Raw genomic sequence first — 56,506 nt, forward strand, 5'->3', positions numbered from 1 at the left:
CCTGCTGCGCCATAACCCCAACGGCCACAGCCAGGGCCAAGGTGGACTTGTTCATGTATCGCTCCTCTCGTTCTAATTCTTGTGTTCCTGGTTCGGGGTCGATTTGCCCTGAATCCTAAGATTCGCGATTAGCGCCAGACCGTGACTGCCAAGTCAATCGTAACCTTGTATGTCTACGACCATCGTCTAATCGCGAGTGATTTGGTCCCTGCAGCGTAAAGACTTCCTGATAATCCCAAAAAGAATTTATTCGTCCTTTTTCATGCCATTCAGGCATATGGCCCATTAATGGCCATCCGCGCCGGGAAACAGCGTATCGGCGCCTAAGCTCATTCCTAAATGGTATTTGCTGACCTTTTTTTAGATCGATTAGCTTTGCCGTACTCCCAACACGGCAAATCCCATCGAAAAGGCGACGCATCATGGCGAAACGCGCACTATCAAGTCAATTTGTTACAGTTTGTGTGTCGGCACTGTTTTCTTTTTCCACACATGCCGCCGGTCTGACGGTCGGTTACCAGACCGGGATCGATCCGAGCAAAGTGCCGCAGGCCGATGGTGTCTATGAAAAAACCATCGGCGAGAAGATCGACTGGCGTCGTTTCAACAGCGGCCCGGAAGTCGTCACTGCCATTGCTTCTGGCGACGTACAGATAGGCAACCTTGGCTCAAGTCCCCTGGCAGCAGCTGCTTCACGCAATCTGCCGATCGTGGCGTTCATCGTTTCGGCACAGATCAATGCCGCCGAAGCATTGGTGGTGCGCAACGGCAGCGGCATCGACAAACCGCAGGACCTGATCGGTAAAACCATCGCCACACCGTTCGTGTCCACCTCGCACTACAGTCTGCTTGGGGCGCTGAAGCACTGGGGCCTGAATACCTCGCAAGTCAAAGTGGTCAACCTGCAACCGGCGGAAATCGCCGCCGCGTGGAAGCGTGGCGACATTGACGGGGCCTTTGTCTGGTCGCCGGCGCTGGGCGAGATCCGCAAGACCGGCAAGACCCTGACCGACGCCGCCCAGGTCGGCCAGTGGGGTGCGCCGACCTTTGAGGTGTGGGTGGCGCGCAAGGACTTTGCCGAGAAGCATCCCGAGATCGTGGCCAAGTTTGCCAAGGTCACCCTGGAGTCGTTCGCTGATTACGCCGCACACAAAGACAGCTGGACGGCCGACTCGGTGCCTGTGCAGAAAATCGCCAAATTGACCGGTGCCAACGCAGCAGATGTGCCGGAACTGCTGGCCGGATCGGCGTTCCCGGATGCCAAGGCGCAGCAAAGCACGGCGCTGCTGGACGGCGGCACCGCCGAGGCCATTGCCGAAACGGCGAAATTCTTGAAGGAACAGGGCAAGGTCGAGACAGTGCTGGCGGATTATTCGCCGTACGTCAGCGCCAGGTTCATCTCTGACTGAATGCAGAAAGTGGCGAGGGGATTTATCCCCGTTGGACTGCACAGCAGTGCCCCAGCGATTCCAAGTGAAACCACAGGGGGCCGCTACGCGACCCAGCGGGGATAAATCCCCTCGCCACAGACCTCGCTGTTGTTCAGAGGGTCTTTTCGAAGATCTTCGAGTTGCGCTGATAGTTGTACAGCGACGCCCGTGCCGCTGGCAGGCGTTCGACGCTGCTAGGCTCGAAACCGCGCTCGCGGAACCAGTGCGCGGTGCGCGTGGTGAGTACGAACAGGGTTTTCAAACCCTGCGCCCGCGCGCGGGTTTCGATGCGTTCGAGCAACTCGTCGCCGCGTCCGCCGTGGCGGTATTCCGGATTCACCGCCAGGCACGCCAGTTCGCCGGCATCGGAATCGGCAATCTGATACAGCGCCGCACAGGCGATGATCATGCCTTCCCGTTCAACCACGCTGAACTGTTCGATTTCGCGCTCCAGTACTTCCCGCGAGCGGCGCACCAGAATGCCTTGCTCTTCCAGCGGACTGATCAGGTCGAGCAGGCCGCCGACGTCTTCAATCGCCGCCTCGCGCACTAGTTCGAATTGCTCCTGCGCCACCAGCGTACCGCCACCGTCGCGGGTGAACAGTTCGGTTAGCAATGCGCCGTCTTCGGCGTAACTGACGATATGGCTGCGCGCAACGCCGCCTCGACAGGCTTCGGCGGCGGCATCGAGCAATTCCGCTTGATAGTTGCTCATGCCCAGACGCTGCAAATGTGCCGGCACTTGTTGCGGGCGCAGTTCGCGCACCAGTTTGCCGTTTTCGTCGATCAGGCCGAGCTCGGCGCCAAACAACAGCAGCTTGTCCGCGCCCAGATCGATGGCGGCGCGGGTGGCGACGTCTTCGCAGGCAAGGTTGAAGATCTCGCCGGTCGGCGAATAGCCCAGCGGCGACAACAGCACGATCGAGCGCTCATCGAGCAGGCGATTGATGCCTTTGCGGTCAACCCGACGCACTTCACCGGTGTGGTGATAGTCGACACCTTCCAGCACACCGATCGGCCGCGCGGTGACGAGGTTGCCGCTGGCCACGCGCAGACGCGAGCCCTGCATCGGCGACGAGGCCATGTCCATCGACAGCCGCGCTTCGATGGCGATGCGCAACTGGCCGACCGCATCGATCACACACTCAAGCGTCGCGGCATCGGTAATGCGCATGCCGTGATGGTAATGCGGGGTCAGGCCACGGGCGGCGAGGCGGGTTTCGATCTGCGGGCGCGAGCCGTGCACCAGCACCAGACGCACGCCCAGACTGTGCAGCAAGACCAGGTCGTGGACGATATTGCCGAAATTCGGATGCTCGACGCCGTCGCCGGGAAGCATGACGACGAAGGTGCAATCGCGGTGGGCATTGATGTAAGGAGACGCGTGGCGAAGCCAATTGACGTATTCGGGCATGAACCTGGGCCTGTAATAAAGAGCAGCCGAAAAAAGGGGCGAAACGAAAAACGCACAGCGGGCTGATGGTTATCGTCGGAACAGGCTTGGCGACACGCGCGCTCTCCTCATGAATACGGGTTGTGGTGCAGGCAATTTACCGGGTTGATGCAAGACATTTAACCCTGTGGGAGCGAGCCTGCTCGCGAAAACGGTGGATCAGGTTCATCAATGGCGACTGACGGAACGCTTTCGCGAGCAGGCTCGCTCCCACACAGGGCCGTCATCGTTCGTCTGTCGTCAGGCAATAATGTTCAATCAACTGCCGAATCAGATGCACGGTAGGCTGCAAACGTGACATTTCAAGGTACTCGCCGGGTTGATGCGCGCAGGCAATGTCGCCGGGGCCGAGGACGATGGTTTCGCAGCCGAGGCGCTGAAGATAAGGCGCTTCGGTGCCGAACGCTACTGCTTCGGCGCGATGGCCGGTGAGCTTTTCAGCGATGCGCACCAGTTCGGCATCTGCAGCCTGCTCGAACGGCGGCACTTCCGGGAACAGCGGTTTGTAGTCGATCTTCACTTTGTGCCGCTCGGCCACCGGGTTGAGCTTGTGCAGGATTTCCGCGCGCAGCAGGCTCGGATCCATGCCCGGCAGCGGGCGCAGGTCGAATTCCAGCGAGCACTGGCCGCAGATGCGATTGGGGTTGTCGCCGCCATGAATGCAGCCGAAGTTCATCGTCGGTTGCGGCACGCTGAACTGTGGGTTGCTGAATTCACGCTGCCACAACAGGCGCAGACCGCGCAGTTCGCCGATCGCATCGTGCATCGCTTCAAGGGCGCTGTGGCCCAGGCGCGGATCAGACGAGTGACCGCTCTGCCCGAGGATATCGATGCGCTCCATCATGATGCCTTTGTGCATGCGAATCGGCTTGAGCCCGGTCGGCTCGCCGATCACCGCCGCGCGGCCCAGCGGCTGCCCGGCCTCGGCCAGCGCTCGGGCGCCGGACATCGAGCTTTCTTCGTCGCAGGTGGCGAGGATCAGCAGCGGTTGCTTGAACGGCTGATCGAGCAGCGGCCGCACGGCTTCGATGATCAGCGCGAAGAAGCCCTTCATGTCACAACTGCCCAGCCCGACCCAGCGACCGTCGACTTCGGTGAGCTTCAGCGGGTCGGTCTGCCACAACGCGTCGTCATAAGGTACGGTGTCGCTGTGCCCGGCCAGCACCAGGCCGCCGGGGCCGCTGCCGATACTGGCGAGCAGATTGAATTTGCCGGGGCTGACCTGCTGGATATCGCAGCTGAAACCCAGGTCACCGAGCCAGCCAGCGAGCAGATCGATGACGGCGCGGTTGGACTGGTCCAGGTTCGGTTGGGTGCAGCTGACCGATGGCGCGGCAATCAGCGCGGCGAACTGGTCTTGCATGGACGGCAATGGCATCACTGACTCCAGGTCCCGGATTGAGGCCCACTATAGAACCATCCGGCGCGCGGAATAAACCGCCGCAGGGCGTAGGAAGTTTGACTCCTGTACACTGCACGGCCTTGGCAGCCACACATTCCCCCGGCTGCGCTCCCGATTCTGGATGTTCCGGCCATGCAAAAAGAAACTGAAATCAAACTCCGCGTCAGCCGCGAAACCCTCGCTGCCCTGCGCGAGCACCCGCTGCTGAAGAAACGAAACAAAAGTGGCTGGGAACGCCGTGAGTTGATGAACCAGTACTTCGACACCCCCGAGCGCGACCTCGCCCAGGCCAAGGTCGCCCTGCGCCTGCGCAAGGACGGTGACGAAGTGATTCAAACTCTCAAGACCCGCGGCCAGAGCGTCGCCGGTCTGTCCGAGCGTAACGAGTACGACTGGAAACTGCCGAAGGCCAAGCTCGACGTGAAGAAACTCGACGGCGAATGCTGGCCCGAGTCGCTCGCCGAGCTGGACAAGAAAACCCTCAAGCCGATCTTCACCACCGATTTCGTCCGCGAGCGCGCCGAAATCGCCTGGGGCCGTGGCAAGACCAAAGTAGTCATTGAAGCCGCGCTGGATCTCGGTCACGTGGTGGTCGGCAAGCAGAAAGAAGAAATCTGCGAGCTGGAACTGGAGCTGCGCGAAGGCGAGCCTGCCGCGTTGCTGGAACTGGCTGCCGAACTGGCCGAAACCCTGGCGCTGATGCCATGCGATATCAGCAAGGCCGAGCGCGGTTATCGCCTGCACGACGCCAACAGCTACTCGCTGAGCCTGCCAGCGCCGCAGCTGACCACCGAAACCCGTCTCGACGACGCCTTCGCCGCGCTGAGCTGGCATCTGCTCGGCAGCAGCCAGCGTCTGGCCGAACAATATCGCTTCAACGGCCACTGGCGTCTGCTGCAGGACTGGGTCGAGAACCTCGCGGAAATGCGCGCCCTGCTCAGCAGCCTCGGCCAGGCTGCGCCGCGTCAGTCGACCCACGATTTGCGCGTGGCCCTCGATGCCTTGCTGGAAGACTGGCGTCCACTGGTACAGGTCGGCATCGAAGACGAAGACGTGCGCAAGGCCGCGCCGGAGCAGTTCCTCGAAGAACTGGAAGACCCGCGCTGGGGCCAGTTCTCGCTGAACGCTTCACGCTGGCTGCTGGCCCGCACCTGGACCGCCGACCGCAACACTCGCGGTAATCGTCAGGGTGACGCGCAACTGCACAGCTGGCTGCCGCGTCTGCTCGGCGAAGAAGCCACTGCTCTGCAGCTGCAACGCTATCAGCAGCAGCCGGAAGATCTCGCTGAACAACTGCCGCGTATCGAACGCATTCAGGTCTGGTTGCACCATGCGCGCAACGTGCTGGACATCCCGGAAATGGATCGCCTGTACGGTGAGCTGAACAAACTGGCGCAACTGGCCAACGAGCCGACCATCACCGACGAACTGCTCGATGCACGCAAGCATCAGGCAATTGCGGTGTACCAGAACCGCGCTTGGAAAATCCTCCTGCGCAGCTAAACACCTTCCCACCTGATCGTTCCCACGCTCTGCGTGGGAACGATCAAGCGGGGTCTGCTGCGCAGCCCAGCGGGGATAAATCCCCTCGCCACAAAGGCCATCCGCACTAGACCGGCAGGCTCGTGGTGGACTTGATTTCAGAAAGCGCCACAATCGAATTCACTTCCTGTATCCCCGGCACCAGCGACAGCTTTTCGAAAAAGAACCGCTCGTACGCCTCAATGTCTGCCGCGACTATGCGCAACATGAAGTCCACTGCGCCCATCAGCACATAACACTCCAGCACTTCCGGAAAGCCGCGAATCGCCTCGGTGAATTCAGTGAAGTTCGAACGCCCATGAGCGTTGAGTTTGATCTCGGCAAAGATCTGCGTGTTCAGGCCGATCTTCTTGCGATCCAGCAAGGTCACCTGACCGCGAATAATGCCCTCCTCCTTCATCCGCTGAATCCGCCGCCAGCACGGCGATTGCGACAGGCCGACCTGTTCGGCGATCTGCGCGCTCGACAGCGAAGCGTCTTCCTGGAGCAAGGCGAGGATCTTGCGGTCGTAGGCGTCCAGCTCGCTGTGCATAAAAAATCCTCAAAGATCAGCTTTCACGAATCAACTCTTTCGATAAATCCGTTCAGACGCCGATCATAGCCAAGAAATACCCCGCACCGAATGTAAAAATTTCTCCAGTGATTTTGGAGACTCGCCATGCCGCACCTTGAAGCCGTGAACAGCGCCCCCACCCGCGCCGATGTCTGGAACGTCAACAACGCCCACTGCCTGGCGCAGTACCGGATCCTCGCCGAGGCCGAGCCGGATCTGCTGGTGCGGGTGCTGAATCTGTTCGCTTTGCAGTTTCTGACGCCGGAGCAGGTCAACGTCCAGCGCCAGGAAGATCTGCTGTCGATCGACCTGCTAATGGGCGGCCTGAGCTGGCATCGCGCGCAAGTGATCGCGGAAAAACTGCGCAACCTGATCAGCGTCTGCACAGTGGACCTGCACAACGCCGACGCAGCGTGGCAGGCGCCCGCACAGGCTGCCGGCTGACAAATCCGGCAACGGCTTCGTCGGGTAGTGGCCCAACGGTCAGCAGAGCCACGACTATCCTTTTGCGCATGACGCTTAAAAAGGAAAGCCGCATGTCCGTTCAATTTGTCACTCAGGACCGCTGGCTGGACCTCAACGATGTATTACGGGAACTGGTCGCCCAAGGCTTCATCTGCCAGGACGCGGCGGAACAGGCGCTCAATGCCCGCCGTCGCCATGCTGCTCACGGGCAGATGCATCCGCTGGAATTCATCGCCAGCCAGCAACTCGACGACCTCAGCCGTCCGGGCAAACATCTGGATCTGGAAAGCCTGACCCTGTGGCTGGCGCAACAGGCCGGTCAGCCGTATTTGCGCATTGATCCGCTGAAAATCAATGTCGCGGCGATCACGCCGCTGATGTCCTATGCCTTCGCCCAGCGCCACAAGATTCTCGCCGTCGCCGTGGACCGCGATTCGGTCACCGTGGCCAGCGCTCAGCCCTACGTCAGCGGTTGGGAAGCCGACCTGACCCACGTGTTGAAGCTGCCGATCAAACGCGTTGTGGCCAACCCGGTCGACATCCAGCGCTTCAGCGTCGAATTCTTTCGTCTGGCCAAATCGGTCAGCGGCGCCAGCAATGCCGACGCCCAGGGCGGCAACCTCGGCAATTTCGAACAACTGCTCAATCTCGGCGCCAGCGACCAGGAACCGGACGCCAACGACGCGCACATCGTCAACATCGTCGACTGGCTGTTCCAATACGCCTTCCAGCAGCGCGCCAGCGACATCCACATCGAACCGCGCCGCGAGCACGGCACCGTGCGCTTTCGCATCGACGGCGTGCTGCACAACGTCTATCAATTCCCGCCGCAGGTGACCATGGCGATCGTCAGCCGCCTGAAAAGCCTCGGCCGCATGAACGTCGCGGAAAAACGCAAACCCCAGGATGGCCGGGTCAAGACCAAGACCCCGGACGGCGGCGAAGTGGAATTGCGTCTGTCGACCTTGCCGACGGCGTTCGGCGAAAAAATGGTCATGCGGATTTTCGACCCGGAAGTGCTGCTGAAAAATTTCGACCAGTTGGGTTTCAGCGCCGACGACCTGCGCCGCTGGCAGGACATGACCCGCCAGCCCAACGGCATCATTCTGGTCACCGGGCCGACCGGTTCGGGCAAGACCACCACCCTGTACACCACGCTGAAAAAACTTGCGACGCCGGAGGTCAACCTCTGCACCATCGAGGACCCGATCGAAATGGTCGAGCCGGCCTTCAACCAGATGCAGGTGCAGCACAACATCGAACTGACCTTCGCCGCTGGAGTGCGCGCGCTGATGCGACAGGACCCGGACATCATCATGATCGGCGAGATCCGCGATCTGGAAACTGCGGAAATGGCGATTCAGGCCGCACTCACCGGCCACTTGGTCTTGTCCACCCTGCACACCAACGATGCACCAAGCGCCATCAGCCGTTTGCTCGAACTCGGTGTGCCGCATTACCTGATCAAAGCCACCGTGCTCGGCGTTATGGCTCAGCGTCTGGTGCGCACGTTATGCCCGCACTGCAAGGCGCCACTGACGCTCGAGGATGAAGACTGGCAAACCCTGACCCGGCCCTGGCAAGCGCCGCTGCCGAGCAATGCGCAGCGAGCGATCGGTTGCCTGGAATGCCGCGACACCGGCTATCGCGGCCGCGCCGGGGTCTACGAAATCATGCAACTGAGCGACAGCCTCAAAGCGCTGATCACCCCGGATACCGACCTCACCGCGATCAGGCGTCAGGCATTCAAGGAAGGCATGCGCAGCCTGCGCCTGTCCGGCGCGCAGAAAGTCGCGGCGGGGCTGACCACGGTGGAAGAAGTGCTGCGGGTGACGCCGCAAAGTGAGTTGAAATAATTCAGCACGGAACTGGATCGGGGGATCGGCTATCCAACGCCGTAGTCAATCCCAGGAGTCACCTCATCATGCGTCTCAAACTTGCTGTCGCCACCTTGGCCCTGCTGTCGCTTCCCGTTGGTTCGGCCATGGCGGACAGCTTTTGGCGTAACGTCATCTCCTCCGGTGCCACCACCGGCTCGACCTACCTGACGTTCAAGGATCACAAGCTGATCGTCGCCGCCCAGGACGACGCCGGCAGCTTCGTCGCCAGCGACGGCGGCATCCGTGGCCCGTACCTGGAAGCAGCCATGCAGAAAGTCCGCGCCGACAACCCGGGCCTGCAGGCTTCGGACATGGAACTGGCGAACGCGATTCTGGCGAAGAACGCCGTGGCGTCCGAGTAAGCCTCGCGCCATGAAAAATGCCGCTCGATCGAGCGGCTTTTTTTTGCGCCAGAATCAAAAGATCGCAGCCTTCGGCAGCTCCTACCTTTGGAATGCATTCCTACTGTAGGAGCTGCCGAAGGCTGCGATCTTTTGATCTTCAGCGGTAATCATCCACCGGCACGCAGGCGCAATACAGATTGCGATCGCCGTAAACGTTATCCACCCGATTCACCGCCGGCCAATATTTGTGCAAGCGTGTGTGCGCATCCGGGGTGATGGCCTGTTCGACACTGTAGGGTCGCTCCCAGACTCCAGTGACATCGGCCAAGGTATGCGGCGCGCGTTTGAGCGGGTTGTCTTCGCCCGGCCAGTTGCCCTTCTGCACTTCATTGATCTCTGCGCGAATACTCAGCATCGCCGCGATGAAGCGGTCGAGTTCTGCCTTGGATTCGCTCTCGGTCGGCTCGACCATCAACGTACCCGGTACCGGGAAGGACATGGTCGGCGCGTGGAAGCCGTAATCCATCAGCCGCTTGGCAACGTCTTCCTCGCTGATGCCGGTTTGCGCCTTCAGTGGGCGCAGATCAAGAATGCATTCATGCGCCACCCGGCCGTTGCGCCCGGCGTAAAGCACCGGGAACGCCCCGGATAGATGCTGCGCCAGATAATTTGCCGCCAGAATCGCCACCTCGCTGGCGTCCGCCAGTTGCGGGCCCATCATGGCGATGTACATCCAACTGATCGGCAAAATGCTCGCACTGCCCCACGGTGCTGCGCTGACTGCGCCGTTCTGCGCCAGCGGCCCGTCAATCGGCACCACCGGATGGTTGGCGACGAACGGCGCCAGATGCGCACGGACGCCGATCGGCCCCATGCCCGGCCCGCCGCCGCCATGGGGAATGCAGAAGGTCTTGTGCAGGTTCATGTGCGACACGTCGGCGCCAATGTCCGCCGGTCGGGCGAGACCAACCTGGGCATTGAGGTTGGCGCCATCCATGTACACCTGGCCGCCGTGCTGGTGGATCACTGCGCAGATGTCGCTGATGCCTTCCTCGTAAACGCCATGGGTCGACGGATAGGTCGCCATCAGGCACGACAACTTATTCCCAGCCTCTGCGGCTTTCAGCTGCAAATCATCCAGATCGACGTTGCCCGCCTCATCGCATTCGACAATCACCACACGCATTCCGGCCATCTGCGCCGAGGCCGGGTTGGTGCCATGGGCCGACGACGGAATCAGGCAGATATCCCGCGCGCCCTCCCCCCCGCTCTCGTGATATTTACGGATCGCCAGGAGCCCGGCGTATTCGCCCTGGGCGCCGGAATTGGGCTGCATGCAGATCGCATCGAAACCAGTGATCGCGCAGAGCCAACGCTCAAGTTCTTCGATCATCAGTGTGTAACCGACAGCCTGCTCCCTCGGCACGAAGGGATGCAGATTGGCGAACTGCGGCCAGGTGATCGGGATCATTTCGCTGGTGGCGTTGAGCTTCATCGTGCAGGAACCGAGCGGAATCATCGACTGATTGAGCGCCAGATCCTTGTTTTCCAGTTGTTTGAGGTAACGCAGCATCTCGGTTTCGCTGTGGTGAGCGTTGAACACCGGATGTTGCAGGTACGGTGTGCTGCGCTGGAGTTCGTCGGGAATTCCCGAGGCGATGTCCTCCGCATCAAGCGCATCAACGCTCAGGCCGTGATCGGCGCCGAGCAGCACATCGAACAGCTTCGCCACGGTGTGTTCATCACAGGTCTCGTCCAGACTCAGACCGACGCGGCCGCGGCCAAGAATGCGCAGGTTGATCTGCGCCGCCTGAGCGCTTTCGATGATCGCCGTTTGCGCACCGCCGACCTCCAGGGTCAGGGTGTCGAAGAACTGCTCGTTGAGCCGTTTGATACCGTTGCGCTTGAGTCCCGCGGCGAGGAGGCAGGTCAGGCGATGCACGCGCTGGGCGATACGCTTCAAGCCCTCGGGGCCGTGATACACCGCATAACAGCTGGCGATATTGGCCAGCAGCACCTGCGCGGTGCAGATGTTCGAATTGGCTTTCTCGCGGCGGATGTGTTGCTCGCGGGTTTGCAGGGCCATGCGCAGCGCGACGTTGCCACGAGCATCTTTCGACACACCGATGATCCGCCCCGGAATCGCCCGTTTGTATTCCTCGCGGCTGGCGAAAAACGCCGCATGAGGGCCGCCATAACCCATCGGCACACCGAAACGCTGGGACGAACCGAACACCACGTCGGCACCCAACTCACCCGGCGGCGTCAGCACCAGCAGGCTGAGCAAATCGGTAGCGACGCAGGCCAGGGCCTGTTGTGCGTGCAGGTGGTTGATCAAGGGTTTGAGATCGCGGATTTCGCCGTGGGTGTCGGGGTATTGCAGCAGCGCGCCGAACACCTCGTGCTGCGCCAGGTTATCCACCGCGTCGACGACCAGCTCGAAGCCGAAACCTTCGGCGCGGGTCTGCACCACGGAGAGGGTTTGCGGATGGCAGTTTTCATCCACAAAAAACAGATTGCTCTTCGACTTCGCCACGCGCCTGGCCAACGCCATGGCTTCGGCCGCTGCGGTGGCCTCATCGAGCAGCGAGGCGTTGGCCAGTTCCAGGCCGGTGAGGTCGATGGTCAGCTGCTGAAAATTCAGCAGGGCTTCGAGCCGGCCCTGGGCGATCTCTGGTTGATATGGGGTGTACGCGGTGTACCAGCCGGGATTTTCCAGCACGTTACGCAGAATGACGGTCGGCGTGACGGTGCCGTGATAGCCCATGCCGATCAGGCTGGTGAACAGCTGATTCTGCTCGGCATAACCGCGCAGTTTCGCCAGCGCAGCCTGTTCGTCGAGTGCCGGCGGCAGATCCAGTGCGCGATTGAAGCGAATGCCCGGCGGCACGGTCTGCTCGATCAGCTCGGCGCGACTGCCCAGGCCGAGGCTGTCGAGCATCGCCTGCTGCTCGGCGGCATCCGGGCCAAGGTGGCGGCGCAGAAAGGCTTCGGGATCGCGTAACTGGCTCAGGGACGGCGACTGGGACATGACGGGCTCTCCTGGCTGGCGCTTGGCGTCAATCGACACGGTCAAACCAGCATAGCAGGCGAATTTTCAAGATCACGCCGCCCCTGTGGGAGCGAGCCTGCTCGCGAAAGCGGTGTTTCAGAAACCTTGGCATTGACTGATATGGCGCTTTCGCGAGCAGGCTCGCTCCCACAAAGGGATATTCGTCGCCCATAAAAAAGCCCCGACGAATCGGGGCTTTGGGTGTTGCCGGCAACTTACTCGCCGATTGCAGCCTTGTACCCAGCAGCATCCAGCAGCTTGTCCAGCTCGGCCTTGTCGCTTGGCTGGAGCTTGAAGATCCACGCGCCGTACGGGTCATTATTCAGCTCTTCTGGCGAGTCGGTCAGCGCCTCGTTGATCGCGATGACTTCACCGCTGACCGGGGCGTAGATGTCGGAGGCGGCTTTCACCGACTCGACCACGCCGGATTGATCACCGGCGGCGAACACCTTGCCGACTTCGGTCAACTCGACGAACACCACGTCGCCCAGCGCTTCCTGCGCGTGATCGCTGATGCCCACGGTGACGGTGCCGTCAGCTTCCAGACGCGCCCATTCATGACTTTCGGCAAAACGCAGTTCGGCAGGGATATCGCTCATCTTCGGTTCCTCGGAAATTGGTCAGCGGTCATACCCGCCAGAAAAGGTTAGATCAAGGTTTTGCCATGGCGCACGAAGGTCGGTTTGACCACTCGCACCGGGTACCACTTGCCACGGATTTCCACTTCGGCGCGGTCGGCAGTCGCCATCGGTACACGCGCCAGGGCAATCGATTTGCTCAGCGTAGGAGAGAAACTACCACTGGTGATCTCCCCTTCGCCAACATCGGCGATGCGAACCACTTGGTGAGCGCGCAAAACCCCGCGTTCTTCCAGCACCAGACCGACCAGCTTGTGCGCTACGCCCGCGGCATTTTCCGCCTCCAGCGCCGCGCGACCGATGAACTGCCGCGAGGCCGGCTCCCAGGCGATGCTCCAGGCCATGTTCGAGGCCAGCGGTGAAACGTCCTGATGAATGTCCTGACCGTACAGGTTCATTCCGGCCTCGACACGCAAGGTGTCGCGAGCGCCAAGGCCGATCGGCGAAATACCGGCACCGACCAGGTCGTTGAAGAAACCCGGCGCCTGATTGGCCGGCAGGCAGATTTCCAGGCCATCCTCGCCGGTGTAACCGGTACGCGCGATGAACCAGTCGCCGTCGATGGCGCCTTCGAAAGGTTTGAGTTGCTGGATCAGCGTGGCGCGCGACTGGGTGACCAGTTCGGCAATCTTGTGCCGGGCCTGCGGGCCTTGGATGGCGAGCATCGCCAGCTCGGCGCGCTCGTGCAGTTGCACGTCGTAGGCGCCGAGCTGGGCGTTCATCCAGGCCAGATCCTGATCGCGGGTCGAGGCGTTGAACACCAGCCGGTACGCGTCGTCGAGGCGATAGACGATCATGTCGTCGACGATGCCGCCGCGCTCATTGAGCATGGTGCTGTACAACGCCCGGCCGGGGCGGTGCAGACGTTCGACGTCGTTGGCCAGCAGATGCTGGAGCCAGGCCTTGGCCTGGGCGCCGGTGACATCGATCACGGTCATATGGGAAACATCGAACACCCCGCAATCGCGGCGCACTTCGTGGTGCTCCTCGACCTGCGAGCCGTAATGCAGTGGCATGTCCCAACCGCCAAAATCGACCATCTTCGCGCCGAGCGCGAGGTGCAGGTCATACAGAGGCGTACGCTGTCCCATGGGTTTCTCCTTCCGGGCGTGGCGAGGGTGCGGACCGCCGCTATACGGCTGAAAGCCTTGATGGATAAGGCTTGCAGCCGATTCCAGCGCACGGGTCTGTCAGACGAACCGCACCGAATGCCGCGCATTGTAGCCGCATGATGTAGGACTGACGACTAAGTGTTTCGATGCGCCGAACGTCGAATCAATCCGATCACCGGCAACAACCCGACCAGCACCAGCGTCAATGCCGGCAATGAGGCGCGCGCCCATTCGCCTTCGCTGGTCATTTCAAAGATGCGCACCGCCAGCGTGTCCCAGCCAAACGGGCGCATCAGCAGGGTCGCGGGCATTTCCTTGAGCACATCGACGAACACCAGCAACGCGGCGCTCAACGTGCCGGGCAGCAAGAGCGGCAGATACACTTTGAAAAACAGTCGCGGCCCACTGACACCCAGGCTGCGTGCCGCTTCAGGCAAAGATGGCCGTATACGCGCCAGACTGCTTTCCAGCGGCCCATAGGCGACGGCAATGAAGCGCACCAGATAAGCCATCAGCAACGCCGCGAGGCTGCCGAGCAGCAACGGTTTGCCGGTACCACCGAGCCAGGCGGAGAGCGGAATCACCAGTTCACGATCCAGATAACTGAAGGCAAGCATGATCGACACCGCCAGCACCGAACCGGGCAAGGCGTAGCCGAGATTGGCCAGGCCGACCCCGGAGTTGATGGCTGGGGTCGGTGCCAGGCGCCGGGCAAACGCCAGCAACAGCGCAACGCTGACGGTGATCAGCGCCGCCATCGCGCCCAGGTACAGCGTGTGCAGAATCAGTCCGGCGTAGCGCTCGTCCAGATCGAAGCGTCCACGCTGCCAGAACCAGACGATCAGTTGCAGCACCGGGATGACGAAGGCGCAGGCGAACACCAATCCACACCAGCCCGTCGCCGCGAAGGCCTTGATTCCCCGCAGGTGATACAGCGCTTTCACCCGTGGCCGCTCGTTGCTGGCCCGATTCGCCCCGCGTGCCCGGCGCTCGCCGTACAGCACCAGCATCACCACCAGCAGCAACAGACTGGCCAGTTGCGCAGCGCTGGGCAGGCTGAAAAAGCCGTACCAGGTTTTGTAGATGGCCGTGGTGAAGGTATCGAAGTTGAACACCGACACCGCGCCAAAATCGGCCAGGGTTTCCATCAGCGCCAGCGCCACGCCCGCGCCAATCGCCGGACGCGCCATCGGCAGCGCAACCCGCCAGAACGCCTGCCACGGCGACTGGCCCAGCACCCGCGCCGCTTCCATCAAACCTTTGCCCTGAGCCAGAAACGCGGTGCGCGCCAGCAGATAAACGTAGGGATAAAACACCAGCACCAGCACCACGATCACCCCGCCGGTGGACCGTACCCGAGGCAGGCGCAGGCCGCTGCCGAACCATTCGCGCAACAGGGACTGCACGGGGCCGGCGAAATCGAGCAGGCCGACGAAAACGAACGCCAGTACATACGCTGGAATGGCGAAGGGCAGCATCAGCGCCCAGTCGAGCCAGCGCCGACCGGGGAATTCACAGAGGCTGGTCAGCCATGCGAGGCTGACACCCAGCAGAATCACGCCGACACCGACGCCGAGGATCAGCTTCAGGGTATTGCCGAGCAGACGCGGCATCTGGGTTTGCCACAGGTGCGACCAGATCTGCTGATCGATGGTCTGCCACGACAGCAGCAACACGCTCAGCGGCAACAACACCAGAGCGGCGATGGCGAAGACGATGGGGTACCAGCGGCGTTGGGCGGGGTGGGCCACTTTTGGGTCTCTGGAGGGATTGGGGTGTTCTTGGATTGCGTATTTCAGGTTGGGATTGCTGCCCTCACCCTAGCCCTCTCCCGGAGGGAGAGGGAACTGACCGAGGTGCTCATGCAAACTACATCGACCTGAGATATTGAGTCGAACTCAAGTTTCGAAAGCAACAAGTTGGCTCCCTCTCCCTCCGGGAGAGGGCTGGGGTGAGGGAGCGATCTTGAAAGATCAACAGTTACACGAAACGCCTCAGTTCCACCCCGCCCGATCCATCATCCGGATCGCCTCGGCCTGACGTTTACCCGCCACCTCAACCGGCAACGTATCAGCAACAAACTTGCCCCACGCCGCCACTTCTTCCGATGGCGCCACAGCCGGGTTGGCCGGGAATTCCTGATTCACATCAGCAAAAATCTTCTGCGCCTCAGGCGTGGTCATCCATTCGACCAGAGCCTTGGCCGCTTCCGGGTGCGGTGCATGTTTGGTCAGGCCGATGCCTGACAGATTCACATGCACGCCGCGATCAGCCTGATTCGGCCAGAACAGTTTCACCGGCAATTCAGGCTTCTGCTTGTGCAGGCGACCGTAGTAGTAGGTGTTGACGATGCCAACATCGCACTGCCCGGCGTTGATCGCTTCCAGCACCGCAACGTCATCGGAGAACACGTCGGTGGACAGGTTGTTGACCCAGCCCTTGAGGATCTGCTCGGTCTTCTCGGCGCCGTGGACTTCGATCATGGTCGCGGTCAGCGACTGGTTGTAGACCTTCTTCGCCGTGCGCAGGCACAGGCGACCTTCCCAGTTCTTGTCGGCCAGCGCTTCATAGGTGGTCAGTTCGCCCGGCTTCACTCGCTCGGTGGAATAGGCGATGGTCCGCGCGCGCAGGCTCAGGCCGGTCCATGCGTGGGTGGACGAGCGATATTGCGCGGGAATGTTGGTGTCGATGGTTTTCGAGGTGAATGGCTGGAGGATGCCCATCTGCTCGGCCTGCCACAGGTTGCCGGCATCGACGGTGAGCAGCAGGTCGGCGGTGGCGTTTTCACCTTCGGCCTTGATGCGCTGCATCAGCGGCGCTTCCTTGTCGGTGATGAACTTGATCTTCACCCCGGTCTTGGCGGTGTAGGCGTCGAATACCGGTTTGATCAGCTCATCGATACGCGACGAGTAAACCACCACCTCATCGGCAGCCTGGGCAGTGGTGCTGCCGATCAGGGTCAAGGCCAGTGCGGTCAGAAGACGCTTGGGTGCCAACATGGGAGTGGTCTCTCGGTCGGGAAATGTGGGCCAAATGATAAGGACTCACATTTACCACCACAATCGAACACTGGGGGAAGGCGTTACCAGATGTTGCACGACTCAAAACCGCGGTAAGTGGGCGGACGCTTTCGCGAGCAGGCTCGCTCCCACATTGGAATGCATCTCAACAGTGGGAGCGAGCCTGCTCGCGAAGGCCATCAGCCTCAATGAGGCGGTCAGGGCTTTGCCAGAGTTGGAAGATCCCCAGTCAACCCCAGCGCCTCGCGCACAAACAACGCCTTCGCCTCGGGCATCTGCTCGACCAGTTTCAATCCGGCATTACGCAGCCACCTCAGCGGCAACGGGTCAGCCTGGAACAACCGCTCGAAGCCCTCCATCGCCGCCATCAGCGCCAGATTGTGCGGCATGCGCCGACGCTCGTAGCGGCTCAGCACCTTCACGTCCGCCAGTCGCTCACCGCGCTCATGCGCTTGCAGGAGCACTTCCGCCAGCACGGCGGCATCGAGGAATCCAAGGTTCACACCCTGCCCCGCCAAGGGGTGAATGGTGTGCGCCGCATCACCGATCAAGGCCAGGCCCTCAGCGACGTAGCGCTTGGCATGGCGCTGACGCAGCGGCACGCACAGACGCGGATCGGCGCTGATCACTTCACCGAGGCGCCCTTCGAACGCTCGCTCCAGCTCAGCGCAAAACGCAGTCTTCTCGAGCGCCATCAAGCGCTCGGCTTCAGCCGGTGTGGTCGACCAGACGATCGAGCACCAGTCCTGCTGACCATCACGCTCCAACGGCAAAAACGCCAATGGCCCGTGATCGGTAAAGCGCTGCCAGGCGGTTTTGCGGTGCGGCTGGCTGCAGCGCACGCTGGTGACGATGGCGTGATGCAGATAATCCCACTCGCGAGTCGCCACGCCGGTCAGACGGCGCACAGCAGAATTGGCGCCATCGGCCGCGATCACCAGCGGCGCGCGCAAGGTGCGGCCGTCGGCCAGCGTCAGCAGCCAGTCATCGCCGGAGCGACGCATCTGCTCCAGCCGCGCATTGGCCAACATGCCGAGGTCGCAACCATGCAAACGCTCGAGCAGCGCATCCTGGACCACGCGATTTTCGACGATGTGGCCGAGCACATCGGCATGCACGCTGCTCGCCGAGAAATGAATCTGCCCGGTGCCGCTGCCGTCCCACACGTGCATGTCGGTGTACGGGCTGCTGCGCCGCTGGGCGATGCCGTCCCAGACGCCAAGGCGCTCGAGAATGCGCTGGCTCGCCGCCGACAATGCACTGACGCGCGGTTCGAACGCCGCTTCGGCAGCGAAGGGTTTGACACTCAGCGGGCTACCGTCGAGCAACAGCACTTCCAGCCCACTGTCCTGTAACGCCAGCGCCAGGGCGCTGCCGACCATTCCGGCTCCGACAATCAGCACATCTGCGCGCATTTCCATGCTTTAGGCCTGTCTCGCTTGCGGCTTGAGCCGCACGTAAAGGGTTTTACCGACCCGCGCCACAAGGTTGCCGGCGCCGTCATGAATGTCGACCTGCAACTGCGGCAGGTATTTCTCGCCGTTGGCGGTCTGCCGGCGGATCTCGTCGAGCAGGGTCTGGTCGATGTTGAACCGGGCGAACACCGGGCCTTTGCCCGGCGCAATGAAATCGATGTCGGCGGCCTTGTCCCAGACGATGTACTTCGGGCCGAGGTTTTCCATGAGCATCAACATGAAGAACGGGTCGACCATCGAATACAGACTGCCGCCAAACTGGGTGCCGACATAGTTGCGGTTGTACCAGCCCAACCCCATGGACACCTGCACATCGCGAAAGTCGTCACTGATGTGGCGCACCCGCACACCCGCGCCGAGATATGGCGGGTAGCAGGTCATTACCCAGCGCATCAATCGTGCCTTGCCGAATGTGTTGCTCAGCCACTCAAGCATCCGGACGGGTTCCCAGGCCCATCGCCTGCCGGGCGAACCAGCGCTTGGCCGGTGGCAGCAGGTCGAGGCCGAGCAGGCCGAGGTTGCGCCCCAGCGACACCAGCGGCTGGGTGCTGCCGAACAGGCGCGTGACCTGATCGGAGAAGCCCACCGTCAGGTCCTGATCGAGGCGCTGCCGTTCGCGATAGGCCTGCAACGTGGCGAAGTCGCCCAGCGGCTTGTCGCTGGCCAGCAGCGCGGCAGCCAAGGCGTCGGCGTCACGCAGCGACAGGTTGAAGCCCTGGCCGGCAATCGGGTGCAGGCTGTGTGCGGCGTTGCCGAGCACGGCCAGATGCGAGCGCACCTGTTCTTCAGCTTCGATCAGCGACAGCGGATACAGATGCCGTGCGCCGACCTGTTTCAAAGTGCCGAGGCGGTAACCGAATACGCCTTGCAGCTCGCTGAGAAAATCACGCTCGCTCAACTCGGTCAGACGCTGCGCGTCCATGCCCAGCCGCGTCCACACCAGGGCGCAGCGATTGTCCGGCAGCGGCAGCAGGGCCATCGGCCCCTCATCGGTAAAGCGCTCGAAGGCCATGCCGTTGTGCGCTTCGCTCGGGGTGATGTTGGCAATCAGCGCGCTCTGGTTGTAAGGGCGCTTGCGCACGTTGATGCCCAACTGTTCGCGCAACCCGGAGCGGCCGCCATCGGCGAGCACTGCGAGATCGCATTCCAGCGTGGTTTCATCGTTGAGGGTCAGGCGATAGCCATCGGCCAACGGCTCCATGCGCGTGACTTCCGCCGGGCAGCGCCACGTGATCACGTCTTTGTCGAGGTGCTGCCACAGGCACTGGCCGAGCCAGGCGTTTTCCACCACGTAACCGAGCGCAGGAACCCCCTCTTCCATCGCCGACAAACGCGCGGTGGAGAAACGGCCACGGTCGGAGACATGAATCTGTTTGATCGGCTCGGCGCGGCGGGAAATTTCCTGCCACACGCCCAGGCGCTGATAAATCTGCCGCGAGCCGAACGACAGCGCCGAGGAGCGGGCATCGTAGCTCGGCTGCCAGTTGTCGCCGGGGGCGAACGGTTCGATCAGGACAATTTTCCAGCCCTGCGCCTTGGCCCCGGCCTGCAACGCCAACGCCAGACTGGCGCCGACCAGACCGCCACCGATGATTGCCAGATTGACTCGACTCATGCTGCGTGTGTCCTTGCTTGTGCCATCAGCGCTTCGATCTCGGCGACGGTTTTTGGCACGCCGCTGGTGAGGATTTCACAGCCGGATCGGGTCACGACCACGTCATCCTCGATGCGCACGCCAATGCCGCGCCATTTCTTCGCCACGTTCTGATTGTCCGCCGCGATGTAGATACCCGGCTCCACGGTCAGCGCCATGCCGACTTCCAGCACGCGCCATTCGCCGCCGACCTTGTACTCGCCGACGTCATGCACATCCATGCCCAGCCAGTGGCCGGCGCGGTGCATATAAAAAGCCTTGTAGGCTTCGCTGGCGATCAACTCGTCAACCTCGCCCTGCAACAAGCCAAGCTTGACCAGACCTGCGGTGATCACCCGCACCGTGGCTTCGTGCGCCTGGTTCCAGTGCTTGTTGGGGGCAATCTCGGCGAATGCCGCTTCCTGCGAAGCCAGCACCAACTCGTAGATCGCCTTCTGCTCCGGCGAGAACCTGCCATTGACCGGCCAGGTGCGGGTGATGTCGCTGGCGTAGCAGTCGATCTCGCAACCAGCGTCTATCAACACCAGATCGCCGTCCTTGAGCAGCGCGTCATTTTGCTGGTAATGCAGGATGCAGCTGTTGCGCCCGGCGGCGACAATCGAACCGTAGGCCGGCATCTTCGCCCCGCCCTTGCGGAATTCGTAATCCAGCTCGGCTTCCAGGCTGTATTCATACAGCCCCGGACGACTGGCCTGCATCGCGCGGATATGCGCCTGCGCCGAAATCCGCGCGGCTTCGCGCATCACCTTCACTTCTGCCGCCGATTTATACAGGCGCATGTCGTGCAGGAGGTGATCCAGGGCAACGAATTCATTCGGCGGCTGCGCGCCGAGGTGCGCCTTGGAGCGGATCACGTTGATCCAGTCCATCAAATGCCGATCGAATTCAGGGTTGCTGCCCATCGCCGAATACACCCGGTCGCGGCCTTCGATCAGGCCCGGGAGGATGTCGTCGATGTCGGTAATCGGAAAGGCGTCGTCGGCGCCGTACTCGCGGATCGCGCCTTCCTGCCCGGCGCGCAGGCCATCCCACAATTCGCGTTCGGCGTTGCGTTCACGGCAGAACAGGATGTACTCGCCGTGCTCGCGGCCGGGCATCAGGACGATGACGGCCTGTGGCTCGGGAAAACCGCTGAGGTACTGGAAGTCGCTGTCCTGACGATAGACATGCTCGACGTCGCGGTTGCGGATGGCCACCGCGGCGGCGGGCAGGATCGCGATGCTGTTGGGTTCCATCTGCGCCATCAGGGCCTTGCGGCGACGGCTGTATTCCGCTTTGGGGATATGGGTCATGGGCAGATGGCTTTCCCTGGCACGCGATTAATGCAGCGAAGGTTTGGCCGCTGGCGGCACATCGGACTTCTTGGTTTCCGAGAACAGCAGCAACGGCGCGACGCGCAGGTATTCCATGACTTCCATGTAGTCGGATTCGCCGTCTTCGGATTCTTCCAGCGCGTCCTGCACCTGGGAAATGGCGGCCAGATCCTGCAGCACTTCGGTGGCTTCGGTGCTGAGCATGCTGCTGTCGCGGCAGTTCAGGCCGAAACCGCTGAGGAAGCCCTGGCACCACTCGCCCAGCGCAGCAGCGCGGTCGGCCAGCGGTGCATCGTCGGTCGGCAGCAGCAGCACGACAGTGACGTCGTCGCCGGTCAGCTCGCCTTTGACCATCTCCTGCAGGCCGATCAGGGCGTTGCGGACGTTGTCCTGGATGTCGCCTTCGAGCAGTTCGGCGGCGTCGATCAGCCAGCCTTCGTGATCGAAGCCGGCCCCGGCGCAACTGCGCCCGAGCAGCACGCCGTGCAGTTCGGCAGGCGAGACGTTGTGGCCGCTGGCAGTCAGCAGGGTGGCAAAGGCTTGGTACGGGGAATTCGCAATGGTCATGGGCAGCTAGGCGCCAGACGGCGCTATGTCTAGAATGAAGGCCTTGTATCCTACATCGACAGCCCCGCCAAGACCATTAAAGGCTGTCCGCCAGTCACCACCCATCAGACGAACACGTGGACCCAATGGAAGACACCGACCTGCAAGCGCTGATGGCCAGACTCGAACTGCTGATTGGCCGAGTCGAGCAACTTAAGAGTCAAAACGCACTCTTACTAGCTCAGGAAAAAACCTGGCGCGAGGAACGCGCTCACCTCATTGAAAAAAACGAAATCGCCCGGCGTAAGGTCGAATCGATGATTTCGCGCCTCAAGGCCCTGGAGCAAGACTCATGAGTTCAAGCAATAGCGTTACCGTGCAGATCCTCGACAAAGACTATTCGATCATCTGCCCGCCGGAAGAACGCAGCAATCTGGTCAGTGCCGCGCGCTACCTGGACGGCAAGATGCGCGAGATCCGCAGCAGCGGCAAAGTCATCGGTGCCGACCGCATTGCCGTGATGGCCGCGCTGAACATCACCCACGACCTGTTGCACAAAGAAGAGCGCCCGGACATCCAGGCCAGCGGTTCGACCCGCGAACAGGTGCGCGACTTGCTCGATCGTGTCGATCTGGTCCTGGCCGACGATCAGAACACCGCCAAGGGCTGATTCGCCTGACAGCTTGAGGTATACTCGCGGCACTCCCTGGGGTGCTTGCCAGTTGACGATGTCCCGGAGCCGATTCGCACTACCCTGGAAGTTGCACGTTGGGCTGGTGTGCATGTCCGCTAGACGGAAAGCCTTAAAGTCTACTGCTTCTTCCACCTTGAACTTTCGGGTTCAAGGGCTGAGTTGACAGCGGTTCATCCGGGGAGCCTGATTCGAATCCGATGTCGGTGTATGCCGACATCGGATTTTTTATGCGTACGTTTTTGCATCCACCTGCCGAAGCCGAACCATGACCGAACCCGCGCTGCTGCCCCGCCCGCAACTCCGCCGTCTGCTGCGCAAGGCACGCCGCGCACTGACGCCAGGCGAACAACGCCAGGCTGCCAAAGGCCTGTTCCGGCAATTGGCCCAGGACCCGCACTTTCGCCGGGCAAAACATATCTCTCTGTATTTGCCCACCGACGGTGAAATCGATCCGCGCCTGCTCCTGCGCGAAGCCCAGCGTCGCGGCAAGGCGACTTATCTGCCGGTACTCAGCGCGTGGCCACGAACGAAAATGGTCTTCCAGCGCATCCGCCCCGGCGAAAAGCTCACGCCCAATCGTTTCCGCATCCTCGAGCCCCGGGCCAATCTGGCTCGGCAACGCAAGGTCTGGGCGCTGGATCTGGTGCTGTTGCCGCTGGTGGGGTTTGACGATGTCGGCGGGCGCCTGGGCATGGGCGGCGGATTTTATGATCGCAGCCTCGCCTATCTGGCCCGCCGCAAGAACTGGCGCAAGCCGACGCTGCTGGGCCTGGCCCATGAGTGTCAGAAGGTCGAACGTCTGGCGCAGGCGAGCTGGGATGTGCCGTTACAAGGCACGGTTACCGACAAGGCGTGGTATTTCGCAGAGTAGACGCCGCATGGAACAGCGGCGTCGAAGAGACAGGTTCAGCGTTTGAAAGCGGTCGACTGTTGCACCTGTTGCGCCACTTCAATCGGCGCGTCGGTCTTGTTCGCCCACAGGCTCTGCGCGTAACCGGTGGTTACCACGCCCAGGCCAAACAAAATTACCAAAGTCCATAGCAAATCCGGTTTGCGTTTCATCGATTGCCCCCCTCAAGGCACATCATCACGATGACAGCAGCGGTTTCCGTTCGTAGGCCGTGCAGCAGCGTCAAGCTTTAAAGGCCGGCATTTTGCGGCAACGTGAACCTGTGCGCAAACGCTGACGTCAACCGACTGTCGGTTTGTCATAAAATTGCCCGACAACCTGCCCAATGACCGCTTCAGGAGCACACGACATGGCCTACTGGCTGATGAAATCAGAGCCCGACGAACTCTCGATCAAGGGCCTGGAAAAGCTCGGCAAGGCGCGCTGGGACGGGGTTCGCAACTATCAGGCGCGCAATTTCCTGCGGGCGATGGCGGTCGGTGACGAGTTCTTTTTCTACCATTCCAGCTGCCCCGAGCCGGGGATTGCCGGGATTGGTAAAATTATCGAAGCAGCGTATCCCGATCCGACGGCGCTGGAGCCGCAGAGCCATTACTTCGATCCGAAGGCCACAGCGCAGAAGAATGCCTGGAGCGCCATCGACGTGGCGCACGTCGAAACCTTTGCGCGAGTCTTGAAGCTCGACTACCTGAAACAGCAGACCGCGCTGGCAGAAATGCCACTGGTGCAGAAAGGCTCGCGGCTTTCAGTGATGCCCGTCACCGCCGAACAATGGGCCGCAGTGCTCGGCCTGCGCTGAGAACTGCCAAGTCACACCGTGGTGGCAGACAAAAGGGTCTAGGCTTGACGCTCATTTGACTGACATCAAGCGCCCCCAGCGCTTGAACCGTCAGAGTGGACGCCACAGCCGCAGGATGCCCCCATGTCGACGCACCGCCGTTCCTCACTGTTATTTGCCGGATCGCTCATAGCCTTGCTGTTGGCCGCTGGCGGCTTCGGTTACTGGAAGTCGATGAGCAGCCGCCTGCCCGAGGGGCTGTCGGCCGGCAACGGACGACTTGAGGCCACCGAAGTGCAAATCGCCAGCAAGACCCCCGGGCGCCTCGCCGAGGTGCTGGTCGATGAAGGCGACAAGGTCACTCAAGGCCAACTGCTGGCCCGCATGGACACCCGCACCCTTGAAGCCCAGCGCAACCAGGCCGAAGCCGAGGTGTTGCGCGCCCGGGAAAACCTCAACGCCGCCCAGGCCAACGTGCAGTTGCGTCAGAGTGAGCTACTGCTGGCCCAACAGGAACTCGGGCGCTCTGAGTCGCTGTTCAAGCACGGTTTCGTCAGCGCTCAGGTCATCGATCAATTGCAGTCGCGCATCGGCACCGGCAACGCTGCCGTGACGGCGGCCCGCGCCCAAGTGTCGGCGGTCGCTGCAGCGATCGGCGCAGCCCAGGCGCAGGTCGCTCAACTGACCAGCGAAATCGACGACAGCAGCCTGCGGGCGCCGATTGATGGGGTGATCCAGTTACGCATGGCCGAACCCGGGGAAGTGCTGGGTGCCGGTGGCCGCGTCCTGCTGTTGATTGACCCCAACGATCAGTACATGAACCTCTACTTGTCCGCCTCGGTGGCCGGGCGTCTGGCGGTGGGCGATGAGGCCCGGGTACTGCTCGATGCCCTGCCCGACAAGCCCTTGCCAGCGAAAATCAGTTTTGTCGCCGGCAAATCGCAGTTCACCCCCAAGGAAGTCGAAACCCGCGACGAGCGGCAAAAACTGGTGTTCCGCGTCAAACTGCGCTTGACCCAACCCAGCGCCGTACCGCAAGCCAAGCCCGGCATGCCCGGTGCCGGGTATGTGCGCACCGCGCCGATCGTCTGGCCGGCCAATCTGCAATGAGCAGCCTCGCGGTCCAGGCCAATGCTATCGCGCACCGCTACGGCAAACAGCAAGCACTGAGCGATATCACCTTCAGCCTGCCAGCCGGCACCCGTTGCGGTCTGATCGGCCCCGATGGCGCGGGCAAGTCCAGCCTGCTGGGACTGATCGCCGGCGTGAAGGCCTTGCAGCAAGGGCAACTGGACGTCCTTGGCGGGCCGATCCAGCAGCGCCACCACCGCGACACGCTGTATGCACGCATCGCTTTCATGCCGCAGGGATTGGGCGGCAACCTGTATCCAGAACTGTCGATCCGCGAAAACATTCAGTTCTTCGCCACGCTGTTCGGCCTGTCGAAGGCCGACAGCGAACAACGCATGCGCAATCTGCTGCTTGCCACCGACCTGCTGAAGTTCGCCGAGCGCCCCGCCGGCAAGTTGTCCGGCGGCATGAAACAGAAACTCGGACTGTGCTGCGCGCTGATCCACGAACCGGATCTGTTAATCCTCGATGAGCCAACCACCGGCGTCGACCCGCTCTCACGACGGCGTTTCTGGGAGCTGATCGACGACGTGCGGCGCCAGCGCCCGCAACTGACCCTGCTGGTCGCCACCGCGTACATGGAAGAAGCCGAACAGTTCGAGCATTGCCTGATGCTCGACAACGGCAAATTGATTGCCACCGGTCTGAGCCGTGAACTGGCGGCCGTCACCCCCAGTGGCAAACTCGATGAGGCCTTCACCCATTTCCAGGGTGACAGCCAGCATGACGTCAGGCCGCTGGTGATTCCGCCACGTAGCAGTGGCAGCAGCGACACCGCCATCGAGGCCCACGACCTGACACTGCGTTTCGGCGACTTCACTGCGGTCGATCACGTCAACTTCGCCATCGGTCGCGGCGAAATTTTCGGTTTTCTCGGCTCCAACGGCTGCGGCAAGACCACCACGATGAAAGTCCTGACCGGGCTGATGCCGGCCAGCGAAGGCCGCGCGACACTGCTCGGCAACCCGGTAAATGCCAAGGATCTGGCCACGCGCAAACGGGTCGGTTTCATGTCCCAGAGCTTTTCGCTGTATGGCGAACTCAGTGTGCGACAGAACCTTGATCTGCACGCCCGGCTGTTCGACTTGCCCAAAGCCGAGAGTGCGCCACGCATCGATGCCCTCATTCAACGCTTCAACCTGCTCAGCGTCGCCGATCAGCCGTCCGGCGCCCTGCCTCTGGGGCTGCGTCAACGCCTGTCGCTGGCGGTTGCGGTGTTGCATCGTCCGGAAGTGCTGATCCTCGATGAGCCGACCTCCGGCGTCGACCCGGCAGCCCGTGATGACTTCTGGCGACTGCTGATCGAACTGTCCCGAGAGCAAGGCGTGACGATTTTTCTCTCCACCCACTTCATGAACGAAGCCCAGCGCTGCGACCGCATTTCGCTGATGCACGCCGGCCAAGTGCTGGCATGCGACACCCCGGCAGCGCTGCAACGTCAGTTCGCTGGAGAAACGCTGGAAGCCGCTTTCGTGACGTGCCTGGAACAGGCTCAGGGCACTGCGCAGTCGCCTGCCAGTGAACCGCCGGCAGCGCCAATGATCGCCACATCGGCGCTCCAGCAGCACGGTTTCAGCCTCGGTCGCCTGCTGGCGGTGGCCAGCCGCGAAGGCAAGGAGCTGCTGCGTGACAAGGTGCGCATGGCGTTCGCCCTGGCGGGGGCGATTTTCATGATGGTGATTTTCGGCTACGGGATATCCCTGGACGTGGAAAACCTCGCGTTTGCCGTGTACGACCAGGACCAGACACCGCAGAGCCGAACCTATCTGGAGGCCTTTCGCGGCTCGCGTTACTTCGATGAACGGCCAGCCATCCATGATGCACAGGAATTGCACCGACGCCTGCAACGCTCGGAGATCAAACTTGCGCTGGAAATCCCCCCCGGTTTCGGCCGTGACCTGTACGCGGGACGCCAGCCCGCGGTGGCGGCATGGCTGGATGGCGGCATGCCGTTTCGCGCCGAGACCAGCCGCAATTATGTCGAAGCCGTGCACCTGGCCAACCTGCAACAGTTGGCCGAACAGAGCAGTCTCGCCATCAACCATCAGGCGGGCGCCAGCCTGGAAACGCGCTTTCGCTACAACCAGGATGTGGTCAGCGTCAACGCTATCGGCCCCGGCGTCATGGCGCTGATACTGGCGTTCATTCCAGCGATGCTCACCGCACTCGGCATCGTGCGCGAGAAAGAACTGGGCTCGATCACCAACTTCTACGCCACGCCTCTGACCCGCCTGGAGTTTCTGTTGGGCAAGCAGGCGCCATACCTGCTGGTAAGTCTGATCAATCTCGCGCTGCTGGTGGCGATGAACCGCTGGCTGTTTGGCGTGCCGTTCAAGGGCAGCCTGCTGACACTGGCGTTTGGCGGCCTGCTCTACGTGCTGGCGACCACCAGCATGGGTCTGCTGATCTCGGCCTTCACCCGCACACAGATCGCCGCGATCCTCGGCACCATGATCATCACCAGCCTGCCGACCATCCAGTTCTCCGGGCTGATCGTGCCGCGTTCTTCGCTGCAAGGTGCGGCTGCGGTGATGGGCATGCTGTTTCCGGCAGGACATTTTCTCGATATTGCCGTGGGGACGTTCACCAAGGCGCTGGACTTGCGGCAGCTGTGGCCACAATGCCTGGCCCTGTTCGGCTTCTTCGTCGGGTTCACAGGGTTGAGCCTGATCATGCTGAAAAAGCAGGAGGCCTGATGCACAAGTTCGCGCACATCCTGCGCTTGGGACTCAAGGAACTGACCAGCCTGCGCCACGACAGCGTGTTGTTGCTGTTCCTGTTCTACGCCTTCACCGTGGCGATCTACATGCCCGCCGCCGGTTCGGTAATCGGCGTGCACAACGCCAGCGTGGCGATCGTCGACGAAGACCGCAGCGCCCTCTCGCGCCAGTTGGCCCAGGCCCTGCAACCGCCGGAGTTCCAGACGCCGGTGCTACTGCCTTACCCGCAACTGGATCAGGTGATGGACAGCGGCCAGTACACCTTCGTGATCAACATTCCGGCGGGGTTTCAAACCAACCTGCTCGCGGCGCGGCGACCGGCCATTCAGGTCAACGTCGATGCCACCGCGATGAGCCAGGCGTTCATGGGCGCCGGTTACATCGGCCGGATCTTCCAGCGTGAACTGCAGGCCTACGGCGGTCAGAGCGATGCCGCGAGCAAGACGCCGATTTCGCTGACCACCCGCGCGCTATTCAATACCAACCTGGAGGGTGGCTGGTTTCTGGCGGTGATCCAGATCGTCAACAACATCACCATTCTGGCGATCATCCTCACGGGCACCGCGCTGCTGCGCGAACGCGAGCACGGCACGCTCGACCATTTGCTGGTGCTGCCGCTGACGGCGCTGGAAATCATGCTGGCGAAAATCTGGAGCAACCTGCTGGTGGTGGTGCTGTGCACCTGGCTGTCCGTGGAGGTGGTGGTCAAAGGCGCACTCGGCGTGCCGCTTTCCGGCTCAATGAGCCTGTTTTTGCTGGTGACTGCGGTTTATCTGTTTGCCAGTACCGCGCTGGGCATCTTTCTGGCGACACTCGCGCGCTCGACGCCGCAGTTCGGCTTGCTGGCGATTCCGGTGATCATCCCGATGCTGCTGCTGTCGGGCGGCAGCACGCCACTGGACAGCATGCCGCACTGGCTGCAGTGGGTCATGCAGGGCTCACCGTCCACGCATTTTGTCAGCCTCAGCGCCGCGATTCTGTTTCGCGACGCCGGGCTGAGCGTGGTCTGGCCGGAGTTGCTGGCGCTGACTGCCATCGGTCTGCTGTTCTTCGCCATCGCCTTGGCACGCTTTCGCAAAAGCCTGGCGTCCTGAAGAGCAGCAGCCAACGTATTTACTGGATGATCAGGTTGTTGAACAACAGATCCTCAACAACAGGCTTGCCGGTCTCGTCATTCATGACCTGCTGGGTCTGCTTCAACGCTTCCTGACGCAGCTTTTCCTTGCCCTCGATGCTGCCCATCGCCTCGGTCGACTGCTGAGTGAACAACGCCACCAGCTGATTGCGGATCAGCGGCTCGTTGGCCTTGACCAGTTTGGTCGCCTCCTCACCAGTCACACGCAATGCCACATCGGCCTTGTAGACCTTGAGCTTCGGCGTGCCGTCGAGGCCATAGTTGCCGACGAACGGCGGGCTCAGGGTGATGTAATTGACCTTCGGCGCCTCGCCTTCTTTGGCTTCTTCGGCCAGTGCTGCCACAGGCAGAGACAGGGCCAGCAACAACATGATCCACGCTTTCACAATTCGCTCCTTATCCGGTTTGCGGCCTAGCATAACGACCCGCCGCGCAAGCACAAGCTTATGGCTGACTATCAGGGCCGGGCATGCTCGTTGACCCGTTGATTCACACACCTACACTTATCGGCCATCACTCCCAAAGGAATAGCCCTGATGAAAGCCGTGCTGTGCAAAGCCTTCGGCCCTGCCGAATCGCTGGTGCTGGAAGACGTCGCCAGCCCTGTCGCGAAGAAGAATGAAATCCTGCTGGACGTGCACGCTGCCGGAGTCAATTTCCCGGACACGCTGATCATCGAGGGCAAATACCAGTTCAAACCGCCCTTCCCGTTTTCGCCAGGCGGTGAAGCGGCGGGCGTTGTGCGCGAAGTCGGGGAAAAGGTCAGCCATCTGAAAGTCGGCGACCGGGTCATGGCGCTGACCGGTTGGGGCAGTTTTGCCGAGCAGGTGGCGGTGCCGGGCTACAACGTCCTGCCGATTCCGCCGTCGATGGATTTCAACATCGCCGCTGCATTCAGCATGACCTACGGCACCTCGATGCACGCGCTCAAGCAACGCGCCAACCTGCAACCGGGCGAAACCCTGCTGGTGCTCGGCGCATCGGGCGGCGTCGGCCTCGCCGCCGTGGAGATTGGCAAAGCCATGGGTGCCCGCGTGATCGCCGCCGCCAGCAGCGCCGAGAAACTCGCGGTGGCCAAGGCTGCCGGCGCCGATGAGCTGATCAATTACAGCGAAGCCAGCCTCAAGGAGGAGATCAAACGCCTCACCGACGGCCAGGGCGCCGACGTGATCTACGACCCGGTCGGCGGCGACCTGTTCGACCAGGCCATCCGCGCCATCGCCTGGAACGGCCGCCTGCTGGTGGTCGGCTTCGCCAGCGGACGCATCCCGGAACTGCCGGTCAACCTCGCCCTGCTCAAGGGCGCGGCTGTACTCGGCGTGTTCTGGGGTTCTTTGCCCAACGCCAGCCACAGGACAATGCAGCCAACTTCCAGCAGCTGTTCGCCTGGTTTGCCGAGGGCAAGCTCAAACCGCTGGTGTCGCAGGTGTATCCGCTGAGCAATGCCGCGCAGGCGATCGATGATCTTGGCCAGCGCAAGGCTGTGGGCAAGGTTGTCGTTCAGGTTCGTTAACAACATGGAGCGATCCGGAGCAGCAATCCGGATCGCTTTAGCGCTGAGATCTGCCTCTCCCATGCGTCAAACCGCAGAAACCCACCCGAGCCACCATTCCCTCAGCGCCGCGTACTTGTCTCAGAGCGACATGTTCATAAAGGAACGTTCATCTGCCCAAATTTCCGCTGTTTTGCCGACGTGAAGCGATGCTATTTTCGGTAACGAAACTGTAACATTCGCATCCGCAGTCAAAACAAGAAAACTGGAGCTCTTGAATGTTTGCTTTCTTTCGTCCTGCCGCACATCAGGCTCCATTGCCTGAAGAAAAAATAGACAGCACCTACCGCCGCCTGCGCTGGCAGATCTTCGCCGGTATCTTTATCGGCTACGCCGGTTACTACCTGCTGCGCAAGAACTTCTCCCTGGCCATGCCGTACCTGATCGATGAAGGCTACAGCCGTGGCGACCTTGGTCTGGCGATGTCGGCGATCGCCATCGCTTACGGTTTGTCGAAATTCCTCATGGGCCTGGTGTCCGACCGTTCCAACCCGCGCTTCTTCCTGCCGTTCGGTCTGCTGGTCTCGGCCGGGGTGATGTTCATTTTCGGTTTCGCGCCGTGGGCAACGTCCAGCGTGACGATGATGTTCATTCTCCTGTTCATCAACGGCTGGGCACAGGGCATGGGCTGGCCGCCGAGCGGGCGGACCATGGTGCACTGGTGGTCGCAGAAGGAACGCGGCGGCGTGGTGTCGGTGTGGAACGTGGCGCATAACGTCGGCGGCGGTCTGATCGGCCCGCTGTTCCTGATCGGCATGGGTCTGTTCAACGACTGGCACGCGGCTTTTTACGTCCCGGCAGCGGTCGCGCTGGGCGTCGCGGTATTCGCCTTCATCACCATGCGTGACACCCCGCAATCGGTCGGCCTGCCGCCGATCGAGCAGTACAAGAACGATTACCCGGAAGGCTACGACGCCAGCCACGAAGACGAATTCAGCGCCAAGGAAATCTTCGTCAAATACGTGCTGCGCAACAAAATGCTCTGGTACATCGCTCTGGCCAACGTCTTCGTCTACTTGCTGCGCTACGGCGTGCTGGACTGGGCGCCGACGTACCTGAAGGAAGCCAAGGGCTTCACCGTGGATAAGACCTCGTGGGCCTATTTCTTCTACGAGTGGGCAGGCATTCCGGGTACGCTGCTGTGCGGCTGGATGTCAGACAAGATCTTCCGTGGCAACCGTGGTCTGACCGGCATGGTGTTCATGGCCCTGGTGACTGTTGCGACCCTGGTGTACTGGCTGAATCCGGCCGGCAATCCGATGGTCGACATGATCGCCCTGCTGTCGATCGGCTTCCTGATCTACGGCCCGGTGATGCTGATCGGCCTGCAAGCGCTGGAACTGGCGCCGAAGAAGGCCGCCGGTACTGCAGCGGGCTTCACCGGTCTGTTCGGTTATCTGGGGGGTTCGGTCGCGGCCAGTGCGGCGATGGGCTACACCGTTGACCACTTCGGCTGGGATGGCGGTTTCGTGCTGCTGGTCGGCGCTTGCCTGCTGGCGATGGCCTTCCTTGCGCCAACGCTGTGGCACAAGCAAGTCGCCAGTCAGAGCCGTGAAGCGGTCGCCTGATCGCTGTGTGATTTACAGCGCTTGAGCCGCGCCTCCAGATTGCGGTCTGGCATGGCGTGGCTGCGCAGGGCGTGCGCGGTCTGCTCGACATAATCGCGAGTGGTGCCGTAACGCCCGCTGGCGCTGGCGAACACCTGGCTGAGCACATGATCCGGCAAGTTGCCGGCGTAGCTCGGCAGGTGGCGCTCCAGAACGAATCCCAAAGCCTGCACCTGAGTGCCATCTTCGAGCCGGCAATTGAGCCAGTGCGGGCGATACGAGGGAAACGGCATCTCGCGTTTCCACAGCGCATACAGCGCGGTATCGAGATTGTCTTCCGGCAAGCGGTAGGCAAAGCCACTGCATGAACCGCCACGATCCAGACCGAACACCAGACCGGGCATTTCCGGTGTACCCCGATGCTCGTGGGACCACAGGTACAAGCCGCGATGATAGCCATGCACGCGACCGCGCATGCGCTCAACCGCCGTGCATTCCGGCCGCCAGATCAGCGAGCCATAGGCGAACAGCCACACCGGCCCGCCCTTGTGGCGTGCCATGGTCGATTGCATGGAAGCGAGAAGTTGTTCGTGCGTCAGCTGCGGCCCAAGATCGAGCCGCGGAGGGTAAGCCAGGTTCAGGATTGCGTTTTCAATGGCGCTCATGGCGAATAGCGTTCAGCTCCCCGCGGGTGAAGAATTACTTAATAGAACGCACCGTTGTAACAATAAGGCACATATGTTTTAAGGCAAATTAAGTGCCACTGATTAATTGCCTGATTCATATATAACCTAGCGATATTTACTGTTTAGGGTAAATACCGATCGGCTATATACCAAGTTATAAGTCTCAGGAGCGCGGCGCGTAGGCGAACACATCAGCGCGCATCTGATGCGCATCCATCCCCGCCTCGACCAGCGCATCCAGGGTCCCGTAAACCATCGCCGGCGAACCGCTGGCATAGACGTGCAGCGGCTTCAGATCGGGGAAATCCTCGCAAACCGCTTCGTGCAACATCCCGCAGCGCCCTTCCCAGCCGCACTGGTCGCTGACCACTTTGTGCAGGAACAGATTGGGCAGCTTCAGCCATTCGTCCCAGTGCTCGATCTGATAAAAGTCTTCTGGACGGCGTACGCCCCAATACAGATGCACTGGATGCTTGAAGCCTTCGGCGCGGCAATGTTCGATCAGGCTGTGAATCTGGCCCATGCCGGTGCCGGCGGCGATCAACACCAGCGGACCGTCGGGTAGTTCCGCAAGATGTGTGTCACCGAACGGCAACTCGACACGCACCAGCGGGTTGCGTTGCAGCTGCTCGATCAGGCTCAACGCACTGGTTTCGCGCGCCAGCACATGGATTTCCAGATCACGTCCGCCGTGGGGCGCCGAAGCCATGGAGAACGCCGATTTCTCGCCGTTCTCACGCTCGATCATCAAATATTGCCCGGCGTGATAGCGCGGCGGCTTGCCCGCCGGTGCCCGCAGACGCACGCGCCAGGTGTCGCCGCCGACCTCGCGGCACTCGATGACCTGACACGATAGGCTGCGCACCGGCAATTCACCGAGTGCGAGCACGCCATCCCACAACAGCACGCAGTCTTCCAGCGGTGCGGCGATGCAGGTGTAGAACTCGCCATGGTCGTGGACTTTGCCGGCCTGCTCGACGCGGCCCTCCACCAGCAGCGCTGCACACACGTGGCAATTGCCGTTGCGACAGCTTTGCGGGCAGTCATAGCCCAGACGCCGCGCGCCGTCGAGAATCCGCTCACCGGGCTGTATCTCGAGCACTGCTCCGGAAGGCTGCAGGGTTACACGCATCAATCTATTCCTAACTGATTCCAGATGGCATCGATCCGTTGGGTGACGGCGTCGTCCTTGACGATCACGCGGCCCCATTCGCGGGTGGTTTCGCCCGGCCACTTGTGGGTGGCATCCAGGCCCATTTTCGAGCCCAGGCCGGAAATCGGCGAAGCGAAGTCGAGGTAGTCGATCGGCGTGTTGTCGATCATCACCGTGTCGCGCTTGGGGTCCATGCGCGTGGTGATGGCCCAGATCACGTCGTTCCAGTCGCGGGCGTTGATATCGTCGTCAGTGACGATAACGAACTTGGTGTACATGAACTGTCGCAAAAACGACCAGACGCCGAGCATCACGCGCTTGGCATGCCCCGGATACGACTTCTTCATCGTCACCACGGCCATGCGGTACGAGCAGCCTTCCGGCGGCAGGTAGAAGTCGGTGATCTCAGGGAACTGCTTCTGCAGAATCGGTACGAACACTTCGTTCAGCGCCACGCCGAGAATCGCCGGCTCATCCGGCGGCCGCCCGGTGTAGGTGCTGTGATAGATCGGCTTGATCCGGTGGGTGATGCGCTCGACGGTGAACACCGGGAAGCTGTCGACTTCGTTGTAGTAACCGGTGTGGTCGCCATACGGGCCTTCGTCGGCCATTTCGCCGGGATGAATCACGCCTTCAAGAATGATTTCGGCAGTGGCCGGCACTTGCAGATCGTTGCCACGGCACTTGACCAGTTCGGTACGGTTGCCGCGCAAGAGCCCTGCGAAAGCATATTCGGAGAGGCTGTCCGGCACCGGCGTCACGGCACCGAGAATCGTCGCCGGATCGGCGCCAAGGGCCACGGACACCGGGAACGGCTGGCCCGGGTGCTTCTCGCACCACTCGCGGAAGTCGAGAGCGCCGCCACGATGGCTGAGCCAGCGCATGATCACCTTGTTGCGGCCGATCACTTGCTGGCGGTAGATACCGAGGTTCTGGCGTTCCTTGTTCGGGCCTTTGGTGACCGTCAGGCCCCAAGTGATCAGCGGGCCGACATCGCCGGGCCAGCAGGTCTGCACCGGCAACATCGCCAGATCGACATCGTCGCCTTCGATGACCACTTCCTGGCATACCGCGTCTTTGACGACTTTCGGCGCCATCGAAATGATCTTGCGGAAGATCGGCAGTTTCGACCACGCGTCCTTCAAGCCCTTCGGCGGCTCCGGCTCCTTGAGGAAGGCCAGCAGCTTGCCGATTTCGCGCAGCTCGCTGACCGACTCGGCGCCCATGCCCATGGCCACGCGCTCGGGGGTGCCGAACAGGTTGCCGAGCACCGGAATGTCGTAACCGGTAGGCTTCTCGAACAGCAGTGCCGGGCCTTTGGCCCGCAACGTGCGGTCGCACACCTCAGTCATCTCCAGCACCGGCGAGACGGGAATCTGGATGCGTTTCAACTCTCCGCGCTGCTCAAGCTGCTGCACGAAATCCCGAAGATCCTTGAATTTCATTGACGATGGCACCCTCAAAATAGGCGTACATCCTACCTGCTCTGAGGAGCAAACAGCAGCCCGTCATTGCTCGATTGTGGCCCCCGCGCTGCGGCGAAGGCGCAGGCCTCGAACTCGGGAGTGCGCTGCCGACGCCGCAATATCGGCCCATCAACAGATATCCGTGATGGCCGCGAGATTTTTCGGGGCAAAAAAAACGCCCCCTCGCGGGAGCGTCCTTTGTTGAAACGCCAGCGTATTACTTGCGTTTCATCGACAAGAAGAACTCGTCGTTGGTCTTGGTCGTCTTCAGCTTGTCGACCAGGAACTCGATGGCGGCGACTTCGTCCATCGGGTGCAGCAGCTTGCGCAGAATCCACATGCGCTGCAGTTCGTCGTCGGCGGTCAGCAACTCTTCGCGGCGGGTGCCGGAGCGGTTGATGTTGATGGCCGGGAACACACGCTTCTCGGCGATCTTGCGATCCAGAGGCAGCTCCATGTTGCCGGTGCCCTTGAACTCTTCGTAGATCACTTCGTCCATCTTCGAGCCGGTTTCAACCAGCGCGGTGGCGATAATGGTCAGCGAGCCGCCTTCTTCGATGTTACGCGCGGCACCGAAGAAACGCTTCGGCTTCTCGAGGGCGTGGGCATCGACACCACCGGTCAATACCTTGCCGGAGCTCGGGATCACGGTGTTGTAGGCACGGGCCAGACGGGTGATGGAGTCGAGCAGGATCACCACGTCTTTCTTGTGCTCGACCAGGCGCTTGGCCTTCTCGATCACCATTTCAGCAACCTGCACGTGACGGGTCGGCGGCTCGTCGAAGGTCGAGGCAACCACTTCGCCGCGCACGGTGCGCTGCATTTCGGTCACTTCTTCCGGACGCTCGTCGATCAACAGCACGATCAGGTGAACTTCAGGATTGTTACGGGCGATGTTCGCTGCGATGTTCTGCAGCATGATCGTTTTACCGGCTTTCGGCGGTGCGACGATCAGACCACGCTGGCCTTTGCCGATCGGTGCACACAGGTCGATCACGCGACCGGTCAAGTCTTCGGTGGAACCGTTGCCGGCTTCCATCTTCATACGCACGGTCGGGAACAGCGGCGTCAGGTTCTCGAAGAGAATCTTGTTTTTCGCGTTCTCCGGACGATCGAAGTTGATCGTGTCGACCTTGAGCAGGGCGAAATACCGCTCGCCTTCCTTCGGAGGGCGGATCTTGCCAACGATGGTGTCACCGGTGCGCAAGTTGAAGCGGCGGATCTGGCTCGGCGAGACGTAGATGTCGTCAGGGCCGGCGAGGTAGGAAGCGTCTGCGGAGCGCAGGAAGCCGAAGCCGTCCTGGAGAATCTCCAGCACGCCATCACCGGAGATTTCCTCGCCGCTTTTCGCGTGCTTTTTGAGCAGGGAGAAAATCACGTCCTGCTTGCGCGAACGGGCCATATTTTCTATGCCCATCTGTTCGGCCAATTCGAGCAGTTCGGTAATCGGCTTTTGCTTGAGTTCAGTCAGATTCATATAGGAATGACGTAATCATTTATGGAGGGGGGAAATTAAGCTTTTGGCTTAATGAGGCCGCGCCGCGGAGAAGGCGACAGGATCGCGAACTAATTCGAAAAGGAGTGCGTCGGCGACGGCTAGCAGGGGGCATTGGAGAAACCAGTGCGGGGCCGAATGTACCACCTGAGTTTCGGAGCGTCTAGCCCTGAATACGCAAAAAGCCCCGCGATTTGCGGGGCTTTTTTTCAGCGTTTTACTGCGACGCTCAGATGTTGGCGTCGAGGAAAGCCGCCAGCTGCGACTTCGACAGTGCGCCGACCTTGGTCGCTTCAACGTTGCCGTTCTTGAACAGCATCAGCGTCGGGATACCACGCACGCCATGCTTGGCCGGGGTTTCCTGGTTTTCGTCGATGTTCAGTTTGGCGACGGTCAGCTTGCCTTTGTAAGTCTCGGCAATCTCGTCCAGAACCGGTGCGATCATTTTGCAAGGGCCGCACCATTCAGCCCAGTAGTCGACCAGGACAGCGCCTTCGGCCTTGAGTACGTCGGCTTCGAAGCTAGCGTCGCTAACGTGTTTGATCAGATCGCTGCTCATGGAGTTCTCCAGGTTGTAAGCAAAAAAACGTGGCCCATCATAGCCGCCCTTCCCTTGTTCAGGAAGCCGCAGATGATTGAGTGTTGCTATGGCCCTTGATGAGTTTGGGTATAGCTCAAGTCACGCCGTGGCGGGAGCGATGAAGGCGATTCCGGTGCGCAGGGCGGCGTTGCGCACGTGTTCCTGCATGGCTTTCTGCGCCGCCGCCGAGGCGCGGCGCGCCAGTGCGCGGAGGATCTTGCGGTGTTCCTGCCAGGTTTCCATGGCGCGCTCGGCGCGGATGAACGGCAGTTTCTGGCTCTCGAGAAAGATCTCGGCGCTGGCGGTGAGGATGCTCAGCATCGCCTGATTGCCGCTGGCGAGAAGGATGCGCCGGTGAAATTCGAAGTCGAGTTTCGCCGCTGCCTCAAAGTCGCCGAGCTTCAATTGCTCGCGCATGGCCGCAACGTTGTCTTCCAGCGCATCCAGATCGAACGTGCTCAACGTCACTGCCGCCAAACCTGCTGCAAACCCTTCGAGCGCATAGCGCAATTGAAAGATATCCAGCGGCGATGCCTGCGCCGCAAACGACCAGCCTGGCGCGTTGTCGCCGCGCGACAATTCGACCGGCGACTGCACGAACACGCCCTTGCCCGGCTGAATGCTGACCACGCCCAGTGCACTGAGCGACGACAGCGCTTCACGCAACGATGCTCGACTGACGCCCAGTTGCAGCGCCAGATCCCGTTGCGAAGGCAACGCGTCGCCGGCACCGAAGCCCTGTTCGGTGATCAGTTTGCGGATCGCTTGCAGCGCCACTTCGGGTACGGCGCGGGAGATCGAATTCATGATGTGCGGACGCGTCAGGGCCAAGGTGCGGCTAGTTGTAAAGCTATTCGTCGAGTCCGGCAAGTCGTGCCCCAGCGGGGTTCGGCGCGCACTGCCGATGCGCCATCGCAGTGCGAAAACCGAGTTGACTGTTCAGACCAGTAAGACCGAACCAAGCCGCTGATGCCGCGGCCTGCCGGGGCGAAATCCGCCTGTTGGCACGGCCCATGCTCTGTCCGATCGCAGCAACCACTTCCCGCCGATCCGGAGATTGTCCATGACCCAGCGTTACAGCGCCCTCCTCGCTTCCCTGTTTGCCGGCCTGCTGCTGTGCCAGGCCCCCGCTCACGCCGACGGTCTGGACGACGTGGTCAAACGCGGCACGCTGAAAGTCGCCGTGCCCCAGGACTTCCCGCCGTTCGGCTCGGTCGGCCCGGACATGAAGCCGCGCGGCCTGGATATCGACACGGCGAAGCTGCTCGCTGACCAACTCAAGGTCAAACTCGAACTGACCCCGGTCAACAGCACCAACCGCATCCCGTTCCTCACCACCGGCAAAGTCGATCTGGTGATCTCCAGCCTCGGCAAAAACGCCGAGCGTGAGAAAGTCATCGACTTCTCCCGCGCCTATGCGCCGTTCTACCTCGCCGTGTTCGGTCCGCCAGACGCCGCGATCACCAGCCTCGACGACCTCAAGGGCAAGACCATCAGCGTCACCCGGGGCGCCATCGAAGACATCGAGCTGAGCAAAGTCGCCCCCGAAGGCGTGACCATCAAACGTTTCGAAGACAACAACTCGACCATCGCTGCTTATCTGGCAGGCCAGGTCGATCTGATCGCCAGCGGCAACGTAGTGATGGTGGCCATCAGCGAGAAGAACCCCAAGCGCGTGCCGGCGCTGAAGGTGAAGCTCAAGGATTCCCCGGTCTACGTGGGCGTGAACAAGAACGAAGCGGCGTTGCTGGCCAAGGTCAACGACATCCTCAACACCGCCAAGGCTGACGGCGCGCTGGAAAAGAACTCGCAGACCTGGCTGAAAGAGCCGCTGCCGGCCGATCTCTGATCGACTGCGCGGGAGACCTTCATGGCTTATCAGTTCGATTTTATGCCGGTGGTGGAAAACACCGACCTGCTGCTGCGCGGCGCACTGTTCACCCTTGAGCTGACCGCCATCGGCGCGCTGCTCGGGGTCGGCGTGGGCATTGTCGGGGCGCTGGTGCGGGCGTGGCAGATCCGCCCGTTCTCAGCGATCTTCGGCGTCTACGTCGAGTTGATCCGCAACACGCCGTTTCTGGTGCAACTGTTCTTCATCTTCTTCGGCCTGCCGTCGCTCGGCGTGCAGATTTCCGAGTGGCAGGCGGCAGTGCTGGCGATGGTGATCAACCTTGGCGCCTATTCGACCGAGATCATCCGCGCCGGCATCCAGGCGATTCCGCGCGGGCAGCTGGAAGCGGCTGCGGCATTGGCGATGACGCGCTTCGAAGCGTTCCGCCACGTCGTCCTGCTGCCGGCGCTGGGCAAGGTCTGGCCGGCGCTGAGCAGCCAGATCATCATCGTCATGCTCGGTTCGGCGGTGTGTTCGCAGATCGCCACGGAAGAATTGAGCTTCGCCGCCAACTTCATTCAGTCACGCAACTTCCGCGCCTTTGAAACCTATGCGCTGACCACCCTGATCTATCTGTGCATGGCGCTGCTGATCCGCCAGTTGCTCAACTGGTTCGGCCGCCGGTTCATTGCGAGGAGCAGCCAATGAGCGATTTCACTTTCTGGGACATCCTGCGCAACCTGCTCACCGGCCTGCAATGGACCCTGGCGCTGTCACTGGTGGCGTTCATTGGCGGCGGCCTCGTCGGCCTGCTGATTCTGGTGATGCGCATTTCCAAGAACACGCTATCAAGCAGCATCGCCCGCACCTGGATCGAGCTGTTTCAGGGCACGCCCCTGTTGATGCAACTGTTTCTGGTGTTCTTCGGCGTGGCGCTGGCCGGCATCGAGATTTCACCGTGGATGGCCGCCGCGATCGCTTTGACCTTGTTCACCAGCGCCTATCTGGCGGAGATCTGGCGCGGCTGCGTCGAGGCCATTCCCCACGGTCAGTGGGAAGCCTCGTCGAGCCTGGCGCTCAATCCGCTTGAGCAGTTGCGCTACGTGATCCTGCCGCAAGCGCTGCGCATCGCCGTGGCGCCGACCGTGGGCTTCTCGGTGCAAGTGGTCAAAGGCACAGCGGTGACCTCGATCATCGGCTTCACCGAACTGACCAAGACCGGCGGCATGCTCGCCAATGCCACGTTCGAACCGTTCATGGTCTACGGCCTCGTCGCCCTCGGCTACTTCCTGCTCTGCTACCCCTTGTCCCTCAGTGCGCGCTACCTGGAAAGGAGACTGCATGCCTCTGCTTAGAATTTCCGCCCTGCATAAATACTACGGCGATCACCACGTACTCAAAGGCATCGATCTCAGCGTCGAGGAAGGCCAGGTCGTGGCGATCATCGGCCGCAGCGGCTCGGGCAAATCGACCCTGTTGCGCACACTCAACGGCCTGGAGTCGATCAACGACGGCGTGATCGAAGTCGACGGCGAATACCTCGACGCCGCCCGCGCTGATCTGCGCAGCCTGCGACAGAAGGTCGGCATGGTCTTCCAGCAGTTCAACCTGTTCCCGCACCTGACCGTCGGCGAAAACGTCATGCTCGCGCCGCAAGTGGTGCAGAAAGTACCCAAGGCCAAGGCAGCCGAACTGGCGCGCGAAATGCTCGAGCGAGTCGGGCTCGGGGAGAAATTCGATGCCTTCCCGGACCGTTTGTCCGGTGGTCAGCAGCAACGGGTGGCGATCGCCCGGGCTTTGGCGATGTCGCCGAAGGTGCTGCTGTGCGATGAAATCACCTCGGCGCTGGACCCTGAGCTGGTCAATGAAGTGCTCAGCGTGGTGCGGCAATTGGCCAAGGAAGGCATGACGCTGATCATGGTCACCCACGAGATGCGCTTTGCCCGAGAGGTGGGCGACAAACTGGTGTTCATGCACCATGGCAAGGTGCATGAGGTGGGCGATCCAAAGGTGTTGTTTGCCAATCCGCAGACGGCGGAGCTGGCGAACTTTATTGGCACGGTGGAGGCGACAGCCTGAAGATTTTCTGAGGCAGTGATGCCCTCTTCGCGAGCAGGCTCGCTCCCACATGGGAATGCGTTCACCTGTGGGAGCGAGCCTGCTCGCGAATGGCCGCGTCGCGATCCCCAGACTTTCTGCGCTGAATCAACGGTTTGAGCCATGCGCGTTGGCGCCAGCGTTTGATCGTGGCACGATGTCGGGGTTATCGACCGAGACCCCCTGACCATGCCGCAATCCCAAGCCAAGAATCTGTCCCTGATCGCCGCAATCGACCTGGGCTCCAACAGCTTTCACATGGTCGTGGCCAAGGCCCAGAACGGCGAAATCCGCATCCTCGAGCGCCTCGGCGAGAAGGTGCAACTGGCCGCCGGCATCGACGACGCGCGCCAGCTCAACGAAGAATCGATGCAGCGCGGCCTCGATTGCCTCAAGCGCTTTGCCCAACTGATCAACGGTATGCCGCTCGGCGCCGTGCGCATCGTCGGCACCAACGCCCTGCGTGAAGCGCGCAACCGTGGCGAGTTCATCCGCCGCGCCGAGGAAATCCTCGGCCACACGGTAGAAGTCATTTCCGGCCGTGAAGAAGCGCGCCTGATCTATCTCGGCGTTTCGCACACGCTCGCTGACACCCCAGGCAAACGTTTGGTCGCCGACATCGGCGGCGGCAGCACCGAATTCATCATCGGCCAGCGCTTCGAGCCTTTATTGCGCGAAAGCCTGCAAATGGGCTGCGTGAGTTTCACTCAGCGTTATTTCAAGGACGGCAAGATCACCCCGGCCCGCTACGCCCAGGCCTACACGGCGGCGCGCCTGGAGATCATGAGCATCGAGCACGCCCTGCATCGCCTGACCTGGGATGAAGCCATCGGCTCCTCGGGCACCATCCGCGCCATCGGCCTGGCCTTGAAGGCCGGCGGCCATGGCAGCGGTGAGGTCAACGCCGAAGGCCTGGCGTGGCTCAAGCGCAAGCTGTTCAAGCTCGGCGACGCCGACAAGATCGATTTCGAAGGCATCAAGCCTGACCGTCGGGCGATCTTCCCGGCGGGCCTGGCAATTCTCGAAGCGATCTTCGACGCCCTCGAACTGCAACGCATGGATCACTGCGAAGGCGCGCTGCGCGAAGGCGTGCTCTACGACCTGCTCGGCCGTCATCACCATGAAGACGTGCGCGAACGCACCCTGACCTCGCTGATGGAGCGCTATCACGTCGACCTGGAACAGGCAGCGCGGGTCGAGCGCAAGGCCCTGCACGCCTTCGATCAGGTCGCCGTGGACTGGGAACTGGATGACGGCATCTGGCGCGAACTGCTCGGCTGGGCGGCGAAAGTGCACGAAGTCGGCCTCGACATCGCGCACTATCATTACCACAAGCACGGCGCCTACCTGATCGAGCACTCCGATCTGGCAGGCTTCTCTCGCGAGGATCAGCAGATGCTCGCGCTATTGGTGCGTGGCCACCGGCGCAATATCCCCAAGGACAAGTTCGCCGAATTCGGCGATGACGGCATCAAACTGATTCGCCTGTGCGTGCTGCTGCGGTTTGCGATTCTGTTCCATCACATTCGCGGGACCCAGGCGATGCCACAGGTGGCGCTGCATGCCAATGGCGATCATCTCGATGTGGAATTCCCGGAGAACTGGCTGGATGAAAATCAGCTGACCCAGGCGGATTTCGGCCTGGAAGCGGATTGGCTGACGCGGGTTGGAATTGTTCTCACGGTGCACTGAGTAACTGGCTGGCACAAAAAAGGCGATCCGTTAGGATCGCCTTTTTATTGGGTTTGGCTTGAGAGCAGCGGTGTAGCTCTCCCCTCACCCCAGCCCTCTCCCGAGGGAGAGGGAGCCGATTTGTACTAGCGTTGAGGCCAGAGTTCGATCAGGTATTTCAGGTCAGTGTATGACGCAAGACACCTCGGTCAGTCCCCTCTCCCTCCGGGAGAGGGTTAGGGCTAGGGGCTTTTGACCTTCGGCACTTAACTGCTGACAGGCAATATCGGGCTGCCCAGCCGCTCCAGCAACGTCGCCTGGGCACTGCGCGGGTTCTGGTTGCCAGTGGGTGTGTTGCGGATGTAGCGGCCGTCCGACTGCAGGCTCCAGCTGTGGGTGTTGTCGGTCAGGTACAGCTCCAGCTCCTTCTTGACCCGAGTCAGCAGTTTCTTGCCTTCCACCGGGAAGCAGGTCTCGACGCGCTTGTCGAGGTTGCGCTCCATCCAGTCGGCGCTGGAGAGGAACATCTGCTCGTCGCCGCCGTTGAGGAAGTAGAACACCCGCGTGTGCTCAAGGAAGCGGCCAATGATCGAGCGCACATGAATGTTGTGCGAGACCCCGGCAATGCCCGGACGCAGGCAGCACATGCCGCGCACCACCAGATCGATGCGCACGCCGGACTGGCTGGCCTTGTACAGCGCGCGGATGATCTTCGGATCGGTCAGCGAGTTGAACTTGGCGATGATGTGCGCCGGTTTGCCTTCGAGGGCAAACTGGGTTTCGCGGGCAATCATGTCGAGCATGCCCTTCTTCAGGGTGAACGGCGCATGCAGCAACTTTTTCATGCGCAGCGTCTTGCCCATGCCGATCAACTGGCTGAACAGTTTGCCGACGTCCTCGCACAAGGCGTCGTCGGAGGTCAGCAGGCTGTAGTCGGTGTAAAGCTTGGCGTTACCGGCGTGGTAGTTGCCGGTACCGAGATGCGCATAACGGACGATCTCGCCAGCCTCACGGCGCAGGATCAGCATCATCTTGGCGTGGGTCTTGAAGCCGACCACGCCGTAGATCACCACCGCACCGGCCGCTTGCAGACGGCTGGCCAGTTGCAGGTTGGATTCCTCGTCAAAGCGCGCGCGCAGCTCGATCACCGCCGTGACTTCCTTGCCGTTACGCGCGGCGTCGACCAGCGCATCGACGATCTCCGAGTTGGCGCCGGAGCGGTACAGGGTCTGGCGAACCGCGAGCACGTGCGGGTCTTTCGCGGCCTGACGCAGCAGGTCGACCACCGGCGTGAACGACTCGAACGGGTGCAGCAGGAGGATGTCCTGCTTGCTGACCACACTGAAGATGTTTTCGCTGTTCTGCAGCAGTTTCGGGATCTGCGGGGTGAACGGCGTGTATTGCAGCTCTGGATGACTATCGAGGCCAGTGATGCTGAACAGACGCGTCAGGTTGACCGGGCCGTTGACCTGATACAGCTCGGTCTCGCTCAGGTTGAACTGCTTGAGCAGGTAGTCCGAGAGGTGTTTCGGGCAGGTGTCGGCAACTTCCAGACGCACCGCGTCACCGTAGCGCCGCGAGAACAACTCGCCACGCAGGGCGCGGGCCAGGTCTTCGACGTCTTCGGAGTCGAGCGCCAGGTCGGCGTTTCGGGTCAGACGGAACTGGTAGCAGCCTTTGACCTTCATGCCCTGGAACAGGTCATCGGCGTGGGCGTGGATCATCGACGACAGGAACACATAGTTGTCGCCGGCACCGCCGACTTCTTCCGGGACCTTGATGATCCGGGGCAGCAGACGCGGGGCCGGAATGATCGCCAGACCGGAGTCGCGACCGAAGGCGTCGATACCTTCGAGCTCGACGATGAAGTTCAGGCTCTTGTTCACCAGCAGCGGAAACGGGTGCGTCGGGTCGAGGCCGATCGGGGTGATGATCGGCGCGATCTCGTCGCGGAAATAGCGGCGTACCCAAGTCTTGAGCTTGGTTGTCCAGTTGCGCCGACGGATGAAGCGCACCTGATGCTTTTCCAGCTCGGGCAGGAGGATGTCGTTGAGGATCGCGTACTGGCGGTCAACGTGACCGTGAACCAGTTCGCTGATCCGCGCCAGCGCCTGATGCGGCTGCAAGCCGTCAGCGCCGGCCTGTTCGCGGGCAAAAGTGATCTGCTTTTTCAGCCCGGCGACCCGGATCTCGAAGAATTCGTCGAGGTTGCTGGAGAAGATCAGCAGGAACTTCAGCCGCTCCAGCAACGGGTAGGACTCGTCCAGCGCCTGTTCCAGCACGCGGATGTTGAACTGCAATTGCGAAAGCTCGCGGTGGATGTACAGGCTGCTGTCATCCAGGCCGGGAATGGTGATCGCCGGCACCGCCACAGCGGTTTCGGCAACCGGCGCGGGTGGCGCAGGCTCCAGTTCCGGCGGGGTTTCGGTGATTTGCTCGACCACCGGCTGAGCTTCTTTTACGGCAACTTCAGTGAGTCCTTCGGTATTCATGGAATGTTCCTGGGAGGGCTATTTCTGCTCTCGTAACAATTGAGCGGCACGAACGGCAAAGTAAGTCAGGATGCCATCTGCACCGGCACGTTTAAAGGCGGTCAGTGACTCGAGGATCACCGCTTCGCTCAACCAGCCATTCTGGATAGCGGCCATGTGCATGGCGTATTCGCCACTGACCTGATAGACGAAGGTCGGCACCTTGAAGGCATCTTTGACGCGAAAAAGAATGTCCAGGTAGGGCATGCCCGGTTTGACCATGACCATGTCCGCACCTTCGGACAAGTCGGCACCGACTTCGTGCAGCGCCTCGTCACTGTTGGCCGGGTCCATCTGATAAGAAGCCTTGTTCGCCTTGCCGAGGTTCGACGCCGAACCCACGGCATCGCGGAAAGGCCCGTAGTAGGCGCTGGCATACTTGGCCGAGTAGGCCATGATGCGCACGTTGACGTGGCCGGCAATTTCCAGCGCCTCACGAATCGCCTGGATGCGGCCGTCCATCATGTCCGATGGCGCCACCACCTGCGCGCCGGCTTCGGCGTGGGACAACGCCTGACGCACCAGCGCATCGACAGTGATGTCGTTCTGCACGTAGCCGTCTTCATCGAGAATGCCGTCCTGACCGTGGGTGGTGAACGGGTCCAGCGCGACGTCAGTGATCACGCCCAGCTCCGGGAAACGCTCGCGCAGGGCGCGAGTGGCGCGCTGGGCGATGCCTTCGGGATTCCAGGCTTCGGCGGCATCGAGGGATTTCAGCCCAGGCGGGGTGACCGGGAACAGAGCCAGCGCCGGAATGCCCAGCTCGACCCATTTCGCCGCTTCTTCAAGCAGCAGATCAATGCTCAGTCGCTCGACGCCCGGCATCGAGGCCACGGCTTCGCGGCGGTTTTCACCGTCGAGCACGAACACCGGCAGAATCAGATCATCGACCGTCAATACGTTTTCACGCACCAGGCGCCGCGAAAAATCATCACGACGATTGCGGCGCAGACGAGTGGCTGGGAACAGACGATTGGCGGGGGTAAAGCTCACGGCAGACTCCTGAGCCCGGGCAAACGGGCGAGCGTGACAGTTATAGACGGCCATTATGACTAACAGATGACAGTTATGTGTGCTCTGTGACAGGTAGCCGCAATCCATTGTCGATGTAGGAAATGTTCACGTCGAGACACATTTGGACACTTTCATGAATGTGCCCGAAGGGTTAGGCTGCGCGTTCATTTCGCCAGCACCCAGACAATGCTCCAACAATTTCTGCACGACTTTGGCTACTTTGCCTTGTTTCTCGGCACGTTCTTCGAAGGCGAAACCATTCTGGTGCTCGCAGGCTTCCTTGCGTTCCGTGGATACATGGACATCAACCTGGTGGTGGTCGTGGCGTTCTTCGGCAGTTATGCCGGTGATCAGCTGTGGTACTTCCTGGGGCGCAAGCACGGGCGCAAATTGCTTGCGCGCAAACCGCGCTGGCAGATGATGGGCGACCGTGCGCTGGAGCACATCCGCAAACATCCGGACATCTGGGTCCTGAGCTTCCGCTTCGTTTATGGCCTGCGCACGGTGATGCCGGTGGCGATCGGCCTGTCCGGTTATCCACCGGGACGTTACTTGCTGCTCAACGGCATCGGCGCGGCGATCTGGGCCACCGCCCTGGCTGCGGCGGCTTACCACTTCGGCGCAGTGCTGGAAGGCATGCTCGGCAGCATCAAGAAGTACGAACTGTGGGTGCTCGGCGCCTTGCTGATCCTCGGGCTGGGCCTGTGGCTGCGGCGCCGCTTCAAGAATGCGCAACTGGCAAAGAAAATCTATCAGGACGAGCAGCTCGCCAAGGCCGCCGAGGCCGAGCAGTTGCGTCAGGCCGAAGCGACCCCTCCTGCCGGACCGAAAACGCCAGCCGAATAAGCCATTCGCTGGCGGCTGCCACGCGCATTCCAGGCAAATAATGAACACCCCGCCGCCGTTGCGATCCATTGAGAGAGCGCTCTGTTCCCGCGCGCGTCAGCCATGCCCCTATGGCCACGCGCGACGATTTAAGGGACATTGAGCGCCATGAATCTGGAGAGAAGCCCATGAGCAAAAAAGTTGCAGTGATCCTGTCCGGCAGTGGCGTGTACGACGGCGCCGAAATCCAGGAAAGTGTCATCACCCTGCTGCGCCTCGACCAGCGCGGCGCACAGGTGCAGTGCTTCGCGCCAAACATCGCGCAATTGCATGTGATCAACCACCTGACCGGCGAAGAAATGCCGGAATCGCGCAACGTACTGGTGGAATCGGCGCGGATTGCCCGGGGCAACGTCAAGGATATCCGCGACGCCGATGTCGAGGATTTCGACGCACTGATCGTGCCCGGCGGTTTCGGCGCGGCAAAGAACCTGTCGAACTTCGCGATCGAAGGCGCCGGCTGCACCGTGCAACCTGAAGTGCTGGCCTTGGCCGAAGCATTTGCCGAAGCGGGCAAACCGGTCGGGCTGATCTGCATCTCACCGGCACTGGCGGCGAAAATCTATGGCCCGGGCGTGACCTGCACCATCGGCAACGACGCCGACACCGCTGCGGCCATGAACAAAATGGGCGCCACCCACGAAGAGTGCGCCGTGACGGAAATCGTCGAAGACAAGGCGCGCAAACTGGTCACCACCCCGGCTTACATGCTGGCGCAGACCATCAGTGAAGCGGCTTCGGGGATCAACAAACTGGTCGACCGCGTGCTCGAACTGACCCACGAAAACGACGCTTGAAATCAAAAGATCGCAGCCTTCGGCAGCTCCTAAAGGTTTCGTGTCGCGCCGTGATATTGCGGCATACACCGCCCCTGTAGGAGCTGCCGCAGGCTGCGATCTTTTCAGGGCTTGCGGGTGAGCCGGGTGAGAATCCGATCCAGCGCATTGGCAAACGCCTGCTTCTCGCGCTCGCCAAACGGCGCCGGGCCGCCGCTCATCTGGCCCTGCTCCCTGAGATCGGTGAACAGATTCCGCACCGCCAGCCGCTCGCCCATGTTCTGCGCATCGAACTCCTTGCCGCGCGGATCCAGTGCCGCCACGCCCTTCTTGACCAGCCGATCGGCCAGCGGAATATCGCTGCAGATCACCAGCTCGCCCGGCACGGCGTGCTCAACCAGATAGTCATCCGCCGCATCCGGCCCGCTCGGCACCACGATCAGTTTGACGATGGCCAGCCCCGGCTTGGTCTGCGGCTGCCCGGCTACCAGCACCACTTCGAACTGGCGCTTGAGGGCGAATTTCACTACAAGATCCTTCGCCGCCCGTGGACAGGCGTCGGCATCGATCCATACACGCATGTTCTTGCCTCCAAAAAATTCGCGAGCAGGCTCGCTCCCAAAGGATACAGACCGAACCTGTGGGAGCGAGCCTGCTCGCGAATATGAGCGCAGCGAATGCCTTTATGCAGCCGAAACCCGACGCTTCTCCGCCACCCAACTGCGCCCATACAGCACAGCAATCGCCACAATCGCCACCACCTGCGCGGTCAGCGAATAGGCATCGGCATGGATCCCCAGCCAGTCGAATTCAAAGAACGCGACCGGCCGTGTGCCGAAGATCCCGGCTTCCTGCAAGGCCTTCACGCCATGCCCGGCAAACACCACCGACAGCGCGCACAACAGCGCGGCGTTGATGCTGAAGAACAGCGTCAGCGGCAGTTTCGCCGAGCCGCGCAGAATCACCCAGGCCAGGCCGACCAGCAGCACCAGCGCCGTCGCGCCGCCGGCCAGCACGGCGTTGTGCCCGGCTGGACCGGCCTGCAGCCACAGGGTTTCGTAGAACAGGATCACTTCAAACAACTCGCGATAGACCGAGAAGAACGCCAGGATCGCAAAGCCGAAACGTCCACCGCCGCCGACCAGACTGCTTTTGATGTAATCCTGCCAGGCCGCCGCATGACGGCGGTCATGCATCCACACGCCGAGCCACAACACCATGACGCTGGCAAACAGCGCGGTGGCGCCTTCCAGCAACTCACGCTGCGAACCGCTGACGTCGATGACGTACGCCGCCAGTGCCCAGGTACCCAGACCTGCCAGCAGTGCCAGACCCCAGCCAACGTTGACACTGCGTACTGCCGATTGCTGACCGGTATTGCGCAGGAAGGCGAGGATCGCCGCCAGCACCAGAATCGCTTCCAGGCCTTCGCGCAGCAGAATCAGCAGGCCGGAGATGAAGCTCAGCGACCAGCTCAGACCATCGCTGCCCAGCAGGCCGGCGGATTCCTTGAGTTTGGCTTTGGCCGCGTCCAGACGCTGTTCGGCCTGCTCGACCGGCAGACCATCCTGCAATGACTGCCGATACGCCATCAGCGATTTTTCGGTGTCCTTGCGCACGTTGGCATCGACGTTATCCAGCGAGCTTTCGACCAGTTCGAAGCCTTCCAGATACGCCGCCACCGACAGGTCATAGGCCTGATCGTGTTCACCGGCGCGGTAGGCCGCGAGGCTTTTGTCCAGCGTGGCGGCGGTGTAATCGAGCAACTGCGCCGGACCGCGCTTGACCTGCGGCGGTTGCGCGCGCTGGGCACGGAACGTCGCCGCGACCTCTGCGCCCTCGGCAGCCTGCACCTCGGCCGGGGTCTGGCGGGCCAGGTCGGCGATGTTGTAGACCTTGTCGGACTTGGCGGCCGCCGCATCGGCGCTGAAGCCGGCGATGTAGGTGGCCAGATCCCAGCGCTGGCGATCATCGAGCTGATCGGCGAACGCCGGCATGTCGGTGCCTTCGACGCCCTGGCCGAGGGTGCTGTAGATCGCGTACAGACTCAGGTGATCCATCCGCGCAGCGTCGCGCAGGTTGGCTGGCGCAGGGGTCAGACCGACACCGGCCGGGCCGTCGCCAGCACCAGTGTCGCCGTGGCACACCGAGCAATTTTGCGCATACAGCGGCGCACCGCGTGTCGGGTCCGGAGTGATGATCGGTGCCTGGCTGACTTCATAAGCCACCGCCAGTTTCGCCCCCAGCTGTCGGGCCTGACGGGCGACATCAGCACCGTCCTGCTTCGCAGTGATGGCGGCGTGCAAAGACTCCACGCCCTGTTCCAGCGCGGCTTTTTCCGGTTTGGCCGGTAATGCAGTGATCAAGCCTTGCAGAACCTGAGTGAATTCCAGCTGCTCGCGGTATTCGCCATCGTCGATGACTTTGCCTGCCGCGACCGTTGGCGGGTAATCGGCACTGATGTAATCGAGCAGGTGCAACGCTTGCGGCGCGCCTTCCACGGTATCGGCCAGCAGCGGCAGGCTGCTCAGGGACAATAACGGGAACAGCAGCCAGGCCAGCAATCGGGACGAGGCAGTCATGAACGAATCTCAAATGGAAATGCGAAGTTACATATTGTTCACTTCGAAGACATTTCTCTCAAGCTTTGTCGGCGTTTCGCTTTGATTGGCAGGAAATACCCGGCAGACGGCAGCAGCGTTTGTCGCCGAGTATTGCCGCACTGCCCGCTGCCGATTGACGCTCGATCAAGATCGCAGCCATTTGCCACCATCCACTTTATACTGCCCGCCCCAGAGCATTTGCGCGCAAGGAATCAACCTCAATGCGGAGTCTTCCGTTCGTTTTGCTGCTTTGCGTCGCTGTTCAGTTGAGCGGTTGTGCCGCCTATCGCAACTACGATCTTGAAATGCAGCAGACCACCGAGCAAATGACCCGGGGCAATCTGACCGGGGCTCTGGCACTGGTGGAAATGAACAACCCGTGGGAAGACAAGGATCTGCTGTATTACCTGGAAAAAGGCGCGATCCTCAGCGCTGGCAGTGCCCTGCCCGACAGCCAGGACGCCTGGCGCAATGCCGACCGCATGATCTTCCAGCGCGAGGAAGCCAACCCGTCCGGCGCGATGAAATTACTGGCCCGTTTCGGTGATGAAATGGGCACGATGCTGGTCAACGACAAGCTGCGGCGCTATGAAGGCTACGATTACGAAAAGGTCATGTTGACTACGCAAATGGCCTTGAACCAGCTATCCGTCAATGACTTTGCCGGCGCCCGCGCAGACATCAGGAAAACCCACGAACGCGAAGCATTGATCGCCCGCCAGCGTGAAAAGCAATACGAAGCGGCCGAGGAACAGGCAAAAGTTCAAGGCAAAGTTCTCCATTACAAGGAACTGGAAGGCTACCCGGTCGCCTTGCTTGATGCGCCGCAGGTCGTTGAGCTGAAAAACGGCTATCAGAGTGCGTTCAGCCACTATCTGGCCGGATTCACCTATGAAGCCCTCGGCGAACGCGCCCTCGCGGCGGCCGGTTATCGTCAGGCGATCGAACTGCGGCCGGATATGCCCTTGCTGCAAAAGGCCCTGCGCAATCTCGACAAACCGCCAGCGAAAGCCGATGAAAGCGATGTGTTGCTGATTATCCAGAGTGGCCTGGCCCCGGCTCGCAGCTCAGTGCAAGTGCCGATCCCGGTTCGTCTGAACGAAACGCTGGTCATCATCGCGCCCATTTCATTCCCGGTGATGGTGCCGGACGCGGTCACGCCCAACTTCAGCCATATCACCGTAGACGGTCGCAAACAGCCGTTGGTAGTGATCAATAGCGTGACCGATATGTCCATGCGCACACTGCGCGACGACATGCCGCAAATCATCTCGCGGGCGATGTTCCGTGCCAACATGGCCGCCATCGGTCAAGCGCAGGAAAACGAGCGCAACCCGGCGAAAGCCTCGTTGATCGTCACTCAGCATGATCCGTTCGAAGAAGCCGACAACCGCACATGGCGAGCGTTGCCGGACAAGACGCTGGTCGCCCGCCTGCGCTTGAAAAAAGGCCTGCATACCTTCCGTTTTGCGCCTGCGTCCATCGACCACCCTTTTGAAATGCGCGTCGACCAGGACCGCCAGATTCTGCACCTGCGGGTATTCCGGGATCAGGTCTATACCGTCGGATCAGCCTTTGTACCGAATCAAAAACCCGCGTTGGATAAACCCGCTTCTGCGGAGAAGTGATGGCACAACATCTAGAAATGCACCCAAAAAGCTATTACATAGCCATCACCCCACGTTTATAATGCCGCGCCCTCGCCCAGCGAGCCGGCATCAAAAGCTCCTCACGCATGAGGAATTGGCAGGAGGCCAGCGCCGCCGTCGATAGGTCACACCAGCCCGACCAGCACACGCGGCTGCAAGTTTTTTACTCAGGGAAGAAGTACCCATGGCATTCCGCGCTCCCATGCTGCTCGCGCTCAGCGCCGTCACGCTGTTGTCCGGCTGCGCAGCGTTTCGCAACTACGATTCCGAACTGGCCCAGACCAATCAGCAACTGGCATCCGGCAACGTCGACGCGGCGCTGACCCTGCTGGAAAAGAACAACACCGGTACCGACAAAGACCTGCTCTATTACTTCGAGAAAGGCGAACTGCTGCGCGCCAAGGGCGACCTGTCAGGCAGCCAGAACGCCTGGGGCAGCGCCGATCAGGTGGTCGGTCAGTGGGAAGACGCGGTCAAGCTCGATTCGGCCAAGTACCTGGCACAGTTCGGCAGCTTCATCGTCAACGACAAGGTGCGTCGCTACGAAGGCTATGACTACGAGAAAGTCATGCTGACCACGCAGATGGCCTTGAACCTGTTGTCGGTCAACGATTTCGATGGCGCCCGCACTGCGATCAAAAAGACCCACGAACGAGAAGCGGTGATCGCTGACCTGCGCGACAAGGAATACCTCAAGAGCGAAGAACAGGCCGAAAAAGAAGGCATCAAGACCCAGTACAAGGATCTGCAGGGTTATCCGGTGGCCAGCCTCGACGCGCCGGAAGTGGTCGGCCTGAAAAACAGCTACCAGAGTGCGTTCAGCCATTACCTGGCCGGTTTCGTTTACGAAGCCCTGGGCGAGAAGGATCTGGCCGCGCCGGGTTATCGCAAGGCTGCCGAATTGCGCCCGAACACGCCGCTGCTCGAGCAGGCGCTGGTCAATCTCGACAAGCCTTCCAAATCCGATGACAGCGACATTCTCATCGTCGTGCAGAGCGGTCTGGCCCCGGCCCGTGACTCGATTCGCGTACCGCTGCCGCTGCCGATTTCCAACAACGTGGTGATCACCCCGTTGTCGTTCCCGATCATCAAACCGGACACCTCCACCGCGCCTTTTGCGCAGATCGGCGTCGACGGCAAGCAGGTCCACCTGACCGCACTGAACAGCACCACCGCCATGTCCCGCCGCGCTCTGCGTGATGACATGCCGGGGATCATCGTGCGCACCACCGTGCGCGCGATCACCAAAGGCGTGGCGCAGAAGCAGATCAACGAAACCAATCCGCTGGCCGGTCTCGCTGTGGGTATTTCTTCAGCAGTGCTCGAAGGTGCCGATACCCGTACATGGCGCACCCTGCCGGACAACACCCAAGTGGTGCGTCTGCGCCTGAAAAAAGGTGAGCATCAGGTTACCCTGCCGAGCGCCGTCGGCGGCTCGGTGGTCAAGGTCACCGTCGACCAGCGTTACCAAGTGATCAGCCTGCGTGCTGTGGGCAACCAGGTATTCGCTGGCGGCATCGCTGCTCACGTAATGCCGAGCGCTGCCGCGACCAACGTCGCCAGCCTCAAACAACCTTAAGAACGGAGTCTTTGCAATGCGCTTGAAGATCATCGCCGTCGCCGCCCTCGCCTTGCTGGCAGGCTGCGCCACCCCGCCACCACCTGAGCCGGGCAGCGCCGCGAGCAAAGTCGTGGCCATGGGCCCGCAGAAACACATCGTCGTCGGCGCCATGCGCGTGGCTCGTGAAAACGGCTTCATGACCGTCAACGTGCAGTTGAGCAACACCCTTAACAGCAACAAGATTTTCTACTACCGCTTCGCCTGGCTCGGCGCCGAAGGTTTCCCGGTTGCCGAAGAAGAAGTGTGGAAAAGCCAGATGATGTACGGCGCCCAGACCAGCTTCATTCAGGCCATCGCCCCGACCCCGAAAGCCGTGGATTTCCGTCTGGAAATCAAGACGCCTTAAGCCCGCCACCCTATTTCTGATTGAGAGAGCTTTCTCATGTTTGCACGCTTTTCCTGCATCGCCGTCATCGCCCTGCTCGCCTCCGGTTGCGCCAACACCTCGCCGACCCTGGGCAGCAAGAACATCAGCTACGGCGACACCAAGGCTGTTGAAACCGTGACCAACGAATTCGGTTCGACCGACCTGCAAATGATCGCCGAGTCGATGACCCGCTCGCTGGCCCAGTCCGGCATTCTGCAGGGCCGTCCGGTGGTTCAGGTCTACGATGTGAAGAACAAGACCAGCGAGTACATCGACACCCGCGAAATCACCACCAGCATCAAGACCCAGCTGATGAAGACCGGTGTCGCGCGCTTTGCCAGCGACAACAATGCAATGCAGAGCCAGGTTGACCAGCTCAAGCTGCAAAACCAGAGCGGTCTGTACAAGAAAAGCACCGTGGCCAAGACCGGCAACATGGTTGCCGCCAAGTACCGCATCGAAGGCTCGATCAGCTCGATCGTCAAGCGCAGCAGCGACTACAAGGACGTCTTCTACAAATTCAGCCTGCAGTTGATCGACGTCGAAAGCGGTCTGGCCGAGTGGATGGACGAAAAAGAGATCCGCAAAACCACGGAGCGTTGATCGATGCGCACATGGATTGGCATGATGGCCCTGGCTTGCGCGTTCAGCGCGCAGGCGGCCCCGAAAGTGGCGGTGACGGATCTGGCGTATCAGGAGCGCGTGGAGCAATACATCCACATCGTTTCGGCGCAGAGCAATCACCGCGAGAGTTACTACAGCGCCAGCGGTTCTTCGAGCTACAACGAGATCGAAGCGACCACCAGCTATATCGAACAGGGTGAGTTGCGCAAATTCACCGGCGACATCAAGGGTGAAATCCTGCGTACCGGCATGTTCCAGCTGGTGCAGGGCACGCCGTATACCGCCTCATCCAAAGGCGACGTGTATGACGTGATCAAGCGCATCAAGGCCGGCAACTTCAAAGGCGCCGACTACGTGCTGTTCGGCACCGTGTCCGACATCGATTTCACCCAGGACATCAACGAGCTGGCGCACACCGACAGCTACTCGGCAGTGCTGGGCCTGACGCTGGTGGCGGATTTCAGCCTGATCAACACCAAGACCTACGAGATCACCTCGGCCTTCACTGCGATGGGCGAAGCGCAGGACACCAAACTGGTGAACCATCGCGACATCAAGATCTCGCTGAACCGTCCGCGGGTGGTGCGTGAGGTGTCGAAGGCCTTGGGCGAAGACGTGGCCGGGCAACTGAGCATGCAACTCGGTGGCGGTGACGGTTATGAGCAGCCGCGTGAAGCGCCGCAGCGCAATAATCTGCCGCGTGATACGGCGCCGGTGATTTTACGCTGAGCCGATCTGAGGACTTTTGTGGCGAAGGGCTCTGTGGCGAGGGGATTTATCCCCGTTGGGTCGCGAAGCGGCCCTCGCTATTGATTCAAGACGATTGGGACTGCTGCGCAGTCCAACGGGGATAAATCCCCTCGCCACAAAAGCTCGCTTGCCCCGATGTCTCGGTAGAAATGAAAAAGGCGACCTCATGAGGTCGCCTTTTTTCTGCCCGGACGGTTTACGCCGCCGCTTTGCGCAACGTCGCCATGAACGCCGCCGCGCCAATGAACAATCCGGCAAAGGTGCGGTTCATGCGCTTCTGCTGCTTGGGCGTGCGCAACAGGCGCAGCACCTTCGACGCCAGTCCGGTGTAGCCGGCCATGACAATCAGATCGACGAAAAC

General features: G+C 61.3%; 52 protein-coding genes, 1 other RNA gene and 1 pseudogene (2 of these 54 only partly in view). 27 read left to right on the plus strand and 27 right to left on the minus strand.

Annotated features, from left to right (window positions below; all coding sequences use genetic code 11):
- On the minus strand, window positions 1-55 hold the 5' end (the start) of the coding sequence (locus tag AB4N73_RS20365; protein WP_095181290.1) for an OprD family porin. Its footprint begins 1,304 nt before the window's first position; the window shows 55 of its 1,359 coding nt (coding positions 1-55); the start codon lies at window positions 53-55; its stop codon lies beyond the left edge, outside the window.
- 364 nt (window positions 56-419) lie between these two features.
- On the opposite strand from AB4N73_RS20365, the gene tauA reads away from it, so the two are divergent.
- Complete coding sequence (gene tauA / locus AB4N73_RS20370; RefSeq protein ID WP_305383151.1) at window positions 420-1,409, plus strand: taurine ABC transporter substrate-binding protein; 990 nt, start codon at window positions 420-422, stop codon at window positions 1,407-1,409.
- Window positions 1,410-1,542: 133 nt separating this feature from the next.
- Here the strand turns inward: tauA and argA are convergent, their stop codons facing one another.
- Together argA and argE are read right to left on the minus strand one after the other, a co-directional pair.
- Window positions 1,543-2,844, minus strand: coding sequence for an amino-acid N-acetyltransferase (gene argA / locus AB4N73_RS20375; protein WP_016772647.1), 1,302 nt, complete (start codon window positions 2,842-2,844; stop codon window positions 1,543-1,545).
- A 262-nt stretch (window positions 2,845-3,106) separates the two neighbouring features.
- Window positions 3,107-4,261, minus strand: coding sequence for an acetylornithine deacetylase (gene argE, locus AB4N73_RS20380; RefSeq protein ID WP_305381722.1), 1,155 nt, complete (start codon window positions 4,259-4,261; stop codon window positions 3,107-3,109).
- Between the two features lie 156 nt (window positions 4,262-4,417).
- On the opposite strand from argE, the gene AB4N73_RS20385 reads away from it, so the two are divergent.
- The gene (locus tag AB4N73_RS20385) at window positions 4,418-5,788 is read left to right on the plus strand and encodes a CYTH domain-containing protein (protein ID WP_041476882.1); all 1,371 of its coding nucleotides are present in this window, start codon (window positions 4,418-4,420) and stop codon (window positions 5,786-5,788) included.
- 106 nt (window positions 5,789-5,894) lie between these two features.
- Here the strand turns inward: AB4N73_RS20385 and AB4N73_RS20390 are convergent, their stop codons facing one another.
- A complete protein-coding gene (locus AB4N73_RS20390; RefSeq protein ID WP_024014730.1) occupies window positions 5,895-6,359 on the minus strand; it encodes an Lrp/AsnC family transcriptional regulator in 465 nt (154 codons plus the stop codon).
- 126 nt (window positions 6,360-6,485) lie between these two features.
- Here AB4N73_RS20390 and AB4N73_RS20395 point away from each other — a divergent pair, with 126 nt between their 5' ends.
- From AB4N73_RS20395 to AB4N73_RS20405, 3 genes are all read left to right on the plus strand, one after another.
- Window positions 6,486-6,824 (plus strand): hypothetical protein, encoded by a 339-nt coding sequence (locus AB4N73_RS20395; RefSeq protein WP_041476883.1) that lies wholly within the window; start codon window positions 6,486-6,488, stop codon window positions 6,822-6,824.
- Between the two features lie 92 nt (window positions 6,825-6,916).
- Window positions 6,917-8,701, plus strand: a complete 1,785-nt coding sequence (locus AB4N73_RS20400) for a GspE/PulE family protein (protein ID WP_024014732.1) — start codon at window positions 6,917-6,919, stop codon at window positions 8,699-8,701.
- 65 nt (window positions 8,702-8,766) lie between these two features.
- Window positions 8,767-9,087, plus strand: a complete 321-nt coding sequence (locus tag AB4N73_RS20405) for a DUF2388 domain-containing protein (protein WP_172667868.1) — start codon at window positions 8,767-8,769, stop codon at window positions 9,085-9,087.
- A 139-nt stretch (window positions 9,088-9,226) separates the two neighbouring features.
- Here AB4N73_RS20405 and gcvP read toward each other — a convergent pair whose 3' ends face one another.
- The 10 genes from gcvP to AB4N73_RS20455 all read right to left on the minus strand — a co-directional run bounded on the left by gcvP (window position 9,227) and on the right by AB4N73_RS20455 (window position 21,900).
- Window positions 9,227-12,100 carry an aminomethyl-transferring glycine dehydrogenase gene (gene gcvP, locus AB4N73_RS20410; RefSeq protein ID WP_460142477.1) on the minus strand — a complete coding sequence of 958 codons (2,874 nt, stop codon included), beginning with the start codon at window positions 12,098-12,100 and terminating at the stop codon, window positions 9,227-9,229.
- A 236-nt stretch (window positions 12,101-12,336) separates the two neighbouring features.
- Entirely contained in the window at window positions 12,337-12,720 is a 384-nt protein-coding gene (gcvH, locus tag AB4N73_RS20415; RefSeq protein WP_150742944.1) for a glycine cleavage system protein GcvH, read from the minus strand.
- 47 nt (window positions 12,721-12,767) lie between these two features.
- A complete protein-coding gene (gene gcvT / locus AB4N73_RS20420; protein WP_457264953.1) occupies window positions 12,768-13,850 on the minus strand; it encodes a glycine cleavage system aminomethyltransferase GcvT in 1,083 nt (360 codons plus the stop codon).
- 155 nt (window positions 13,851-14,005) lie between these two features.
- Entirely contained in the window at window positions 14,006-15,622 is a 1,617-nt protein-coding gene (locus AB4N73_RS20425; RefSeq protein WP_460142478.1) for an ABC transporter permease, read from the minus strand.
- A gap of 243 nt (window positions 15,623-15,865) precedes the next feature.
- Window positions 15,866-16,870, minus strand: coding sequence for an extracellular solute-binding protein (locus AB4N73_RS20430; RefSeq protein WP_460142480.1), 1,005 nt, complete (start codon window positions 16,868-16,870; stop codon window positions 15,866-15,868).
- 218 nt (window positions 16,871-17,088) lie between these two features.
- Window positions 17,089-18,306 carry a 2-octaprenyl-3-methyl-6-methoxy-1,4-benzoquinol hydroxylase gene (locus AB4N73_RS20435; protein WP_460143600.1) on the minus strand — a complete coding sequence of 406 codons (1,218 nt, stop codon included), beginning with the start codon at window positions 18,304-18,306 and terminating at the stop codon, window positions 17,089-17,091.
- Between the two features lie 9 nt (window positions 18,307-18,315).
- Complete coding sequence (locus tag AB4N73_RS20440; protein ID WP_041476891.1) at window positions 18,316-18,801, minus strand: DUF4442 domain-containing protein; 486 nt, start codon at window positions 18,799-18,801, stop codon at window positions 18,316-18,318.
- On the minus strand, window positions 18,794-19,981 hold the full coding sequence (ubiH, locus tag AB4N73_RS20445; RefSeq protein WP_150637069.1) for a 2-octaprenyl-6-methoxyphenyl hydroxylase: 1,188 nt from the start codon (window positions 19,979-19,981) through the stop codon (window positions 18,794-18,796). The genes AB4N73_RS20440 and ubiH overlap by 8 nt, the downstream gene beginning before the upstream one ends.
- A complete protein-coding gene (gene pepP / locus AB4N73_RS20450; protein WP_041476895.1) occupies window positions 19,978-21,312 on the minus strand; it encodes a Xaa-Pro aminopeptidase in 1,335 nt (444 codons plus the stop codon). The genes ubiH and pepP overlap by 4 nt, the downstream gene beginning before the upstream one ends.
- A 27-nt stretch (window positions 21,313-21,339) precedes the next feature.
- The gene (locus tag AB4N73_RS20455; RefSeq protein WP_041476897.1) at window positions 21,340-21,900 is read right to left on the minus strand and encodes a YecA/YgfB family protein; all 561 of its coding nucleotides are present in this window, start codon (window positions 21,898-21,900) and stop codon (window positions 21,340-21,342) included.
- Window positions 21,901-22,025: 125 nt separating this feature from the next.
- Here AB4N73_RS20455 and AB4N73_RS20460 point away from each other — a divergent pair, with 125 nt between their 5' ends.
- From AB4N73_RS20460 to AB4N73_RS20475, 4 genes are all read left to right on the plus strand, one after another.
- Window positions 22,026-22,235, plus strand: a complete 210-nt coding sequence (locus tag AB4N73_RS20460; RefSeq protein WP_007911197.1) for a TIGR02449 family protein — start codon at window positions 22,026-22,028, stop codon at window positions 22,233-22,235.
- Complete coding sequence (locus AB4N73_RS20465) at window positions 22,232-22,549, plus strand: cell division protein ZapA (RefSeq protein WP_460142481.1); 318 nt, start codon at window positions 22,232-22,234, stop codon at window positions 22,547-22,549. Before AB4N73_RS20460 ends, AB4N73_RS20465 begins: the two co-directional genes overlap by 4 nt.
- A gap of 30 nt (window positions 22,550-22,579) precedes the next feature.
- A non-coding RNA gene (gene ssrS / locus AB4N73_RS20470) (6S RNA) lies at window positions 22,580-22,758 on the plus strand.
- 80 nt (window positions 22,759-22,838) lie between these two features.
- Window positions 22,839-23,444, plus strand: a complete 606-nt coding sequence (locus AB4N73_RS20475) for a 5-formyltetrahydrofolate cyclo-ligase (RefSeq protein ID WP_024014742.1) — start codon at window positions 22,839-22,841, stop codon at window positions 23,442-23,444.
- Between the two features lie 35 nt (window positions 23,445-23,479).
- On the opposite strand, the gene AB4N73_RS20480 is transcribed toward AB4N73_RS20475, so the two are convergent.
- Entirely contained in the window at window positions 23,480-23,635 is a 156-nt protein-coding gene (locus AB4N73_RS20480) for a hypothetical protein (RefSeq protein ID WP_024014743.1), read from the minus strand.
- A 197-nt stretch (window positions 23,636-23,832) separates the two neighbouring features.
- On the opposite strand from AB4N73_RS20480, the gene AB4N73_RS20485 reads away from it, so the two are divergent.
- The 4 genes from AB4N73_RS20485 to AB4N73_RS20500 all read left to right on the plus strand — a co-directional run bounded on the left by AB4N73_RS20485 (window position 23,833) and on the right by AB4N73_RS20500 (window position 29,206).
- Window positions 23,833-24,282, plus strand: a complete 450-nt coding sequence (locus AB4N73_RS20485; RefSeq protein ID WP_095181275.1) for an EVE domain-containing protein — start codon at window positions 23,833-23,835, stop codon at window positions 24,280-24,282.
- A gap of 123 nt (window positions 24,283-24,405) precedes the next feature.
- On the plus strand, window positions 24,406-25,371 hold the full coding sequence (locus tag AB4N73_RS20490) for an HlyD family secretion protein (protein ID WP_460142482.1): 966 nt from the start codon (window positions 24,406-24,408) through the stop codon (window positions 25,369-25,371).
- Complete coding sequence (gene rbbA / locus AB4N73_RS20495) at window positions 25,368-28,088, plus strand: ribosome-associated ATPase/putative transporter RbbA (RefSeq protein WP_460142483.1); 2,721 nt, start codon at window positions 25,368-25,370, stop codon at window positions 28,086-28,088. The genes AB4N73_RS20490 and rbbA overlap by 4 nt, the downstream gene beginning before the upstream one ends.
- Window positions 28,088-29,206 (plus strand): ABC transporter permease, encoded by a 1,119-nt coding sequence (locus AB4N73_RS20500; protein ID WP_095181272.1) that lies wholly within the window; start codon window positions 28,088-28,090, stop codon window positions 29,204-29,206. Before rbbA ends, AB4N73_RS20500 begins: the two co-directional genes overlap by 1 nt.
- 19 nt (window positions 29,207-29,225) lie before the next feature.
- Here AB4N73_RS20500 and AB4N73_RS20505 read toward each other — a convergent pair whose 3' ends face one another.
- Complete coding sequence (locus tag AB4N73_RS20505) at window positions 29,226-29,633, minus strand: flagellar basal body-associated protein FliL (protein ID WP_041476900.1); 408 nt, start codon at window positions 29,631-29,633, stop codon at window positions 29,226-29,228.
- Window positions 29,634-29,783: 150 nt separating this feature from the next.
- On the opposite strand from AB4N73_RS20505, the pseudogene AB4N73_RS20510 reads away from it, so the two are divergent.
- Window positions 29,784-30,760: pseudogene (locus tag AB4N73_RS20510) on the plus strand (NADPH:quinone oxidoreductase family protein).
- A gap of 257 nt (window positions 30,761-31,017) precedes the next feature.
- Window positions 31,018-32,367: a glycerol-3-phosphate transporter gene (glpT, locus tag AB4N73_RS20515; protein WP_024014747.1), complete on the plus strand. Its 1,350-nt coding sequence runs from the start codon at window positions 31,018-31,020 to the stop codon at window positions 32,365-32,367.
- Here glpT and AB4N73_RS20520 read toward each other — a convergent pair.
- The 6 genes from AB4N73_RS20520 to AB4N73_RS20545 all read right to left on the minus strand — a co-directional run bounded on the left by AB4N73_RS20520 (window position 32,343) and on the right by AB4N73_RS20545 (window position 38,533).
- On the minus strand, window positions 32,343-33,011 hold the full coding sequence (locus AB4N73_RS20520; protein ID WP_024014748.1) for a gamma-glutamylcyclotransferase: 669 nt from the start codon (window positions 33,009-33,011) through the stop codon (window positions 32,343-32,345). The genes glpT and AB4N73_RS20520 overlap by 25 nt on opposite strands.
- 184 nt (window positions 33,012-33,195) lie before the next feature.
- Window positions 33,196-34,164: a CDP-6-deoxy-delta-3,4-glucoseen reductase gene (locus AB4N73_RS20525; RefSeq protein WP_056791686.1), complete on the minus strand. Its 969-nt coding sequence runs from the start codon at window positions 34,162-34,164 to the stop codon at window positions 33,196-33,198.
- Entirely contained in the window at window positions 34,164-35,630 is a 1,467-nt protein-coding gene (gene ubiD / locus AB4N73_RS20530) for a 4-hydroxy-3-polyprenylbenzoate decarboxylase (RefSeq protein ID WP_039757427.1), read from the minus strand. Before ubiD ends, AB4N73_RS20525 begins: the two co-directional genes overlap by 1 nt.
- Before the next feature lie 238 nt (window positions 35,631-35,868).
- The gene (rho, locus tag AB4N73_RS20535; RefSeq protein WP_003229334.1) at window positions 35,869-37,128 is read right to left on the minus strand and encodes a transcription termination factor Rho; all 1,260 of its coding nucleotides are present in this window, start codon (window positions 37,126-37,128) and stop codon (window positions 35,869-35,871) included.
- A gap of 247 nt (window positions 37,129-37,375) precedes the next feature.
- Window positions 37,376-37,705 (minus strand): thioredoxin TrxA, encoded by a 330-nt coding sequence (trxA, locus tag AB4N73_RS20540; protein ID WP_003206727.1) that lies wholly within the window; start codon window positions 37,703-37,705, stop codon window positions 37,376-37,378.
- A gap of 120 nt (window positions 37,706-37,825) precedes the next feature.
- Complete coding sequence (locus tag AB4N73_RS20545; protein ID WP_056791723.1) at window positions 37,826-38,533, minus strand: FadR/GntR family transcriptional regulator; 708 nt, start codon at window positions 38,531-38,533, stop codon at window positions 37,826-37,828.
- 256 nt (window positions 38,534-38,789) lie between these two features.
- Between AB4N73_RS20545 and AB4N73_RS20550 the strand changes: the two genes are divergently transcribed.
- The 5 genes from AB4N73_RS20550 (at window position 38,790) to ppx (ending at window position 43,346) form a co-directional block, all read left to right on the plus strand.
- Complete coding sequence (locus tag AB4N73_RS20550) at window positions 38,790-39,575, plus strand: transporter substrate-binding domain-containing protein (RefSeq protein WP_016772623.1); 786 nt, start codon at window positions 38,790-38,792, stop codon at window positions 39,573-39,575.
- A gap of 21 nt (window positions 39,576-39,596) precedes the next feature.
- On the plus strand, window positions 39,597-40,265 hold the full coding sequence (locus AB4N73_RS20555) for an amino acid ABC transporter permease (protein WP_024014752.1): 669 nt from the start codon (window positions 39,597-39,599) through the stop codon (window positions 40,263-40,265).
- The gene (locus tag AB4N73_RS20560) at window positions 40,262-40,912 is read left to right on the plus strand and encodes an amino acid ABC transporter permease (RefSeq protein WP_122705602.1); all 651 of its coding nucleotides are present in this window, start codon (window positions 40,262-40,264) and stop codon (window positions 40,910-40,912) included. The genes AB4N73_RS20555 and AB4N73_RS20560 overlap by 4 nt, the downstream gene beginning before the upstream one ends.
- Complete coding sequence (locus tag AB4N73_RS20565; RefSeq protein ID WP_007911148.1) at window positions 40,899-41,636, plus strand: amino acid ABC transporter ATP-binding protein; 738 nt, start codon at window positions 40,899-40,901, stop codon at window positions 41,634-41,636. Before AB4N73_RS20560 ends, AB4N73_RS20565 begins: the two co-directional genes overlap by 14 nt.
- Before the next feature lie 207 nt (window positions 41,637-41,843).
- Complete coding sequence (gene ppx / locus AB4N73_RS20570; protein ID WP_041476907.1) at window positions 41,844-43,346, plus strand: exopolyphosphatase; 1,503 nt, start codon at window positions 41,844-41,846, stop codon at window positions 43,344-43,346.
- Window positions 43,347-43,591: 245 nt separating this feature from the next.
- Here ppx and ppk1 read toward each other — a convergent pair whose 3' ends face one another.
- Both ppk1 and hemB read right to left on the minus strand, forming a co-directional pair.
- Window positions 43,592-45,817, minus strand: a complete 2,226-nt coding sequence (gene ppk1, locus AB4N73_RS20575) for a polyphosphate kinase 1 (protein ID WP_095181271.1) — start codon at window positions 45,815-45,817, stop codon at window positions 43,592-43,594.
- Between the two features lie 18 nt (window positions 45,818-45,835).
- Window positions 45,836-46,849, minus strand: a complete 1,014-nt coding sequence (gene hemB, locus AB4N73_RS20580) for a porphobilinogen synthase (protein ID WP_460142484.1) — start codon at window positions 46,847-46,849, stop codon at window positions 45,836-45,838.
- A 207-nt stretch (window positions 46,850-47,056) separates the two neighbouring features.
- Between hemB and AB4N73_RS20585 the strand changes: the two genes are divergently transcribed.
- Window positions 47,057-47,716: a DedA family protein gene (locus tag AB4N73_RS20585; RefSeq protein WP_056791681.1), complete on the plus strand. Its 660-nt coding sequence runs from the start codon at window positions 47,057-47,059 to the stop codon at window positions 47,714-47,716.
- Window positions 47,717-47,883: 167 nt separating this feature from the next.
- Window positions 47,884-48,552 carry an isoprenoid biosynthesis glyoxalase ElbB gene (elbB, locus tag AB4N73_RS20590; protein WP_016772616.1) on the plus strand — a complete coding sequence of 223 codons (669 nt, stop codon included), beginning with the start codon at window positions 47,884-47,886 and terminating at the stop codon, window positions 48,550-48,552.
- A gap of 104 nt (window positions 48,553-48,656) precedes the next feature.
- On the opposite strand, the gene AB4N73_RS20595 is transcribed toward elbB, so the two are convergent.
- Complete coding sequence (locus AB4N73_RS20595; RefSeq protein ID WP_041476910.1) at window positions 48,657-49,112, minus strand: YaiI/YqxD family protein; 456 nt, start codon at window positions 49,110-49,112, stop codon at window positions 48,657-48,659.
- A 102-nt stretch (window positions 49,113-49,214) separates the two neighbouring features.
- Window positions 49,215-51,113: an FTR1 family protein gene (locus tag AB4N73_RS20600; protein WP_095181268.1), complete on the minus strand. Its 1,899-nt coding sequence runs from the start codon at window positions 51,111-51,113 to the stop codon at window positions 49,215-49,217.
- Window positions 51,114-51,355: 242 nt separating this feature from the next.
- On the opposite strand from AB4N73_RS20600, the gene AB4N73_RS20605 reads away from it, so the two are divergent.
- The 5 genes from AB4N73_RS20605 (at window position 51,356) to AB4N73_RS20625 (ending at window position 56,124) form a co-directional block, all read left to right on the plus strand.
- Window positions 51,356-52,762 carry a COG3014 family protein gene (locus tag AB4N73_RS20605; RefSeq protein ID WP_460142485.1) on the plus strand — a complete coding sequence of 469 codons (1,407 nt, stop codon included), beginning with the start codon at window positions 51,356-51,358 and terminating at the stop codon, window positions 52,760-52,762.
- A 205-nt stretch (window positions 52,763-52,967) separates the two neighbouring features.
- Complete coding sequence (locus AB4N73_RS20610) at window positions 52,968-54,362, plus strand: COG3014 family protein (protein WP_460142486.1); 1,395 nt, start codon at window positions 52,968-52,970, stop codon at window positions 54,360-54,362.
- A 16-nt stretch (window positions 54,363-54,378) separates the two neighbouring features.
- Entirely contained in the window at window positions 54,379-54,750 is a 372-nt protein-coding gene (locus AB4N73_RS20615) for a YcfL family protein (protein WP_016772611.1), read from the plus strand.
- 36 nt (window positions 54,751-54,786) lie between these two features.
- On the plus strand, window positions 54,787-55,374 hold the full coding sequence (gene lpoB / locus AB4N73_RS20620; protein WP_016772610.1) for a penicillin-binding protein activator LpoB: 588 nt from the start codon (window positions 54,787-54,789) through the stop codon (window positions 55,372-55,374).
- Between the two features lie 3 nt (window positions 55,375-55,377).
- The gene (locus AB4N73_RS20625; protein ID WP_016772609.1) at window positions 55,378-56,124 is read left to right on the plus strand and encodes a hypothetical protein; all 747 of its coding nucleotides are present in this window, start codon (window positions 55,378-55,380) and stop codon (window positions 56,122-56,124) included.
- 217 nt (window positions 56,125-56,341) lie between these two features.
- Here AB4N73_RS20625 and rhtB read toward each other — a convergent pair whose 3' ends face one another.
- Window positions 56,342-56,506: the final stretch of a homoserine/homoserine lactone efflux protein gene (gene rhtB, locus AB4N73_RS20630; protein ID WP_024014759.1), read on the minus strand. Its footprint extends 468 nt past the window's final position; the window shows 165 of its 633 coding nt (coding positions 469-633); the start codon falls outside the window, past its right edge; the stop codon is at window positions 56,342-56,344.

The sequence above is a fragment of the Pseudomonas sp. S3_B08 genome, from assembly GCF_054667725.1.

Coding starts and splice junctions, on each gene's coding strand:
- argA (WP_016772647.1), bottom strand. CDS start 2,844: ATGCCCGAATACGTCAATTGGCTTCGCCACGCGTCTCCTTACATCAAT.
- argE (WP_305381722.1), bottom strand. CDS start 4,261: ATGCCATTGCCGTCCATGCAAGACCAGTTCGCCGCGCTGATTGCCGCG.
- AB4N73_RS20385 (WP_041476882.1), top strand. CDS start 4,418: ATGCAAAAAGAAACTGAAATCAAACTCCGCGTCAGCCGCGAAACCCTC.
- AB4N73_RS20390 (WP_024014730.1), bottom strand. CDS start 6,359: ATGCACAGCGAGCTGGACGCCTACGACCGCAAGATCCTCGCCTTGCTC.
- AB4N73_RS20395 (WP_041476883.1), top strand. CDS start 6,486: ATGCCGCACCTTGAAGCCGTGAACAGCGCCCCCACCCGCGCCGATGTC.
- AB4N73_RS20400 (WP_024014732.1), top strand. CDS start 6,917: ATGTCCGTTCAATTTGTCACTCAGGACCGCTGGCTGGACCTCAACGAT.
- gcvP (WP_460142477.1), bottom strand. CDS start 12,100: ATGTCCCAGTCGCCGTCCCTGAGCCAGTTACGCGATCCCGAAGCCTTT.
- gcvH (WP_150742944.1), bottom strand. CDS start 12,720: ATGAGCGATATCCCTGCCGAACTGCGTTTTGCCGAAAGTCATGAATGG.
- gcvT (WP_457264953.1), bottom strand. CDS start 13,850: ATGGGACAGCGTACGCCTCTGTATGACCTGCACCTCGCGCTCGGCGCG.
- AB4N73_RS20430 (WP_460142480.1), bottom strand. CDS start 16,870: ATGTTGGCACCCAAGCGTCTTCTGACCGCACTGGCCTTGACCCTGATC.
- AB4N73_RS20435 (WP_460143600.1), bottom strand. CDS start 18,306: ATGCGCGCAGATGTGCTGATTGTCGGAGCCGGAATGGTCGGCAGCGCC.
- AB4N73_RS20440 (WP_041476891.1), bottom strand. CDS start 18,801: ATGCTTGAGTGGCTGAGCAACACATTCGGCAAGGCACGATTGATGCGC.
- ubiH (WP_150637069.1), bottom strand. CDS start 19,981: ATGAGTCGAGTCAATCTGGCAATCATCGGTGGCGGTCTGGTCGGCGCC.
- pepP (WP_041476895.1), bottom strand. CDS start 21,312: ATGACCCATATCCCCAAAGCGGAATACAGCCGTCGCCGCAAGGCCCTG.
- AB4N73_RS20455 (WP_041476897.1), bottom strand. CDS start 21,900: ATGACCATTGCGAATTCCCCGTACCAAGCCTTTGCCACCCTGCTGACT.
- AB4N73_RS20460 (WP_007911197.1), top strand. CDS start 22,026: ATGGAAGACACCGACCTGCAAGCGCTGATGGCCAGACTCGAACTGCTG.
- AB4N73_RS20465 (WP_460142481.1), top strand. CDS start 22,232: ATGAGTTCAAGCAATAGCGTTACCGTGCAGATCCTCGACAAAGACTAT.
- AB4N73_RS20475 (WP_024014742.1), top strand. CDS start 22,839: ATGACCGAACCCGCGCTGCTGCCCCGCCCGCAACTCCGCCGTCTGCTG.
- AB4N73_RS20480 (WP_024014743.1), bottom strand. CDS start 23,635: ATGAAACGCAAACCGGATTTGCTATGGACTTTGGTAATTTTGTTTGGC.
- AB4N73_RS20485 (WP_095181275.1), top strand. CDS start 23,833: ATGGCCTACTGGCTGATGAAATCAGAGCCCGACGAACTCTCGATCAAG.
- AB4N73_RS20490 (WP_460142482.1), top strand. CDS start 24,406: ATGTCGACGCACCGCCGTTCCTCACTGTTATTTGCCGGATCGCTCATA.
- rbbA (WP_460142483.1), top strand. CDS start 25,368: ATGAGCAGCCTCGCGGTCCAGGCCAATGCTATCGCGCACCGCTACGGC.
- AB4N73_RS20500 (WP_095181272.1), top strand. CDS start 28,088: ATGCACAAGTTCGCGCACATCCTGCGCTTGGGACTCAAGGAACTGACC.
- glpT (WP_024014747.1), top strand. CDS start 31,018: ATGTTTGCTTTCTTTCGTCCTGCCGCACATCAGGCTCCATTGCCTGAA.
- AB4N73_RS20520 (WP_024014748.1), bottom strand. CDS start 33,011: ATGAGCGCCATTGAAAACGCAATCCTGAACCTGGCTTACCCTCCGCGG.
- AB4N73_RS20525 (WP_056791686.1), bottom strand. CDS start 34,164: ATGCGTGTAACCCTGCAGCCTTCCGGAGCAGTGCTCGAGATACAGCCC.
- ubiD (WP_039757427.1), bottom strand. CDS start 35,630: ATGAAATTCAAGGATCTTCGGGATTTCGTGCAGCAGCTTGAGCAGCGC.
- rho (WP_003229334.1), bottom strand. CDS start 37,128: ATGAATCTGACTGAACTCAAGCAAAAGCCGATTACCGAACTGCTCGAA.
- trxA (WP_003206727.1), bottom strand. CDS start 37,705: ATGAGCAGCGATCTGATCAAACACGTTAGCGACGCTAGCTTCGAAGCC.
- AB4N73_RS20545 (WP_056791723.1), bottom strand. CDS start 38,533: ATGAATTCGATCTCCCGCGCCGTACCCGAAGTGGCGCTGCAAGCGATC.
- AB4N73_RS20550 (WP_016772623.1), top strand. CDS start 38,790: ATGACCCAGCGTTACAGCGCCCTCCTCGCTTCCCTGTTTGCCGGCCTG.
- AB4N73_RS20555 (WP_024014752.1), top strand. CDS start 39,597: ATGGCTTATCAGTTCGATTTTATGCCGGTGGTGGAAAACACCGACCTG.
- AB4N73_RS20560 (WP_122705602.1), top strand. CDS start 40,262: ATGAGCGATTTCACTTTCTGGGACATCCTGCGCAACCTGCTCACCGGC.
- AB4N73_RS20565 (WP_007911148.1), top strand. CDS start 40,899: ATGCCTCTGCTTAGAATTTCCGCCCTGCATAAATACTACGGCGATCAC.
- ppx (WP_041476907.1), top strand. CDS start 41,844: ATGCCGCAATCCCAAGCCAAGAATCTGTCCCTGATCGCCGCAATCGAC.
- ppk1 (WP_095181271.1), bottom strand. CDS start 45,817: ATGAATACCGAAGGACTCACTGAAGTTGCCGTAAAAGAAGCTCAGCCG.
- AB4N73_RS20585 (WP_056791681.1), top strand. CDS start 47,057: ATGCTCCAACAATTTCTGCACGACTTTGGCTACTTTGCCTTGTTTCTC.
- elbB (WP_016772616.1), top strand. CDS start 47,884: ATGAGCAAAAAAGTTGCAGTGATCCTGTCCGGCAGTGGCGTGTACGAC.
- AB4N73_RS20595 (WP_041476910.1), bottom strand. CDS start 49,112: ATGCGTGTATGGATCGATGCCGACGCCTGTCCACGGGCGGCGAAGGAT.
- AB4N73_RS20600 (WP_095181268.1), bottom strand. CDS start 51,113: ATGACTGCCTCGTCCCGATTGCTGGCCTGGCTGCTGTTCCCGTTATTG.
- AB4N73_RS20605 (WP_460142485.1), top strand. CDS start 51,356: ATGCGGAGTCTTCCGTTCGTTTTGCTGCTTTGCGTCGCTGTTCAGTTG.
- AB4N73_RS20610 (WP_460142486.1), top strand. CDS start 52,968: ATGGCATTCCGCGCTCCCATGCTGCTCGCGCTCAGCGCCGTCACGCTG.
- AB4N73_RS20615 (WP_016772611.1), top strand. CDS start 54,379: ATGCGCTTGAAGATCATCGCCGTCGCCGCCCTCGCCTTGCTGGCAGGC.
- lpoB (WP_016772610.1), top strand. CDS start 54,787: ATGTTTGCACGCTTTTCCTGCATCGCCGTCATCGCCCTGCTCGCCTCC.
- AB4N73_RS20625 (WP_016772609.1), top strand. CDS start 55,378: ATGCGCACATGGATTGGCATGATGGCCCTGGCTTGCGCGTTCAGCGCG.